The 53,276-nt window shown below is 70.0% G+C and carries 64 protein-coding genes, 4 pseudogenes and 1 riboswitch (2 of these 69 only partly in view); of the genes and pseudogenes, 32 read left to right on the top strand and 36 right to left on the bottom strand.

The annotated features are described in order from the left end of the window. The 7 genes from ACWD2L_RS00925 to ACWD2L_RS00895 all read right to left on the bottom strand — a co-directional run. Positions 1-310 carry the 5' end (the start) of an alkyl/aryl-sulfatase gene (locus ACWD2L_RS00925; RefSeq protein WP_351330394.1) on the bottom strand. 1,562 nt of this gene lie to the left of the window's left edge, so only the first 310 of its 1,872 coding nucleotides appear in the window; the start codon lies at positions 308-310; its stop codon lies beyond the left edge, outside the window. 4 nt (positions 311-314) lie between these two features. Next, entirely contained in the window at positions 315-1,325 is a 1,011-nt protein-coding gene (locus ACWD2L_RS00920) for an acyl-CoA dehydrogenase family protein (protein WP_351330396.1), read from the bottom strand. Further along, the gene (locus ACWD2L_RS00915; RefSeq protein WP_351330397.1) at positions 1,322-2,443 is read right to left on the bottom strand and encodes an acyl-CoA dehydrogenase family protein; all 1,122 of its coding nucleotides are present in this window, start codon (positions 2,441-2,443) and stop codon (positions 1,322-1,324) included. Before ACWD2L_RS00915 ends, ACWD2L_RS00920 begins: the two co-directional genes overlap by 4 nt. Positions 2,444-2,466: 23 nt before the next feature. After that, the gene (locus ACWD2L_RS00910) at positions 2,467-4,854 is read right to left on the bottom strand and encodes an AMP-binding protein (RefSeq protein ID WP_351330399.1); all 2,388 of its coding nucleotides are present in this window, start codon (positions 4,852-4,854) and stop codon (positions 2,467-2,469) included. 62 nt (positions 4,855-4,916) lie between these two features. Continuing rightward, complete coding sequence (locus ACWD2L_RS00905; RefSeq protein WP_351330639.1) at positions 4,917-5,675, bottom strand: SDR family oxidoreductase; 759 nt, start codon at positions 5,673-5,675, stop codon at positions 4,917-4,919. Positions 5,676-5,718: 43 nt separating this feature from the next. After that, the gene (locus ACWD2L_RS00900; protein ID WP_351330401.1) at positions 5,719-6,483 is read right to left on the bottom strand and encodes an SDR family NAD(P)-dependent oxidoreductase; all 765 of its coding nucleotides are present in this window, start codon (positions 6,481-6,483) and stop codon (positions 5,719-5,721) included. Between the two features lie 59 nt (positions 6,484-6,542). Then, on the bottom strand, positions 6,543-7,700 hold the full coding sequence (locus ACWD2L_RS00895; RefSeq protein WP_351330403.1) for an acyl-CoA dehydrogenase family protein: 1,158 nt from the start codon (positions 7,698-7,700) through the stop codon (positions 6,543-6,545). A 164-nt stretch (positions 7,701-7,864) separates the two neighbouring features. Between ACWD2L_RS00895 and ACWD2L_RS00890 the strand changes: the two genes are divergently transcribed. Next, positions 7,865-9,040, top strand: a complete 1,176-nt coding sequence (locus ACWD2L_RS00890) for a thiolase family protein (protein ID WP_351330405.1) — start codon at positions 7,865-7,867, stop codon at positions 9,038-9,040. 181 nt (positions 9,041-9,221) lie between these two features. Here the strand turns inward: ACWD2L_RS00890 and ACWD2L_RS00885 are convergent, their stop codons facing one another. From ACWD2L_RS00885 to ACWD2L_RS00875, 3 genes are all read right to left on the bottom strand, one after another. Continuing rightward, a complete protein-coding gene (locus ACWD2L_RS00885) occupies positions 9,222-10,370 on the bottom strand; it encodes a CaiB/BaiF CoA transferase family protein (RefSeq protein WP_351330407.1) in 1,149 nt (382 codons plus the stop codon). A 128-nt stretch (positions 10,371-10,498) separates the two neighbouring features. Continuing rightward, complete coding sequence (locus tag ACWD2L_RS00880) at positions 10,499-11,656, bottom strand: acyl-CoA dehydrogenase family protein (protein WP_351330409.1); 1,158 nt, start codon at positions 11,654-11,656, stop codon at positions 10,499-10,501. Positions 11,657-11,727: 71 nt separating this feature from the next. Further along, positions 11,728-13,092 carry an MFS transporter gene (locus tag ACWD2L_RS00875; protein WP_351330411.1) on the bottom strand — a complete coding sequence of 455 codons (1,365 nt, stop codon included), beginning with the start codon at positions 13,090-13,092 and terminating at the stop codon, positions 11,728-11,730. Between the two features lie 243 nt (positions 13,093-13,335). Between ACWD2L_RS00875 and ACWD2L_RS00870 the strand changes: the two genes are divergently transcribed. Further along, positions 13,336-14,532 (top strand): TetR/AcrR family transcriptional regulator, encoded by a 1,197-nt coding sequence (locus tag ACWD2L_RS00870; protein WP_351330413.1) that lies wholly within the window; start codon positions 13,336-13,338, stop codon positions 14,530-14,532. On the opposite strand, the pseudogene ACWD2L_RS00865 reads toward ACWD2L_RS00870, so the two are convergent. The 3 genes and pseudogenes from ACWD2L_RS00865 to ACWD2L_RS00855 all read right to left on the bottom strand — a co-directional run. Beyond that, positions 14,477-15,209: pseudogene (locus tag ACWD2L_RS00865) on the bottom strand (IS5 family transposase); the annotation flags it as partial. The gene ACWD2L_RS00870 and the pseudogene ACWD2L_RS00865 sit on opposite strands and share 56 nt — an antisense overlap. A 68-nt stretch (positions 15,210-15,277) precedes the next feature. Continuing rightward, positions 15,278-15,427, bottom strand: a pseudogene (locus ACWD2L_RS00860) (IS982 family transposase); the annotation flags it as partial. 48 nt (positions 15,428-15,475) lie between these two features. Further along, positions 15,476-16,423 (bottom strand): AraC family transcriptional regulator, encoded by a 948-nt coding sequence (locus ACWD2L_RS00855; RefSeq protein ID WP_351330415.1) that lies wholly within the window; start codon positions 16,421-16,423, stop codon positions 15,476-15,478. Between the two features lie 110 nt (positions 16,424-16,533). Here ACWD2L_RS00855 and ACWD2L_RS00850 point away from each other — a divergent pair, with 110 nt between their 5' ends. The 3 genes from ACWD2L_RS00850 to ACWD2L_RS00840 all read left to right on the top strand — a co-directional run bounded on the left by ACWD2L_RS00850 (position 16,534) and on the right by ACWD2L_RS00840 (position 19,683). Beyond that, positions 16,534-17,331 (top strand): SDR family NAD(P)-dependent oxidoreductase, encoded by a 798-nt coding sequence (locus tag ACWD2L_RS00850; protein WP_351330417.1) that lies wholly within the window; start codon positions 16,534-16,536, stop codon positions 17,329-17,331. 58 nt (positions 17,332-17,389) lie between these two features. Then, positions 17,390-18,427 carry an NAD(P)-dependent alcohol dehydrogenase gene (locus ACWD2L_RS00845; protein WP_351330418.1) on the top strand — a complete coding sequence of 346 codons (1,038 nt, stop codon included), beginning with the start codon at positions 17,390-17,392 and terminating at the stop codon, positions 18,425-18,427. Positions 18,428-18,699: 272 nt separating this feature from the next. Then, positions 18,700-19,683, top strand: a complete 984-nt coding sequence (locus ACWD2L_RS00840; RefSeq protein WP_351330420.1) for an IS481 family transposase — start codon at positions 18,700-18,702, stop codon at positions 19,681-19,683. Here ACWD2L_RS00840 and ACWD2L_RS00835 read toward each other — a convergent pair. Then, positions 19,680-20,162: an Lrp/AsnC family transcriptional regulator gene (locus ACWD2L_RS00835; protein WP_351330422.1), complete on the bottom strand. Its 483-nt coding sequence runs from the start codon at positions 20,160-20,162 to the stop codon at positions 19,680-19,682. The two genes, ACWD2L_RS00840 and ACWD2L_RS00835, sit on opposite strands and share 4 nt — an antisense overlap. An 84-nt stretch (positions 20,163-20,246) precedes the next feature. Between ACWD2L_RS00835 and ACWD2L_RS00830 the strand changes: the two genes are divergently transcribed. The 7 genes from ACWD2L_RS00830 to ACWD2L_RS00800 all read left to right on the top strand — a co-directional run bounded on the left by ACWD2L_RS00830 (position 20,247) and on the right by ACWD2L_RS00800 (position 26,966). Then, positions 20,247-21,248, top strand: a complete 1,002-nt coding sequence (locus tag ACWD2L_RS00830) for an EamA family transporter (protein ID WP_351330424.1) — start codon at positions 20,247-20,249, stop codon at positions 21,246-21,248. Between the two features lie 14 nt (positions 21,249-21,262). Beyond that, on the top strand, positions 21,263-22,243 hold the full coding sequence (locus ACWD2L_RS00825) for an aldo/keto reductase (protein WP_351330426.1): 981 nt from the start codon (positions 21,263-21,265) through the stop codon (positions 22,241-22,243). 241 nt (positions 22,244-22,484) lie between these two features. Continuing rightward, complete coding sequence (locus tag ACWD2L_RS00820; protein ID WP_351330427.1) at positions 22,485-22,952, top strand: transposase; 468 nt, start codon at positions 22,485-22,487, stop codon at positions 22,950-22,952. Between the two features lie 781 nt (positions 22,953-23,733). Beyond that, a complete protein-coding gene (dhaK, locus tag ACWD2L_RS00815) occupies positions 23,734-24,726 on the top strand; it encodes a dihydroxyacetone kinase subunit DhaK (RefSeq protein WP_351330429.1) in 993 nt (330 codons plus the stop codon). An 82-nt stretch (positions 24,727-24,808) separates the two neighbouring features. Next, positions 24,809-25,417, top strand: coding sequence for a dihydroxyacetone kinase subunit DhaL (dhaL, locus tag ACWD2L_RS00810; RefSeq protein ID WP_351330430.1), 609 nt, complete (start codon positions 24,809-24,811; stop codon positions 25,415-25,417). Further along, complete coding sequence (gene dhaM, locus ACWD2L_RS00805; protein WP_351330431.1) at positions 25,414-25,827, top strand: dihydroxyacetone kinase phosphoryl donor subunit DhaM; 414 nt, start codon at positions 25,414-25,416, stop codon at positions 25,825-25,827. The genes dhaL and dhaM overlap by 4 nt, the downstream gene beginning before the upstream one ends. A 140-nt stretch (positions 25,828-25,967) precedes the next feature. Beyond that, positions 25,968-26,966 (top strand): fibronectin type III domain-containing protein, encoded by a 999-nt coding sequence (locus tag ACWD2L_RS00800; protein ID WP_351330433.1) that lies wholly within the window; start codon positions 25,968-25,970, stop codon positions 26,964-26,966. 3 nt (positions 26,967-26,969) lie between these two features. Here the strand turns inward: ACWD2L_RS00800 and ACWD2L_RS00795 are convergent, their stop codons facing one another. Next, positions 26,970-27,497 carry a PadR family transcriptional regulator gene (locus tag ACWD2L_RS00795; RefSeq protein WP_351330434.1) on the bottom strand — a complete coding sequence of 176 codons (528 nt, stop codon included), beginning with the start codon at positions 27,495-27,497 and terminating at the stop codon, positions 26,970-26,972. Positions 27,498-27,578: 81 nt separating this feature from the next. After that, the gene (locus tag ACWD2L_RS00790; RefSeq protein WP_351330435.1) at positions 27,579-29,594 is read right to left on the bottom strand and encodes an NADPH-dependent 2,4-dienoyl-CoA reductase; all 2,016 of its coding nucleotides are present in this window, start codon (positions 29,592-29,594) and stop codon (positions 27,579-27,581) included. Positions 29,595-29,746: 152 nt separating this feature from the next. Here ACWD2L_RS00790 and ACWD2L_RS00785 point away from each other — a divergent pair, with 152 nt between their 5' ends. After that, the gene (locus tag ACWD2L_RS00785; RefSeq protein WP_351330437.1) at positions 29,747-30,199 is read left to right on the top strand and encodes a MarR family winged helix-turn-helix transcriptional regulator; all 453 of its coding nucleotides are present in this window, start codon (positions 29,747-29,749) and stop codon (positions 30,197-30,199) included. A 52-nt stretch (positions 30,200-30,251) separates the two neighbouring features. Here the strand turns inward: ACWD2L_RS00785 and ACWD2L_RS00780 are convergent, their stop codons facing one another. Next, the gene (locus ACWD2L_RS00780; protein WP_351330439.1) at positions 30,252-31,019 is read right to left on the bottom strand and encodes a GNAT family N-acetyltransferase; all 768 of its coding nucleotides are present in this window, start codon (positions 31,017-31,019) and stop codon (positions 30,252-30,254) included. A gap of 167 nt (positions 31,020-31,186) precedes the next feature. Here ACWD2L_RS00780 and def point away from each other — a divergent pair, with 167 nt between their 5' ends. Continuing rightward, a complete protein-coding gene (gene def / locus ACWD2L_RS00775) occupies positions 31,187-31,840 on the top strand; it encodes a peptide deformylase (protein WP_351330440.1) in 654 nt (217 codons plus the stop codon). 19 nt (positions 31,841-31,859) lie between these two features. On the opposite strand, the gene ACWD2L_RS00770 is transcribed toward def, so the two are convergent. Beyond that, positions 31,860-32,654 (bottom strand): VOC family protein, encoded by a 795-nt coding sequence (locus ACWD2L_RS00770; RefSeq protein ID WP_351330442.1) that lies wholly within the window; start codon positions 32,652-32,654, stop codon positions 31,860-31,862. 256 nt (positions 32,655-32,910) lie between these two features. Between ACWD2L_RS00770 and abc-f the strand changes: the two genes are divergently transcribed. Further along, positions 32,911-34,557 carry a ribosomal protection-like ABC-F family protein gene (gene abc-f / locus ACWD2L_RS00765; protein WP_351330444.1) on the top strand — a complete coding sequence of 549 codons (1,647 nt, stop codon included), beginning with the start codon at positions 32,911-32,913 and terminating at the stop codon, positions 34,555-34,557. Positions 34,558-34,575: 18 nt separating this feature from the next. Here the strand turns inward: abc-f and ACWD2L_RS00760 are convergent, their stop codons facing one another. Then, positions 34,576-35,286, bottom strand: a complete 711-nt coding sequence (locus ACWD2L_RS00760; RefSeq protein ID WP_351330446.1) for a class I SAM-dependent methyltransferase — start codon at positions 35,284-35,286, stop codon at positions 34,576-34,578. Positions 35,287-35,632: 346 nt separating this feature from the next. On the opposite strand from ACWD2L_RS00760, the gene rho reads away from it, so the two are divergent. The 6 genes and pseudogenes from rho to ACWD2L_RS00730 all read left to right on the top strand — a co-directional run. After that, on the top strand, positions 35,633-36,778 hold the full coding sequence (rho, locus tag ACWD2L_RS00755) for a transcription termination factor Rho (protein ID WP_351330447.1): 1,146 nt from the start codon (positions 35,633-35,635) through the stop codon (positions 36,776-36,778). Positions 36,779-36,808: 30 nt separating this feature from the next. Then, complete coding sequence (locus tag ACWD2L_RS00750) at positions 36,809-37,300, top strand: GNAT family N-acetyltransferase (protein ID WP_351330449.1); 492 nt, start codon at positions 36,809-36,811, stop codon at positions 37,298-37,300. A gap of 65 nt (positions 37,301-37,365) precedes the next feature. Beyond that, a complete protein-coding gene (locus tag ACWD2L_RS00745) occupies positions 37,366-37,869 on the top strand; it encodes an inorganic diphosphatase (protein WP_351330451.1) in 504 nt (167 codons plus the stop codon). Positions 37,870-38,035: 166 nt separating this feature from the next. Beyond that, a riboswitch (cobalamin riboswitch) is annotated at positions 38,036-38,251 on the top strand. 32 nt (positions 38,252-38,283) lie between these two features. Beyond that, the gene (locus ACWD2L_RS00740; RefSeq protein WP_351330453.1) at positions 38,284-39,402 is read left to right on the top strand and encodes a Nickel transporter NicT; all 1,119 of its coding nucleotides are present in this window, start codon (positions 38,284-38,286) and stop codon (positions 39,400-39,402) included. Positions 39,403-39,548: 146 nt separating this feature from the next. Next, a pseudogene (locus ACWD2L_RS00735) lies at positions 39,549-39,782 on the top strand (GTP-binding protein); the annotation flags it as partial. Beyond that, positions 39,775-40,365: pseudogene (locus ACWD2L_RS00730) on the top strand (GTP-binding protein); the annotation flags it as partial. The pseudogenes ACWD2L_RS00735 and ACWD2L_RS00730, both read left to right, overlap by 8 nt. A 398-nt stretch (positions 40,366-40,763) precedes the next feature. Here the strand turns inward: ACWD2L_RS00730 and ACWD2L_RS00725 are convergent. Then, positions 40,764-41,081 (bottom strand): helix-turn-helix domain-containing protein, encoded by a 318-nt coding sequence (locus ACWD2L_RS00725; protein WP_451187029.1) that lies wholly within the window; start codon positions 41,079-41,081, stop codon positions 40,764-40,766. Positions 41,082-41,441: 360 nt separating this feature from the next. On the opposite strand from ACWD2L_RS00725, the gene ACWD2L_RS00720 reads away from it, so the two are divergent. The 7 genes from ACWD2L_RS00720 (at position 41,442) to ACWD2L_RS00690 (ending at position 45,269) form a co-directional block, all read left to right on the top strand. Next, on the top strand, positions 41,442-42,749 hold the full coding sequence (locus ACWD2L_RS00720) for a hypothetical protein (protein WP_451187027.1): 1,308 nt from the start codon (positions 41,442-41,444) through the stop codon (positions 42,747-42,749). Beyond that, positions 42,731-43,336 (top strand): DUF6083 domain-containing protein, encoded by a 606-nt coding sequence (locus ACWD2L_RS00715; RefSeq protein ID WP_451187026.1) that lies wholly within the window; start codon positions 42,731-42,733, stop codon positions 43,334-43,336. The genes ACWD2L_RS00720 and ACWD2L_RS00715 overlap by 19 nt, the downstream gene beginning before the upstream one ends. A gap of 343 nt (positions 43,337-43,679) precedes the next feature. Next, on the top strand, positions 43,680-44,153 hold the full coding sequence (locus tag ACWD2L_RS00710) for a hypothetical protein (RefSeq protein ID WP_451187025.1): 474 nt from the start codon (positions 43,680-43,682) through the stop codon (positions 44,151-44,153). Beyond that, entirely contained in the window at positions 44,150-44,350 is a 201-nt protein-coding gene (locus ACWD2L_RS00705) for a hypothetical protein (protein WP_451187024.1), read from the top strand. The genes ACWD2L_RS00710 and ACWD2L_RS00705 overlap by 4 nt, the downstream gene beginning before the upstream one ends. After that, the gene (locus tag ACWD2L_RS00700; RefSeq protein ID WP_451187023.1) at positions 44,347-44,691 is read left to right on the top strand and encodes a hypothetical protein; all 345 of its coding nucleotides are present in this window, start codon (positions 44,347-44,349) and stop codon (positions 44,689-44,691) included. The genes ACWD2L_RS00705 and ACWD2L_RS00700 overlap by 4 nt, the downstream gene beginning before the upstream one ends. Further along, the gene (locus ACWD2L_RS00695) at positions 44,679-44,879 is read left to right on the top strand and encodes a hypothetical protein (RefSeq protein ID WP_451187022.1); all 201 of its coding nucleotides are present in this window, start codon (positions 44,679-44,681) and stop codon (positions 44,877-44,879) included. Before ACWD2L_RS00700 ends, ACWD2L_RS00695 begins: the two co-directional genes overlap by 13 nt. Positions 44,880-45,011: 132 nt before the next feature. Continuing rightward, entirely contained in the window at positions 45,012-45,269 is a 258-nt protein-coding gene (locus ACWD2L_RS00690; protein ID WP_451187021.1) for a WhiB family transcriptional regulator, read from the top strand. A gap of 250 nt (positions 45,270-45,519) precedes the next feature. Here the strand turns inward: ACWD2L_RS00690 and ACWD2L_RS00685 are convergent, their stop codons facing one another. After that, positions 45,520-45,756: a hypothetical protein gene (locus tag ACWD2L_RS00685; protein WP_451187019.1), complete on the bottom strand. Its 237-nt coding sequence runs from the start codon at positions 45,754-45,756 to the stop codon at positions 45,520-45,522. A 111-nt stretch (positions 45,757-45,867) separates the two neighbouring features. Here ACWD2L_RS00685 and ACWD2L_RS00680 point away from each other — a divergent pair, with 111 nt between their 5' ends. Next, the gene (locus ACWD2L_RS00680; RefSeq protein ID WP_451187017.1) at positions 45,868-46,242 is read left to right on the top strand and encodes a hypothetical protein; all 375 of its coding nucleotides are present in this window, start codon (positions 45,868-45,870) and stop codon (positions 46,240-46,242) included. 131 nt (positions 46,243-46,373) lie between these two features. On the opposite strand, the gene ACWD2L_RS00675 is transcribed toward ACWD2L_RS00680, so the two are convergent. The 15 genes from ACWD2L_RS00675 to ACWD2L_RS00605 all read right to left on the bottom strand — a co-directional run bounded on the left by ACWD2L_RS00675 (position 46,374) and on the right by ACWD2L_RS00605 (position 51,810). After that, positions 46,374-46,541: a hypothetical protein gene (locus tag ACWD2L_RS00675; protein ID WP_451187015.1), complete on the bottom strand. Its 168-nt coding sequence runs from the start codon at positions 46,539-46,541 to the stop codon at positions 46,374-46,376. Positions 46,542-46,573: 32 nt separating this feature from the next. Next, complete coding sequence (locus ACWD2L_RS00670) at positions 46,574-47,116, bottom strand: hypothetical protein (protein ID WP_451187014.1); 543 nt, start codon at positions 47,114-47,116, stop codon at positions 46,574-46,576. 43 nt (positions 47,117-47,159) lie between these two features. After that, positions 47,160-47,729, bottom strand: coding sequence for a tyrosine-type recombinase/integrase (locus ACWD2L_RS00665; RefSeq protein WP_451187012.1), 570 nt, complete (start codon positions 47,727-47,729; stop codon positions 47,160-47,162). Between the two features lie 168 nt (positions 47,730-47,897). Then, entirely contained in the window at positions 47,898-48,173 is a 276-nt protein-coding gene (locus ACWD2L_RS00660; protein WP_451187010.1) for a hypothetical protein, read from the bottom strand. Between the two features lie 22 nt (positions 48,174-48,195). Continuing rightward, entirely contained in the window at positions 48,196-48,426 is a 231-nt protein-coding gene (locus ACWD2L_RS00655; RefSeq protein WP_451187008.1) for a hypothetical protein, read from the bottom strand. 25 nt (positions 48,427-48,451) lie between these two features. Further along, positions 48,452-48,715, bottom strand: a complete 264-nt coding sequence (locus ACWD2L_RS00650) for a hypothetical protein (RefSeq protein WP_451187006.1) — start codon at positions 48,713-48,715, stop codon at positions 48,452-48,454. Positions 48,716-48,946: 231 nt separating this feature from the next. Further along, entirely contained in the window at positions 48,947-49,255 is a 309-nt protein-coding gene (locus ACWD2L_RS00645; RefSeq protein WP_451187004.1) for a hypothetical protein, read from the bottom strand. Positions 49,256-49,447: 192 nt separating this feature from the next. Next, positions 49,448-49,684, bottom strand: coding sequence for a hypothetical protein (locus ACWD2L_RS00640; protein WP_451187003.1), 237 nt, complete (start codon positions 49,682-49,684; stop codon positions 49,448-49,450). After that, complete coding sequence (locus ACWD2L_RS00635; RefSeq protein ID WP_451187001.1) at positions 49,681-49,989, bottom strand: hypothetical protein; 309 nt, start codon at positions 49,987-49,989, stop codon at positions 49,681-49,683. The genes ACWD2L_RS00640 and ACWD2L_RS00635 overlap by 4 nt, the downstream gene beginning before the upstream one ends. Before the next feature lie 104 nt (positions 49,990-50,093). Then, positions 50,094-50,312, bottom strand: coding sequence for a hypothetical protein (locus tag ACWD2L_RS00630; protein ID WP_451186999.1), 219 nt, complete (start codon positions 50,310-50,312; stop codon positions 50,094-50,096). Continuing rightward, positions 50,309-50,581 (bottom strand): hypothetical protein, encoded by a 273-nt coding sequence (locus ACWD2L_RS00625; RefSeq protein WP_451186997.1) that lies wholly within the window; start codon positions 50,579-50,581, stop codon positions 50,309-50,311. The genes ACWD2L_RS00630 and ACWD2L_RS00625 overlap by 4 nt, the downstream gene beginning before the upstream one ends. Continuing rightward, positions 50,578-51,012, bottom strand: coding sequence for a hypothetical protein (locus ACWD2L_RS00620; protein ID WP_451186995.1), 435 nt, complete (start codon positions 51,010-51,012; stop codon positions 50,578-50,580). Before ACWD2L_RS00620 ends, ACWD2L_RS00625 begins: the two co-directional genes overlap by 4 nt. A 62-nt stretch (positions 51,013-51,074) precedes the next feature. Continuing rightward, complete coding sequence (locus tag ACWD2L_RS00615) at positions 51,075-51,320, bottom strand: hypothetical protein (RefSeq protein WP_451186993.1); 246 nt, start codon at positions 51,318-51,320, stop codon at positions 51,075-51,077. After that, entirely contained in the window at positions 51,317-51,535 is a 219-nt protein-coding gene (locus ACWD2L_RS00610) for a hypothetical protein (RefSeq protein WP_451186991.1), read from the bottom strand. Before ACWD2L_RS00610 ends, ACWD2L_RS00615 begins: the two co-directional genes overlap by 4 nt. Before the next feature lie 65 nt (positions 51,536-51,600). Continuing rightward, positions 51,601-51,810, bottom strand: coding sequence for a hypothetical protein (locus ACWD2L_RS00605; protein ID WP_451186990.1), 210 nt, complete (start codon positions 51,808-51,810; stop codon positions 51,601-51,603). 306 nt (positions 51,811-52,116) lie between these two features. Between ACWD2L_RS00605 and ACWD2L_RS00600 the strand changes: the two genes are divergently transcribed. The 3 genes from ACWD2L_RS00600 to ACWD2L_RS00590 all read left to right on the top strand — a co-directional run. Further along, on the top strand, positions 52,117-52,500 hold the full coding sequence (locus tag ACWD2L_RS00600) for a hypothetical protein (protein ID WP_451186988.1): 384 nt from the start codon (positions 52,117-52,119) through the stop codon (positions 52,498-52,500). A 77-nt stretch (positions 52,501-52,577) separates the two neighbouring features. Further along, positions 52,578-53,045: a hypothetical protein gene (locus tag ACWD2L_RS00595; protein ID WP_451186987.1), complete on the top strand. Its 468-nt coding sequence runs from the start codon at positions 52,578-52,580 to the stop codon at positions 53,043-53,045. After that, positions 53,042-53,276 carry the 5' end (the start) of a hypothetical protein gene (locus ACWD2L_RS00590; RefSeq protein ID WP_451186986.1) on the top strand. It continues 269 nt past the right edge of the window, so the window shows 235 of its 504 coding nt (coding positions 1-235); its start codon is at positions 53,042-53,044; its stop codon lies beyond the right edge, outside the window. Before ACWD2L_RS00595 ends, ACWD2L_RS00590 begins: the two co-directional genes overlap by 4 nt.

The following is a 53,276-nucleotide window of genomic DNA, read 5'->3' as shown; positions in this document are numbered from 1 at the left end:
CGACGACCACACCGGTGTCGCCCTCGATGATCGTCATGTTGGAGACGTCGAGGCCCCGGGCCTGGTAGATGCCGGGTACGACCTCGAAGAGGCCCTGCGCGGTGTTGAGGCCGCTCTGTCGCCACAGGCTCGGGTGGACGGTGTCGGGGCAGTCGTCCTTGGTCAGGAAGTCCCAGCGGTCGTTGTCCCAGACGACCCGACCCGCCTCGTTGCGTACGACGCAGGGCTCCAGCTTGTCGACCAGGCCACGGGTGGCGGCGGCCTGGTCACCGGTGTCGCCCCAGTCGAGATCAGGGGTGGTGTGGGTCATGGGCTCAGTCCTCGCCGTCCATGGAGGTGGGTGCAGGGGTGGTGATACGGGTCCAGACGCCGCTCTCGCCGGCCTCGGCGGCGCGGCGTCCGAGGCGCTCGGCCCAGTGCCGCTCGCTCGCGACGGCGTCGCGCCAGGCCCACAGGCGGCGCGTGAGGTGATGCAGCGGGTACTCGGCGGTGATGCCCATGGCGCCGTGCAACTGGTGTGCCAGCTGGGCGATTTCGGTGGCCGCGGCGGCCGTGGTGAGCCGGGCGATGTCGACGGCTCCGCCGAGTGGCGGCGACTCGCGCGCCAGGGCCAGCGCCGCGTCGGCCTGGACGAGCTGGACCCGCATGCGGGCCAAGTTCGTGGAAACCGCCGGGATCTTGAGCAGCGGCGCGCCGAACTGCTCCCGCTCCGCGACGTACGACCTGGTGAGCCGGTAGGCGCCGTGGGCGGCGCCGAGCACGGCCGCCGACCACAGGAGGGCGAGCCGCTCGCGGATCGCGTCGTAGCCGGGCGCTTCGTCGAGGCGCGGGGCAGGGGTGTCCGTCAGGAACACGGTGTCGCGCGGTTCACCGGCGACGTTCTCGCCGGGACGTACGCTCACAGAAGGGTGCCGCAGGTCGACGACGACGGGCCCGAACTGCTCGGCACACAGCACCAGTTGGGCGGAATCACAGGCCCACGGGACCGCGTTGAGCTCCGCCGTGACGGTTGCGGTTGCGGACCCCCTGTCCGGCGCCTTGTCGAGAAGGAGGACCGTGGCCTGATCGGCGTCGAGGCGTCGCGCGTGAGCGAGCACCCAGTCGGCGGTGGCCGCCTCGACGAGGGGGACGCCGATGCCGTGCCCGGCGAGGGCCTCGGCCACCACAAGCAGGTCGTCGAGGTGGCCGCCCGAGCCGCCCTTGTCCTCGTCGATGCCGACGCGAGGCAGGCCTAGCTCGACCAGGTTGTCCCACAGCTTGGAGGTGTCGTCCGTGGCGGCCAGGCCGTCCACCAGGCTCCGCAGTTCTTCGGCGAACTCGCTCATGCGCGGGCCTCCTGTCGGGCGATGAGGGAGAGCAGGACCTCGGCCGCGCCACCGCGCAGTCCGAACGCGGGCGAAGCGAGCAGGGCCTGCCCGAAGACGGAGTCGAAGGCCGGGTCCTGGCACAGGTCGGTGCGGCGCAGCGCCTCGATGACATCGCGCTCGAACGCGTTGCCCAGGTACTTCAGCGCGGCTGCCTGCTGGACGGGGGCCTGCCCGTCGTCCATGGCGCGGGCGACCTCGAAGCACAGGCGGCGCAGAACGGCGAGGCGGGCGACCAACTCGCCCAGCAGGGCGTGCAGTTCACGGTCGTCACGCTGCCGGGCGGTCTCTGCGATCAGTTCCACGAGGACGGGGTAACTGGACAGGGCGCGCTCGGCACCGCCACGCTCGAAGGAGAGCTGTTCGACGACCTGCTTCCAGCCGCGGCCGACCTCGCCGAGCACCCGCCCGGCGGGGACGAAGACGCTCTCGAAGCGCACCTCGTTGAAGTGGTGCTCGCCCGCGAGGTCGACGATCGGGGTGACGCTCACGCCCTCGCTGTCCATGTCGAGGATGAACTCGGTCAGCCTGTCGTGCTTGCGCTCCCCGCGCGCGGTCCGCGCCAACAGATAGGCGTGGGTGGCCTGATGGGCCTGGGTCGTCCAGATCTTGTGGCCGGTGACCAGCCAGCCACCGTCGACGGCCTCCGCGGAGGTGCGTACGGAGGCGAGGTCGGAGCCGGCTTCCGGTTCACTCATGCCGAGGCAGAAGACGGCGTCGCCGGAGGCGATGCGCGGCACGATCTCCTCCTGGAGTTCGCGCGTACCGTGCCGCAGGACGGCCGGGCCGATCTGCCGGTCGCCGATCCAGTGCGCGGCGACCGGCGCACCTGCCCGCAGCAACTCCTCGGTGACGGCGAGGCGTTCGACGTTGGTGCGCCCCGCGCCGCCGAACTCCTTCGGGTACGTCATCGCGATGAGACCGCGGGCGGCAAGCTCCTTGCTGAACTCCAGGTCGAAGGAGCGCAGCCAGGAGTCGCTGCGGGGCGCGTAGCGTCCGGCGTCCCGCCACTGCGTGGTCAACTGCCGTACCTGCGAACGGAGTTCGGCGCAGGGATCCGTATCTGGGATGTGCTGCATGAGGGCCTTTCGGGCGAGGGGGTTCAGCGGCCGGTGAAGACGCCGGGGCGCTTTTCCTGGAAGGCGGCGAACGCCTCCGCGGAGTCCTCGGTGGAGGTGATCACGGCCATGTGCGAGGAGACCAGGTCGAGCGCCGTGCGCAGGTCGTGGCGGGCGCCCTGGCGGACGGCGCGCTTGATGGTGCGGATCGCGACGGGCGGGCGCTCGGCGAGCCGCGCGGCGTAGGCGTACACCGCGTCCATCAGGTCTTCGTCGTCGTGGACCTCGTCGACCAGGCCGATGCGCAGCGCTTCGTCGGCGCCGACGAAGTCGCCGGTCCACAGCATGCGCAGGGCGGTGGAGGTGCCGACGGCGCGCGGCAGGAGCCAGCAGCCACCGTCGCCGGGCACCAGGCCGACCTTGATGTATCCCTCACAGAAGCGGGCGGAGCGGCCGCCGAAGCGCAGGTCGCACAGGAGCGCCATGTCCATCCCGGCGCCGACGGCGGGCCCGGCGACGGCAGCGATGACCGGCTTGTCGACGTCCTCCAGGGCGAGCGCGACCCGGTGCACGTTCTGGGTGAGGAGTTCCTTCTCGCCGAGCGGCGCCCGCTGCTCCCCCTTGAAGGCGGAGAGGTCGACACCTGAGCAGAAGGACCCCCCGGCGCCCGTGACAACGATGACCCGCACCTCCGGGTCGCGCTGGGCCTCGATCAGCGCGTCCGCCCAGGCGTGCACCATCTCGATGGTGAAGGCGTTCTTGCGGTCGGGGCGGTTGAGCAGGATGGTCGCGATCCCGTCGCGGACGGTGTACTCGAGATCGGCCATGGCCGTCCCTCTCTCGTCGAACGAATGAGTAAATCTGTCGGTGACCAGCGGTGACTGGATGAGCGAGGCGCGCAGTTCGCGCTTGAGGACCTTGCCGCCCGGATTGCGGGGCAGCGCGTCGACGAAGTGGACGTTCCGTGGCTTTTTGTACGAGGCGATGCGCGGCCGCGTGAACTCGATCAGCTCTTGCGCGGTGGGGCGGGCGACGCCGGGCCGCAGTGCGACCACGGCCGTAACGGCCTCGCCCCACACCGGGTCGGGCACGGCGACGACCGCGCTCTCGGCGACCGCCGGGTGTTCCGCGAGGACGGCCTCGACCTCGGCCGGGTACACGTTCTCGCCACCGCTGACGATCATGTCCTTGATCCGGTCGGTGAGGTACAGGTAGCCGTCCTCGTCGAGGTATCCGCCGTCTCCGGTCCTCAACAGGCCTTCTGCGTCGTACAGTTCGGCCGTCTCGTCCGGTCGCTTCCAGTACCCGGGCGTGTTGTGGCGGGAGCGGACGCGGATCTCGCCGGGCGTCCCGGCGGGAACGGGGCGACCGGTCGTGAGGTCGGCGATCATGACGTCGACGCCGCGGCGCGGTTTCCCGACGGACCTGAGCAGCCGGCGCTTTGACCCGTCGCCCGCGTGGTCCTCCGGCGGCAGCTGGGTGACCGTGCCGCCCCCCTCGGTCAGCCCGTACTTGCCCATGAAGTGACAGCCGAAGACGCTCATGGAGCGGCGTAGCAGGGCCGGTGTGACGGGCGCGGAGCCGTAGGTGATCAGCCGCAGCCGGGAGAAGTCGCGCCGGTCGATGTCCGGGAGCGCGGTGAGCAGGTGCAGCACCGAGGGGACGAGGAAGGCATGCGTGACGCCTGCCCGCTCGATGGCCTCGGCCGCGCCCTCGGGGGTGAAGTTGGGGACCATGAGGCTCGCGGCCCCGGCGGTCAGGGCGACACGCAGCCAGCCGAGGCCGCCGATGTGGAACATCGGCAGGGCGTTGATCGCCACCGAATCGGCGTCCCACAGGTACTCCTCCAGCTCGGTGCCGTCGGCGAAGAAGTTTCCGTGGGTGAGCAGCACGCCCTTGGGCAGGCCGGTCGTGCCGGAGGTGTAGATCTGCAGGAACACCTCGTCGGCATCCGCCGCACCGCCGCGCCCCGGGTCGTCGTCCGGTTGGGCGGCGAGCCAGCTCTCGTACGCCGGGACGTCCGGGTCGTCGGACGGTCCGATGGCGACGAGGCGGAGGCCGGTCAGGGCCGCGCGCACGGCGTCGGCCGCCGCCCTGAACTCCGTTTCGACGAGCAGGACCCGCAGCTCGGCGTCGCGCGCCACGGCCGTCAACTCCGGTACGGCGAGCCGCCAGTTGAGCGGGACGGCCACCAGGCCGGCCTTGCCCGCGGCGGTCACGATCTCGCCCGCCTCGGTACGCGTCCGGGCAAGGAAGCCGATCCGCGATCCGGCGGGGGCCGCGGCCAGCAGGGCGCGGGCGAGCCGGTTGGTGCGGGTGTGCAGATCGGCGTAGCGGATCGTGCGGTCCGCGCAGACGAGCGCGGCGGACGTGCCGCGCTCCCGGGCGTGCAGGCGGATCGCGTCGGGCAGATGCAGGCCCGTGAGTTCCATGTGGCTTTCCCTCAGGCGTCGTTGGCAGAGGATGCGGCGGTGGCGGTGGCGGTGGCGACGTGTCAGCCCTTGGGCCCACCGGCGACGTACAGGATCTGGCCGTTGACGAATCCGGCCTCCTCGCGGCAGAAGAAGGAGACGGCCTGGGCGATGTCCTCGGGCCGGCCGCCCCTGCGTACCGGAATGGCCTTGGCGTACCGGTCGGTGAACTCCTCGAACGTGATACCCATGCGCTGCGCGGTGGCCTCGGTCATCTCGGTGGCGATGAAGCCGGGTGCCACGCAGTTGACGGTGACGCCGAACGGGCCGAGCTCGATGGCGAGGGTCTTGGTCAGTCCCTGGAGGCCGGCCTTGGCGGACGAGTAGTTGGCCTGGCCGCGGTTGCCGAGGGCGGCGGACGAGGACAGGTTGACGGTGCGGCCCCAGCCTGCGGCGGTCTGGTGGCGCTGCACCGCACGGGCCACCAGGAAGGCGCCGCGCAGATGGACGCCGATGACCGAGTCGAAGTCCTGGTCGGTCATCTTGAAGACCAGGTTGTCCCGGACGATGCCGGCGTTGTTGACGAGGACGGTGGGTGCTCCGAGTTCGGCGTCCACTCGGGCGACAGCGGCTTCGACCTGCGCGGCGTCCGAGACGTCGCAGTTGACGGCGAGGGCGCGCCCGCCGTCCTTCTCGATGGTCGCGACGGTCGCGGCGCACGCGGCCTCGTCCAGGTCGAACACGGCGACGGCGAATCCGTCGGCGGCGAGACGTACGGCGGTCGCGGCACCGATGCCACGCGCGGCACCGGTGACGATGGCGACACGTTGAACAGGGTTGATCTCAGACACAGTTGACTCCGGGCGGCGAGGGGTGGGTGACGGTCTACTTGGGGGCCATCCGGATCGCGCCGTCGAGGCGGATCGTCTCACCGTTCAGCATCGGGTTCTCGATGATCGACGTGGCCAGGTGGGCGAACTCGGCCGGGTCGCCGAGCCGCGAGGGGTGCGGCACCTGGGCGCCGAGCGCGTCGAGGAAGCTCTGCGGCTTCTTGTTGAGCAGGGGTGTGGAGAACAGGCCGGGCGCGATGGTCATCACCCGGACCTTGGCGGCGGCCAGGTCGCGGGCGATGGGCAGGGTCATGCCGACGATGCCGCCCTTGGAGGCGGAGTAGGCGCACTGCCCGATCTGCCCCTCGAAGGCGGCCGCGGACGCGGTGTTGATGATGACGCCGCGCTCGCCGTCGACCTCCTGCGTCTTCGCCATCTCGGCGGCCGCGAGGCGCAGCACGTTGAAGGTGCCGATGAGGTTGACGCCGACGACGAACTCGAAGTCCTCCAGGGCGTACGGCGTGCCGTCGCGGCCGACCGTCCTGCCCCCCTTGCCGAGGCCCGCGCAGTTGACGGTGACGCGCAGCGGAGCCTGGGCGGCGGCGGTCGCGACGGCACGTGCGGCGTCGTCGGCGCTGCGCACGTCACCGGCGACGAAGTGGGCGCGCTCGCCGAGCTCCTTGGCCACCGCCTCGCCGTTGGAGGTCGGCAGGTCGAGGAGGACGACCTGGGCGCCGTACTCGACGAGGCGGGTGGCCGTGGCCAGGCCGAGGCCCGAGGCGCCGCCGGTGACGACGGCGGAGACTCCGTTGATCTGCATGGTTGCTTCCTGCTTCCTGTGTGGACAGTGGGTGGGAGTCGAAGGGAACGGAGGTGGCCTCAGAGGCCGATCGACTTGGCGACGATCGTCTTCATGACCTCGCTGGTGCCGCCGTAGATCCGCATGACGCGGGTATCGGCGTACAGGCGGGCGATCGGGTACTCCAGCATGTAGCCGTAACCGCCGTGCAGCTGAAGGCACTTGTCGATGACCCGGCTCGCGGCCTCGGTGCAGTGCAGCTTCGCCATCGCGGCGTAGTCGGCGCTCAGCTCGCCCCGGGCGTCGCGCTCCAGCGCCTCGTACGCCATCAGCCGCGCCGCCTCGACGTCGGTGGCGCACTCGGCGAGTACGAACTTGGTGTTCTGGAAGGACGCGACCGCCTTGCCGAAGACCTCGCGGTCCTGGGTGTACTCCTTGGCGAAACGGACCGCGGCGTCGGCAGCGGCGGCGGCCTGGACGGCGATGACGAGCCGCTCGCGCGCCAGATTGCGGCCCAGGTAGAAGAAGCCCTCGCCCTCTTCACCGAGGAGATTGTCCACCGGCACCTTGACGTCGGTGAAGGAGAGTTCGGCGGTGTCGGAGGCGTGCAGGCCGATCTTGTCCAGGCTCCGGCCGACCTGGAAGCCCTCACTGGTGGTGTCGACGACGAGGATCGACAGGCCTTTGCGCCGGTTGTCGGCCGGGGCGGGCGCGGTGCGGCACACGACGAGGACGAGGTCGCACTGGGTGCCGCCGGTGATGAACGTCTTGGCGCCGTTGAGGACGTAATGCGTCCCGTCCGCGGACAGTTCGGCCTTCGTCCGGATGCCGGCGAGGTCGGAGCCGGTGCCGGGCTCTGTCATCGCGATGGACAGCATGAGGTCGCCGGAGACACAGCCCGGGACCCAGCGCCGCTTCTGCTCCTCGGTCCCGAAGTGCAGCAGGTACGGCAGGATGATGTTGGCGTGCGTCATGGCGGTGCCGACGGTGGCACCGGCGCGGGCGACCTCCTCGGCGAACACCGCGCCGAAATGGTGACTGCTCTGCGCCCCGCCGCCGTACTCCTCGGGCACCTCGATGCCGAGGACGCCGAGCTCCCCGAGCTTCTTGTAGAAGTCCCGGGAGACAGCCTTGGCCGTGACCCACTCCTCCAGGTGCGGGACCGCTTCCTTCCCGAGGAAGTCCCGGACCATCTCGCGGAACACCTCGTGCTCCTCGCCGAATACCGTGCACGGCATGCCTGCATCTCCTGACCTTGGGTTAGCCGAGTTTCACTTTTACCTCCGGTTGCCTTGCTGTCAAGGGCTCTAATGGCGCACCATGCGAGAGGTCAGCCAAGTTAGCGAGAAATAACTTGACGCCGGTTCTCGCCCATCCTTCAGCCCTCCCCCAGGAGCAGCCCATGCGTGACGCAGTGATCGTCGACGCCGTGCGCACCCCCGTCGGCAAGCGCGGCGGTTCCCTCTCCGGCATCCACGCGGTGGATCTGTCGGCCCACGTCCTGACCGCCCTCGCCGAGCGCACCGGGCTCGACCCCGCCTTGGTCGACGACGTCGTGTGGGGCACCGTCTCCCAGGTCGGCGAGCAGGCCGGCGTCGTGGGCCGGTTCGCGGCGCTCGCGGCCGGCTGGCCCGAGTCAGTGCCCGGCGTCTCCGTCTCGCGCGCCTGCGGCTCGTCCCAGCAGTCGGTCCACTTCGCCGCGGGCCTGGTAATCGCCGGGCAGTACGACATCGCCGTCGCGGGCGGTGTCGAGTCGATGAGCCGCGTTCCGATGGGCGCGGCGCGCAGCGCCCCGGGGGCGGGTACGCCGTACGGCCCCTCCGTGATGAACCGCTACTTCCCCGACGGCCAGGGCCAGTTCGACCAGGGCGTGGGCGCCGAGCTGATCGCCGAGCGGTACGGGTTCACCCGCCCCCAACTCGACCAGCACGCCCTGGACTCGCACGAGCGCGCCGCCCGCGCCGTCGACGAGGGCTGCTTCACCGCGCAGATCGCCCCCGTCACCGTCACCGGTGAGGACGGCGCCGAGCGGGTCTTCGACACCGACGAGGGCGTACGGCGCGGCTCGACACTGGAGAAGCTCGCGACGCTGAAGACACCGTTCAAGGCGGACGGCGTGGTGAGCGCGGCCAACTCCTCGCAGATCTCCGACGGCGCCGCCGCGCTGCTCATCACCACCCCGGAGATCGCGAAGGCGCAGGGCTGGACACCGATGGCGCGCGTGCACACGGCAGTCCTTGCGGGCTGCGACCCGGTCACGATGGCCCTGGGCCCGGCCCCCGCGACCGCCAAGGCACTCAAGCGCTCGGGCCTGTCCATCGGCGACATCGGCGCGTTCGAGATCAACGAGGCGTTCGCCCCGGTCACCCTGGCCTGGCTGAGGGAGACCGGCGCCGACTACGCGCTCATGAACCCCAACGGCGGCGCGATGGCGATCGGACACCCCCTCGGCGGCTCGGGCGCACGCCTGATGACGACGCTGGTCCACCACATGCGCGACAACGGCATCCGCTACGGCCTGCAGGCGATGTGCGAGGCGGGCGGCATGGCCAACGCGACGATTCTCGAACTCCTCTGAGCCGACAGAACCGCCGCACGACGGCGTGAGTCCGGGCCACGCCCGGACTCACACGCGTCCCGAGCGCTTTACGGCGTGCCCGACGCCACCGCGCGTTCAGGGGCGACCACCGCCGCGCGACACGAACAGCAGGCCCGGGTCACCGCCGCGACCTGGGCCTGCCCGCTTGCGGGGGCCACTCTCAGACCCGCGCCCCCAACGCCTCCACCACGTCCTCGGCCAGGCCGATCTCGGTGAGCACCTCGCGGGTGTGGGTACCGACGACCGGCGCACGCCTCGGCGTCGTGGCCGGAGTCCCGAGGAACCGGGGCGCAGGCGCGGGCTGGAGTACGCCGCCGTCGGTGTAGTAGGTACCGCGCGCGACGTTGTGAGGGTGGCGCGCCGCCTCGGTCAGGCCGTACACGGGCGTGACGCACGACTGCGTCCCGTCGAAGAGCTCCGCCCACTCCTCGCGCGTACGACCGCCGAAGATCTCGGCGAGCCGGTCTCCCATCGCGGGCCAGGCGTCGCGGTCCAGTTGCTTGGCGAAGAGCGGGTCGCCGCTCAGGCCGAGGAGGTCGAGAAGGGTGGCGTAGAACTGCGGCTCCACGCTGCCCACCGCCAGGTGTCCGCCGTCGGCGGTCCGGTACGTACGGTAGAACGGCGCGGCGCCGTCGAAGAGATTCGAGGCCCGCTCGTCGACCCACCGGCCGGTCGCCAACAGACCGTGGATCAGTGCGAGTTGCACGGCGGTGCCGTCCGTCATGGCGGCGTCGACGACCTGCCCCTTGCCGGTCGTCCGCGAGTTCACCAGCGCGGTGGTGATCCCGAGGGCCAGCAGCATGCCGCCGCCACCCATGTCACCGAAGAGGTTCAGCGGAACCGGCGGGTTCTCCTCGGCGCCGCCGAGCGCGCCCAACGCCCCTGCGACAGCTATGTAGTTGATGTCGTGACCCGGCACCTGCGCCAGCGGCCCGTCCTGACCCCAGCCGGTCATCCGGCCGTAGACGAGCCGGGGGTTGCGGGCCAGACAGGCATCGGGGCCGACCCCCAACCGCTCCGCGACACCGGGGCGGAAGCCCTCGATCACCGCGTCGGCGGTGTCAACGACAGCGAGCACGGCCTCGACGCCCGCCGGGTCCTTGAGGTCGAGGGCGACCGAGCGGCGACCCCGGTGCAGGATCGGATGCTTGGACGCGGCACCGGCCTCGGCGGGCCGGTCGACGCGAATGACGTCGGCGCCCTGGTCGGCGAGGAGCATGCCGGCAAAGGGACCGGGGCCGATGCCGCCGAGTTCGACGACGCGGATTCCGGACAGCGGTCCGGCCGGGGCGGAGGGTGCGGTGGTCACGAGGCGCTCGACTTTCCGTACGGCCCGAGGGCGAAGACGACGAAGACAGGGAGGGCCTCGGCCGCCCCGCCGGGGGCGAGCGGGGCGGCCGAGGCGCGGGGCGGAGCCGGGAGCCTGAGGTCAGGCTCTTACAGCCCGAGGTCCTTGGCGATGATGGTCTTCATGACCTCGCTGGTACCGCCGTAGATGCGGGAGACGCGGGTGTCCGCGTACAGGCGGGCAATCGGGTACTCCAGCATGTAGCCGTAACCCCCGTGCAACTGAAGGCACTTGTCGATCACGCGCCCCGCGACCTCGGTGCCGAACAGCTTGATCTTCGCGGCGTCGGCACCGGTCAGCTCACCCAGGTCGTCGAGCTCGATGCCCCGGTCGACCATGGCCTGCAGCGCCTCGACCTCGGTGGAGCACTCGGCGAGCACGAACTTGGTGTTCTGGAAGGCAGCCACCGGCTTGCCGAACACCTGCCGCTCCCGTACGTACGCGCGGGCGAACTCGACGGCGGCGGTGGCGGTGGCCGCGGCGCCGACCCCGATCGAGAGCCGCTCGCGGGGCAGGTTCCGGCCGAGATAGGAGAAGCCCTTGTCCTGCTCGCCGAGCAGGTTCTCGGCCGGAACGCACACATCGGTGAACGACAGCTCCGAGGTGTCGGAGGAGCGCAGGCCGATCTTGTCCAGCTTGCGGCCGTAGGCGAAGCCCTCGCTGTCGGTCGGGACGACGAACAAGCTGAGGCCGTGCCTGCGGTTCTCGGCAGTGGCGGGCGCGGTGCGGGCCGCGACGACGCACAGCTCGGAGTTGCGGGCGCCGGTGATGAAGGTCTTGGCGCCGTTGAGGACGTAGTGCGTGCCGTCCTCGGAGAGCCTGGCAGTGGTGCGGATGCCCGCCAGGTCCGAGCCTGTGCCGGGCTCGGTCATGGCGATGCAGAGCATGATGTCGCCCGCGGCGATGCCTGGCAGCCAGCGCTTCTTCTGCTCCTCGCCCGCGAGGTCCAGCAGGTAGGGCAGGACGATGCCGGTGGAGACGCCGTAGTGGCCGAAGGAGACGGCGGCGCGGGCACACTCCTCGTTGATGACGCCCTGGTACTTGTAGCTGGTCTCGCCGGCACCGCCGAGCTCCTCGGGGATGTCGAAGCCCATGACCCCGAGCGCGCCGAGCTTGCGGAAGAGGTCACGGTCGACGAGGTTGTCCCGCTCCCACTGCTCGAAGTGCGGCGTCACTTCCCTGGCGATGAAGTCCCGGATCATCGCCCGGAAGTCCTCGTGTTCCTGGGTGTAGAGGGTGCGCTTCATGGGTGGGAGGCTCCTGAGGACGAACTTCTCTGGTTACTGTGGATTCACTTTCTTGCAGATAACCCCTGGCGTCAAGCCTTGCCTTCCAATGACTCACGGTTTTCAAGCGTTCCGATGTCGCGAGTCGCGGCCAGCCGTTCGGCATCCCGGTCGGGGTTCACGAGGAACAGTGCGGCACCGGCACCGGCGATCATGGTGACGCCGAGCACGAGGAACGCGTTCGCGTACCCCGCCGCATCGGAGGAGGCAGCGTCGATCAGCCTGCCGATCACGAGCGGGGCCACGACCGCACCGAGGCTGTAGATTCCGGTGACGATCCCGAAGACGGCCCCACGCTGCTTCACGGGGGCGACGTCCGAGAGGCCGGCGAAGGCGACGCCGTAGCCGGCGGAGTTCAGGCAGGCCCCGATCACGAGCAACGTCATCTGCGGCGCACCTCGATCGAGGGACGCGAAGGCGACCGTACAGATGCCCGAGACGACAACGAGGACGGCGGGCAGCACACCGCGGGTGATCCGGTTGCCGACCCCGCGCCTGGTCAGCACGCTGGAGATGACACCGACGAGGATCACCGCCGCCGCGGCTCCCAGATAGGGCAGGACGACCAGCTTGCCCGCGATGCCCGCGTCGTAGCCGAGCCCTTCGCGCAGATAGAGCGGAAGCCAGCTGACGGCGACCGACGTATTGGCGTACGCGACGAAGAACAGCAGCGACAGGCCGATGAGGGTGCCGGTGGAGAACAGCCGCCGCAGCGGCACCCGTTCGGGCAGTACGGCCACCTTCGCACCCGCGACCGGGGATGCGGCCTCAGGACCGGAGTCGCCGCCGAACAGCCACAACACGACGAACACGGCCCCGAACGCCGCCAGGACGCCAAAGGCCGCGTGCCACGAGTACGTCTCGATGACCCAGGTGAGGCCGGGAGCCGCGACCAGTGGCCCGATCCCGGCCCCCGCGATGACGATCGAACTGGGCACACCCCTCTTGCGTGGGGGGAACCAGGAGTGCGCCACCTGCATGGCCAGGGCCACGGTCGGCCCCTCCGCGAAACCGAGCACGACGCGGCACACGACGATCGTGGCGAACCCGACCTGGGCGATCATCGGAGCGAGGCTCAGGACCCACACCGTCGCGATCCCGGCGAGCAACCAGCGCGCCCGCACCTTGCCACCCAGTCGGCCGCCGAGCACGGCACCGACGGCGAAGAGCCAAAAGAAGGCACTCTGAATGACGCCGAACTGCGCGGAGTCCAGGCCCAGCTCCTTCTTCATGCCCATTCCGGCCAGGCCCACGACCACCTTGTCGGCGAAGTTGACGAGCATCAGACAGACGAGCAGTCCCAGCACGATCCAAGGCCGGCGCCCCGATGCGGGCGCGGCAGCCCCGGACGTGCACGCCGATACGACTCCCGGCGCATCGTGGTCTTCGACAACCATGGGCGACCCTTCCTGGTCCAGCGGGCTGATGTGAGCCGGAAGTGAATCAGCCCTAACTCGACTGGGCAAGAGATTGAACAGAAGACACCTGCCTGTTGGCATCAAAGACGTTCAGAGTGACGTAGCCTTAACTGTCTTCTCTTTGACACGAAGGCAGCTACGACTGCACAGGATCATGATCGGGACCGTGACCGCATGTTGTACGTTGAGGCGACATGACTGACGGTGAAGAGCGAGGGTGGGATGCAGACGGAAGCATCACGGCGGACGACCGCGCGCAGACCCTCTGACCGCAGGGCCCGGATCATCGCCGCGGCCTCCGGCCTGTTCCGGGAGCGCGGTTACCACAATGTCTCAGTCGCTGATGTGGCAGCCGATGTCGGCATCACGGCCCCCGCCCTCTACCGCCACTTCAAGGGCAAGCCCGATCTGCTGGTGCACGTCGTCGACGCCACCATGACCACCATCACGGACTCCGCGGCAGCCGCCCCCGACCTCGACACCTACCTGCGCACCTCGGCCACGCAGACCCTGGATCGGCGCGGCTCGGCCGTCCTGTGGCAGCGCGAAGCACGCCACCTGCCGGAGGACCGGCGCCGGGAGCAGGCTCGCGCCCTGATCGGCATCGCCGAGCGGATCGGCGACCTCCTCCACGTCGAGCGCCCCGAACTCGACCAGGCCGACCGACAGTTGTTGGCCTGGTCGGTCCTGTCCGTATACGGGTCCACGTCGTGGCATCGCGCGTCGCTGCCCCGCCGCCGCTTCGAGCAACTCCTGTACCGCCTTGGGTACGCGGCGGCACACTGCCCGCTCGGCACCCGAAGCGCGTCCGGCGAGGCGCCCCTGCTGGGTGACTACGCCGGGCTCGCCGTGTCCCGCCGGGAGGAGATCCTCATCGAGGCGATCCGGCTCTTCGACGAGCGGGGTTTCCAGTCGGTGAGCACCGACGACATCGGCGAGGCCGCAGGAGCCACAGGCCCCAGCATCTACAAGCACTTCCCCACCAAGACCGACCTGCTCGTGGCCGCGGTACTGCGCGGCGGCGAGCAGCGCAGGGCCGGGACGGCGCAAGCCCTGGCGAGGCCCGGCACGCCGCGGGAAACTCTGGACCGGCTGCTGCGTTCGTACATCGATTTCGCCCTGAGCCAGAGCCACTTGATCGGCCTGTTGATCGGCGAGCTGGACCAACTCCCCGAGAAGGAACGCAAGGCAGCACGACAGACGCAGCGGGAGTACCTCGCGCTGTGGGCGCGCCTGCTCGACGAGGTCCGACCCGGGCTCGACGCGACCGAGGCCAGGATCATCGTCATGGCGGTCCTCACGGTCGTCGACAACGCGGCCCGCACGAGGGCCACGGGAGAGCGCCCCGACCTTGCCGACCGCCTCATCGAGATCGGCACGGCGCTGCTGTTGGCGGAGGGCCAGGGCGGCGCCGCCTAGGAGTTGTCTTCAAATGTCGCGCCCACATCAGGAGCGAGGCGAGGGTGACGGCTGCTTGGTAGGACTCGGCGGTCTTGTCGTAGCGGGTGGCGATGCCGCGCCATTGCTCGAGACGGTTGATGTTCCACCCGACGGTGTTGCGCTGCTTGTACGCCTCGCGGTCGAAGGCGGGTCGCCTGTCACCGTCGCTGCCGCGCCGCATGCGATGACGGAGCTGGTAGGGTCCGCCGGACTCGGAATGATCGTCTGGATGCCCCGCTGACGCAGGTGGTCACGGATCGCGCGGGAGGAATAGGCCTTGTCGGCCAAGACCATGTCCGGCCTGGTGCGGGGCCGTCCACGTCGTCGGGGAACCCGGAGCCGAGCCATGACGTCGGTGAACACGGGTGCGTCCCCGGCCTGTCCGGCCGTCAGCTGGAAGGCCAGCAGCGGCCGTCGGAGGCCAGCCAGGTGGATCTTTGTGGTCAGTCCGCCGCGGGAGCGGCCGACGGTGTGGTCGGCCGGTTCGCCGGGCGGGCCCCCTTTTGCGCTCCGGCGGCGTGCTGGTGGGCGCGCACGATCGTGGAGTCCACCGGGACCACCCAGTTGAGGTCCTCGTCGGCATCGGCCTGGGCCATCAGCGCGGTGAAGACGCGTTCCCATATGCCGTCGACGGCCCATATCCGCAGCCGGTTGTAGACGCCGCGCCAGTTGCGTACCGCTCCGGCGGGCACCGTGAACCGAGTGAAATCAAGAATCCTCATCACTGCTGGGGAAGGCAGCGGAACAGGTGAGGCAGCCGTGCGTGCGCGAAGCGGATCCAGTGCCGGGCCGAGGGAAAACCCAGCAACACCTGTGCCACGGTCAGACATACCAACTCGGCGTCGGACAGTTTCGGGGGTCGCCCGATCCGGCGGGCACCCTTCTCCGTGGTCGCGGCCAGCCAGACACCGGACTCATTCGTCTAGGTGTATTGACCACGAGCGACAGTGGAGGCGTCGCTGCGACCGGGCAAACCATCGATCCCTCCTTGACGCAGCTGTTCGCGCAGGCGGGTACCGTCCGCTGCAGGCGAGGCTCCGTAGAGATGACGGTAGTCGCGGGTGAAGTGGGGGACGCTTCGGTAGCCGACGGCGAGGGCCACTTGTGCTGCGGATTCTCCAAGGACGACCATGCGGTGGCGGGCCTCGCCTAGGCGCAGGCGCTTGAGGTATTGCATGGGTGTCATGGAGGTCGCTTCCTTGAAGCGTCGGTGCAGGGTCGGCTGGCTGGTGCGGGTCTCGGTGGCGAGTGTCTTCATGGACCACGGCTCGGCCATGCGGTCGGTCAGCAGGCTCACGGCACGGGGCACGATGGGGTCACTGTCGTCGAGGGCGGCCAGGACACGGGGTGCTTGGTCGGTTTGCAGCAGGCGCAGCACGAGTTCCCGGGAGATCAGCGGGCCGAGGATGGGGATGTGTTCGGGCTCGTCAAGCAAGGCGAGCAGTCGTGAGAAGGCGTCGGTCAGGGCAGGTGACCACACGCCGAGCCGGTCCATCCGTACCGCACGGTGGGCCTTGTGGGGCATCACGGCGGCGACTTCTGCCAGGAGTGTCGGGTCGAGCTGCCATCGGGCTGCCAGGAAGCCTCGTTGTGGGTCGGTCTCGACGACGCTGGACACGAGCGGGAGGCCGACCGGGGTGATGATGAACCTCTCCCGGCCCCAGACCTGGTCGTCATCGCCGATGAGTGTGCGTTTTTGTCCCGCGAGAACAGTGGACAGGGACGGGGTGTAGTGCTGGTATCCGGGCTCGGTCGCAGCGGTGACGTGGCTGAGCCGGAGACCGAGCGTCTGCGCCCGTGCCCGGTCCGGGGCGTGGCGCATCACGATCTCGGCGGCTCGTTCGAGGCTCTGGGTAGTCGCGGCGTCCATCCCCCTATCCAAAACCCCGTCCCGGCCGGTCGCCGTGCGGGACACGATCTGGCAAGGGGCTGATCGTGTCAGGCAAGGCGCAAGGCGGCACGAAGGCAGACGATTGAGGCATGGAAACGAATGAGCAGCTTCTGGCCTCCCTCACCTCCGACACTGCACTTGCCGGGCGTACCGCGCTGGTCACCGGGTCGTCGAGCGGGATCGGCGAGGCCATCGCCCGGGTTCTCGCTGCCTCGGGTGTCGAGGTCGTCGTCAGTGGCCGGGATGCCGGACGGGCACAGCGCGTCGTGGAGCGGATCGTCAAGAGCGGTGGGCGGGCCCACGCCATCACTGCGGAGCTCGGCGCCGAGCCAGCCGACATCCGTGCTTTCGCCCTGCGGGCGCAGGACGCCCTTGGCGGCGCCGTCGACATCCTCGTCAACAACGCGGGTGTGTACCCGGGCCTACTTACCGAGATGGTGACTGACGAGGAGATGCAGGCGCTGTGGGCGACCAACATCCGCGCCCCGCATGTGCTGGTCGCCGAGCTGGCGCCACGCATGGCCGAGCGGGGAGCCGGCGTCATCGTGAACATCGGCTCGTGGATGGCCCGAGTGGGCGTCCCCTTCAAGGCCCTGTATCCGGCGACCAAGGCGGCCGTCGAACAGCTGACCCGGGCCTGGGCGGCGGAGTACGGCCCTCGTGGGGTCCGTGTGAACACCGTCGCGCCGGGAGCAACGGCCACCCCGGGCACGTCGGGCGGCGCGGACCAACTGGCTGAAATGACCAAGGGAACCCCTGCTGGGGCCCCTGTACGGCCGGTCGACATCGCCTACGCGGTCCGCTTCCTCGTCTCCGACCAGGCGGCGTTCGTGCACGGCGCCACGCTCGACGTCGACGGCGGGATCGCAGCCACCCGCCTGCGCTGACCGGAACCGAACCCGGTCACAGATCTCCGGCATTTCTCTGCGAAGGATGCACTCACTCATGCGTTCCACCGTCGGCTGGGCCGTCCACGAGCCCGGCAGCCCCCTCACCCCGTGGCCCTTCACGCGCCGTGACCTGCGCGACGACGACATCGCTGTGCAGATCCACTACTGCGGTGTGTGCGGCTCGGATCTGCACGCCGTGCGCCATACCGGTCCACAGGACACCCCGCTGGTCGCCGGACACGAGATGACCGGCACCGTCACCGCGATCGGGCCCGCCGTCACAGCCCTGAAGCCCGGTGACCCGGTCGCCATCGGCAACGTGGTCGACTCCTGCGGAACCTGCCCCGCCTGCACCCAAGGCCGGGAGAACTGGTGCTTCGACTACCCGACCGTCACCTACGGCGGCCGGGACCGCGTCGACCACACCCTCACCCAAGGCGGCTTCTCCGGCGAGTACGTCGCCCGTGAAAGGTTCGTCCACGCCCTGCCCGCCGGCCTGGACCCCGCGGCGGCAGCACCCCTGCTGTGTGCCGGCGTCACCGTCTACGCACCGCTGCGCCGCTGGGCAGCAGGTCCCGGCAAAACGGTTGGCGTCGTCGGCATCGGCGGCCTCGGCCACCTGGGCATCAAATACGCCCACGCCCTGGGTGCCCACGTGGTCGCCCTGACCACCTCACCGGGCAAAGCCGACCAGGCACGCAAACTCGGTGCGGCCGAGGCCATCGTGACCACCGACCCCGCGGCCATGGCCGCAACGAAATGGCGCTTCGACCTGATCCTGGACACCGTCGGCGCCCCCCATCGCCTGGACCCCTACCTGCAAGCACTCAAACTCGACGGCACCCTGGTCACGGTCGGCGCCCCGCCACAGGACTGGCAGATCAATCCCTCCAGCCTCCGCTACGGCGAAAAGCGCCTGACCGGCAGCGGCGGAGACGGCACCCGCATGGTCCGGGACATGCTCGCCTTCAGCGCCTCACACAACATCACCGCCGACATCGAACTGCTCCCCGCCACCGAGATCAACACAGCACTCGACCGCCTGGAACGCAACGACGTGCGCTACCGCTTCGTCCTCGACATGGCCCGGTAGCAGTAGCCCGAGACCGGCCATACTCAGCCGTCGCGCGGTCGATGGAACATGGCGGCGCCCTGGACCGACATGGGTTTGCCCCAAGACCACCGACTGCGCTCCGCGCGATCAGCGCACTCCCGCCCGGTCTTACGCAAGACCAGCCACGCACGACCGCAGACCTACGGCCGTACCCCTTTGACCTGCGCTCCCACCGCTGCGCCACCAGCCCGCCAGTCCATGCGCACCGCTCCCCTCGCGCGCGGAGGCTGTCCCGACCAAAGAGGTCCTCCGTGTCCCACCCCAATGCCCGACTCACCGTCCACGGCAGACGTCTCCTTGTCGCCCGGGTACGCTCCGGCCGCCCCGTCGCACACGTAAGCGACGAAATGGGTATCTCCCGCACCACCGCCTACAAGTGGGTTCGACGCTGGCGCGCCGAAGGCGACGACGGACTGTATGACCGCTCCAGTCACCCCCTGTCGACCCCGCACCGCACCCCCACCGCAATAGAGGAACGCATCTGCGAGCTCCGGCGCGAGCGCAAACTCGGCCCCGCACGCATCGGTCCGATCCTGGCTATACCCGCCTCTACCGTCCATCGCGTCCTGACCCGCCACCAGATGAACCGGCTGCGCTGGATGGACCGGCCCACCGGCCAGGTCATTCGCCGCTACGAACGTGAACGCCCCGGCGAACTGATCCACGTCGACATCAAGAAGCTCGGCAACATTCCCGACGGCGGCGGCCACCGGATCATGCCCCGCCAGCAAGCCCTCGCGAACCGTCAGGCCACGACCGGAGCACAAAAGGGCGGCAGCCCCGTCATCGGCTACAGCTTCATCCACACTGCCATCGACGATCACTCCCGGCTCGCCTACAGCGAGGTTCTGACCGACGAACGCAAAGAGACCGCAGCCTCCTTCTGGGAGCGCGCAAACGTCTTCTTCGCCGCCCACGGCATCACCGTGGAGCGCGTTCTCACAGACAACGGATCCTGCTACAGATCCCAGCTATTCGCCCAGACTCTCAACGCAGCCGGCATCGTCCACAAACGCACACGTCCCTATCGCCCTCAGACGAACGGCAAGGTCGAGCGTCTGAATCGCACCCTGCTCGACGAATGGGCATACGTGCGCCCGTACTCCAGCAACGCCGAACGAACCGAAGCCCTGGCAGACTTCCTGCACACCTATAACTACCACCGATGCCACACCGCTCTTGGCGGCCAGCCACCCATCAGCCGCGTAAACAACCCTGCGGGTCAATACATCTAGGACAGCAGCGGGCGCGGCGGCACCGGCGTGGAGACGACGAGCGAACTGGTCGTCTGCCCGTGCAACAGGAAGCGGTCCAGCACGACTTCGAGGTCTTCCAGCGCCGCCACATGCACCTTGAACAGGAAACAGTCCTCCCCCGAGATCCGGTGGCACTCGCTCACCTCCGGCGTCCGCTCGGCGAGTTCGGTGATACGGGACATCTGGCCTGGCCCGGGGCGCAACCGGATCCAGGCCGCGACCGGGCGACCCAGCGCCGCGGGGTCCACGTCGAGCCGGTAGCCGCGGATGACGCCCGCCTCCTCCAGCCGCCGCACGCGCTCCCGCACCGTGGGAGCCGAGACGCCCAGTTCGCGGGCGAGGTCCGAGGCGCCCCTGCGGGGGTCGGCGGCCAGCAGGCGCAGCAGGGCGCCGCTCAGCTCGTCGATCGCGGCCGCCGCGGAGGGCCGTTTTCCGTTCCGAAAGTGATCGCTGGTCATCGCTTTCCCGTCCGAAGACAACGAACCCGCCCCGCCTTCAATGATCGATAGCTCTGTGCGCTGCTGGTTTCTAGGTTAGATGGCATGCAGAACCCCGACACGGGAACCGCCCGCACGCACGGCGCCACCCGCGAAGGACCGGGCCCGCGCACCCCCGGTACTCCCCGCTTCCGGCGCGTGCCGCCGCACGCCTACTTCGTCGTCAGCGCCGTCTTCCACTACCTCGGCCCCGCCTTCGCCGTCCTGCTCTTCGCCCGCGTGGAGCCGCTGGGCGTCGCCTGGCTGCGGATCGTGACGGCCGCCGCCGTCTTCGCCGTGTGGCGGCGACCCTGGCGGCGGTGGCGTGCCGCCGACCGGGCGACGCGGTGGTCGCTGCTGGCCTGGGGCGTACTGCTCGCGGTCATGAACTCCAGCTTCTATCTCGCCCTCGACAGACTGCCGTTGGGCACCGTTGCGGCGATCGAATTCCTGCCCGTGATCGCCCTCGCGACCGTCGCCGTACGCAGCGGGCGCAACCTGCTCGCGCTGGTCACGGCGGTCGCCGGGGTGTCCCTGCTGACCGATGTGCACCTGGCCGTCGAACCGCTCGGGCTGTTCTACGCGGCCGTCAACGCCGCGCTCTTCACGCTCTACGTCGTCCTCGCCCACCGCGCCTCCCGCAACCCGGCCGTCAGCGGCATCGACGGACTCGCGCTGGCCATGCTCATCGCCTCGGCCGCCGCCCTGCCTTTCGGCGTCACCCAGGCCGTACCCGCGCTCAGCGACCCCGTTCTGCTGGCCGCCGGCGCCGGCGTGGGCATCTGCTCGTCGGTGATCCCCTACGTGTGCGACCAGCTGGCGATGGCCCGCCTGAGCCGGGGCACGTACGCGCTGCTCGTGTGCCTGATGCCCGCCACGGCGACCGTGATCGGGGTGGTGGTGCTGGCGCAGGTCCCGGTGGCGCTGGAGATCGCGGGGGTCGTGCTCGTGGTGCTGGGGGTCGCCGTACACCGAGAACGCGCGCCAAACGCGCCCGAACCCGGCGGCGCCGACAGGGCCGACGGGGCCGTCACCGAAGCCAACCCCCGAAACGACGAACACCCCTAGAACGAGGAACACCCATGGACTACACCCGGCTGGGCACCACCGGTCTGACCGTCTCCCGCATCTGCCTGGGCATGATGAGCTACGGCGACCGCTCCCGGCGCGCCTGGCACCTCGAGGAGACGGCGGCCGAACCCCTCGTACGACGCGCCGTCGAGGCCGGTGTCACCTTCTTCGACACCGCCGACGTGTACGACGGCGGCGCCAGCGAGGTCGTGACCGGCAACCTGCTGCGCAGGCTCTTCCCCGACCGGGAGGCGTACGTACTGGCGACGAAGGTCTACTTCCCCACCGGTCCCTCCCACAACGACCGCGGCCTGTCCCGCAAACACATCATGGCCGCCATCGACGCGTCCCTGCGCAGGCTGGGCACGGAGTACGTGGACCTGTACCAGATCCACCGCTGGGACCCCGAGACCCCCATCGAGGAGACGATGGAGGCCCTGCACGACGTCGTACGCGCCGGAAAGGCCCGCTACATCGGGGCTTCCGCCATGTACGCCTGGCAGTTCGCGAAGGCGCAGCAGACGGCGCGCGAGGCGGGTTGGACGCGGTTCGTCTCGATGCAGAACCACTACAACCTCGTCTACCGCGAGGAGGAGCGCGAGATGCTCCCGCTCTGCGCCGACCAGGGCGTCGGCGTGATCCCGCACAGCCCGCTCGCCCGCGGGCTGCTCGCGGGCGCACGCGAGCGGGGCGGCGTGCGCAGCACCGTACGGGCCGCCAACGATCCGCTGGCCGAGGAGATGTACGAGGACGCCGACTTCGACGTGGTCGACTCCGTCCGCGCCCTCGCCGCCGAACGAGGCGTCTCCGCCGCGCAGATCGCCCTCGCCTGGCTTCTGGACAACCCCGTCGTCGACGCCCCCGTCATCGGCGCCACGAAACCCGCCCACCTGGAAGAAGCCCTCGCCTCCGTCACTGTCACCCTCACCCCCGACGAACGCAAACGCCTGGAGGCCCCCTACCGCCCCCACCGCATCCTCGACCACACCTGACCAACCCCCGCAGGCCGACGATCAGCACCGAAGGGGCCCTGCGAGCTGGCTTGCCCCTGTCGGGGATCTTGGAGTTTCGCGGTGCGGCTGCATGGTCAAGGGGCATGCTCGGGCAGTTCCGATGACCGATGCAGCTGTCGAGGTGCCCGTTGTCCCTCCGCCCGCGTTCCGATGAACAAGTCCCGCCTCTGACTGCGCAGGTCGCGCGGGCGAGCAACCCGGCGGCACGACGGCGACATGGGTGCGCGACCGGCTGGATGGCCTGTGGCGTGACGAGGACTTCGTCGACTGGTACCCGCGTGACGGACGCCCGGTTCTCTCGCCTGCTCAACTGGCTACCGTCTGTGTGTTGCGGTTCCTGCTCGGCCTGTCGGACCGGCAGGCCGCCGAGGCGGTCCGCTACCGCATCGACTTCAAGCACGCCGTGGCCATGGAGCTGGATGACCCCGGCTTCCACCACAGCGTGCTGGCCGACTTCCGCGACCGTCTCGCCGACAGCGACCGTGCTGACCGCCTCCTCGACCTCGCGCCGGCCCGCCTCAAGGAGGCCGGCCTGGTGCGCGAGCGCACCACACAGCGCACCGACTCCACCCCTGTCCTGGCCGTGGTGCGTGACCTGACCCGCCTGGAGCTGATCACCGAGGCGGTCCTCGCCGCACTGGAAGAAATCGCCGACACCTCCCTCTCATCTGCTGGACGAGCTGGTTGATGAGGACTGGGGGCACCGCTACGGCCACCCGGTCCGCCTGAGCAAGAACCCCACCAAGCCCAAGACCAGGATCCTTGCCACCGGAAACGACGCTGTCCGGCTCCTGGACCACCTCTACGGGCACGGAGCAGACTGCACGTCCGGCCTCGTATCCAGGCTCTGCGCCAGATCATGGTGAGAACTACCACCGCGACGCCGCAGGACACCTGCGCCGGCACGCCGCCGAGACGGAATGCGGACCTGGGCTGCCGCCCCCCCCTGACGGCCATCGCCGTCAACATCGAGCGCCTCAGCGGACTGCCGCCGACCGAAGAAGCACCCACGCCCCGCCGGCCGACTGCCTCCCAGAACTACCTCGACCAGCGCGAGATACCCCGATTCACGGAATCGCGGCCAGAACCTCGGCGGGACCCTCCGACCGGCTGTGCTCCGCCGTAGGGCATGCCTGGGATTCGTGAACCAGCGGGACGCCTGACGCCTCGGCCCAATGAAGCTCCACCCACCGGCAGCTGCAGCTGCAGCTCAAACTGCACCGTCGAATGGTTCAGGTCTCAACAGGTGCCCAACACGGCTCCTCCATCGATACTGGCGACAGAGCCGCAGACACCGACAAACACCACATGACAACCCGTCAGTAAAGTCAGCATTGAGTCAGCAACAGCCCGGCCCGACCTCGCCACCGACCGACCCGGACCACCAAGATCGAGAACTACAAAATACCCACATGACCAGGCACGACGCAGGTCACGGCATTCCTTGCTCACGCCACCCGGAGGTACCAATGAAGATGCTGATCAACGTAGCCGAGACGGTCGTCGCCGACGCCTTGCGCGGGATGGCCGCCGCCCACCCCGAGCTGAACGTGGACGTCGAGAACCGGGTGATCGCTCGCCGGGACGCGCCGGTGGCCGGGAAGGTGGCGTTGGTGTCGGGGGGCGGGTCCGGGCACGAGCCTCTGCACGGTGGGTTCGTCGGTCCCGGGATGCTCGCCGCGGCCTGCCCCGGTGAGGTGTTCACCTCGCCCGTGCCGGATCAGATGGTGCGGGCCGCCGCCGCGGTGGACAGCGGCGCCGGCGTCTTGTTCATCGTGAAGAACTACACCGGTGACGTGCTGAACTTCGACATGGCCGCCGAGCTCGCCGAGGACGAGGGTGTGCAGGTCGCCAAGGTGCTCGTCAACGACGACGTCGCCGTCACCGACTCCCTCTACACCGCCGGGCGGCGCGGCACCGGGGCGACCCTTTTCGTGGAGAAGATCGCCGGTGCCGCCGCCGAGGAGGGTCAGCCGCTGGAGCGCGTCGAGGCGATCGCCCGGCAGGTCAATGAGAACGCGCGGAGCTTCGGCGTCGCGTTGAGCGCCTGCAGTACGCCGTCCAAGGGTGCGCCCACCTTCGACCTGCCGTCCGGCGAGCTGGAGTTGGGGATCGGCATCCACGGCGAGCCGGGCCGGGAGCGGCGCCCCATGATGACGTCCGGGGAGATCGCCGACTTCTCCGTGAACGCCGTCCTTGAGGACCTCAACCCCAGCAGTCCCGTGCTGGTTCTGGTCAACGGCATGGGTGCCACGCCGCTGCTGGAGCTGTACGGATTCAACGCCGAGGTGCAGCGGGCGCTCGAGGAGCGCGGCGTGCCGGTCGCCCGCACACTCGTCGGGAACTATGTCACCGCACTCGACATGGCCGGCGCCTCCGTCACGATCTGCCAGGCCGACGAGGAGTTGCTGCGCCTGTGGGACGCGCCCGTCAGCACGGCGGGCCTTCGCTGGGGCATGTGACGGTTCACGGAAATCCGACACACCACCACGCACACATCACGCACACCATCACGTCAACGAACCTGTAACGCAAGGAGATCACGTGCTCGACGCCGACTTCTTCCGGCGATGGCTGACGGTGGCCGCCGCGGCCGTGGACCGTGAGGCCGACCGGCTCACCGACCTCGACTCGCCGATCGGCGACGCGGACCACGGCAGCAATCTGCAGCGCGGTTTCAACGCCGTGCGCGCCACTCTCGACAAGGACGCCCCGGACACCCCGGGAGCCGTACTCACCACGGCGGGACGGCAGTTGATCTCGACGGTGGGCGGCGCTTCGGGGCCGCTGTACGGGACGCTGCTGCGCCGCACCGGCAAGGCACTGGGCGACGCGGCCGAGGTCGGCGAGGCGGACTTCGCGCAGGCGCTGAAGGCCGGCGTCGACGCCGTCGCCGCGCTCGGCGGGGCCGCTCCCGGCGACAAGACGATGCTCGATGCCCTCGTACCCGCGGTGGAGGCGCTCGCCGAGGGGGACTTCGCCGCGGCGCGGTCGGCGGCCGAGCACGGGGCCGAGGCCACCATTCCGCTCCAGGCTCGCAAGGGGCGGGCGAGTTACCTCGGCGAGCGCAGCATCGGGCACCAGGATCCGGGCGCCACGTCGTCGGCGCTGCTGATCGCCGCGCTGGCCGAGGCGGCGGGGGCCGAGTCGTGAGCGCCCCCGACAAGTCCGTCGGCATCGTGCTGGTCTCGCACAGCAAGGACGTCGCCGAGTCCGTGGCGCGGCTCGCGGCCGGGCTCTCCGGGGGCGGCGACACCGCGCCCGTCGCGGCGGCCGGCGGCACGGAGGACGGCGGCCTCGGCACCAGCTCGGAGCTGATCTCGGCGGCCGCCGCAGAGGTCGACCGGGGCGCGGGTGTCGCGGTCCTCGTCGACCTCGGCAGCGCCGTGCTGACCGTGAAGGCGCTGCTGGCCGAGGGCGACGAACTCCCGGACGGCACTCGCCTCGTGGACGCCCCCTTCGTGGAGGGCGCGATCGCCGCGGTCGTCACCGCTTCCACCGGGGCGGACCTGGACGCGGTCGCGGCGGCGGCCTCGGAGGCGTACACGTACCGGAAGGAATGAGGAGGTAGGGAGGCGACGAGTGACCTCCCCGCCCCCTCAACGGGCCTTTGGTACAGACCTGTTGGCGCGAACCCCTTGAGGAAATCCCTCCTCTCGTGCCATACAGGTCTGTACCAATCCGTTCGAACGGAAGGCCCTCCGTGCGACGCCTCCCCCCACGCGCCCCGCTCGCCCACGCGGCCTGCGCCGCCGCGCTCGTGCCCGTGCTCACCTCCTGCGGTCTCCTCTCCGACAGCGCGAAGGCCGAGGGGCCCGCCCTCTCCGCGCCGGCCGGGGTCACCGCGCAGGCCGGAAGCGCCACCTCCGTGCACGTCATGTGGAACCGGCCCGCGAGCACGGCCGAGGTCAAGGGGTACGAGGTGTACCGCGGCGCCAAGCGCGTGCAGCGGCTTTCCGCGCGGCAGCACATGGTCGACGTCACCGGGCTCGACCCCACGTCCCGCTACGTGTTCACGGTGCGCGCCCGCGGCACCGACGGCTCGCTGGGGCCCGCCAGCACCCGCGTCACCGTCACCACCCCGGCCGCCGTCAAGGAGGACCGCGCCGCGCCGAGCCGGCCGACCGGGCTGCGCGGGGAGGCGGACGGGGGCCGGGCCGTGTCGCTGACGTGGCGGAAGGCGACGGACGACCGGGGTATCGCCTCGTACGACATCTATCAGGGCGCCGCGAAGATCCACAGCGTGGGCGGCAAGGAGACGCGGGCGCTGGTCACCGGGTTGCGGCCGGGGACCGCGTACGCGTTCAGCGTGCGGGCCCGGGACGCCGCCGACAACACCTCGGCCGCGAGCGGGACGCTGCGCCTGACGACCGCGCGGGGCAAGGGCGAGGCGGGGCCGGGTACCGCCCCATCGGGGTTCGAGGCGTCGGCGCGCGGCTCGAAGGGCGCGTACTACATCGACCTGGCGTGGACGCCGCCTCGGACCGGCGGCGAGGTCCCGGCATACCAGGTGTTCCTGGACGGCCGGGAGGCGACGACGGTGATGTGGGGCGAGAGCGCGCCGGCCGACTCGTCGACGTACAGCTTCTACATCGGCAAGAAGCCGCACGTGCGGCACCGGGTGAAGCTGCGTGCGCAGTTGCCGGACGGGACGTGGGGCGCCTTCTCGGCGGAGCGGACCGTGACCACGGGGGGCCGCTGAGGATCAGTCCAACTCCGTCAGGGTGCGCTCCAGCCAGTCCACCCAGAACCGTTCGAGGTCGATGCCCGCGCGCAGCACCGCGTGCTGGAGACGGTCGGCCTCGCTGTTCTTGCCCGGCGGGAAGTCCCGCTTCTCGATGTCCTGGTACGTGGCCAACTGCTCGCGGTGCAGGGCGAGATGACGCGTCAGGTCCTCGGCGATGCCGTCCGTGCCGACGACCGCGGCCGAACGCAGGCGCAGCGGCAGTGGGTCGCGCAGGGGTCTCGGATCCTGCGGGGCGGCGGTCCAGCGGGCGAGTTCGGCGCGGCCTTGCGGCAGCACCTCGTACTCCTTCTTCTGGCCGCGCGCGGGTGTCTCGTTGGGCAGCGCGCGGATCAGACCCTCGCGTTCGAGTTTGCCGAGCTCCCGGTAGATCTGCTGGTGCGTGGCCGACCAGAAGTAGCCGATGGACTTGTCGAACCTGCGGGTCAGTTCGAGGCCCGACGACGGCTTCTCCAGGAGCGCCGTGAGGATCGCGTGCGGGAGTGACATGTCGCCCAGAGTACGAGTAGGTGAGGGCGGCCACGCGTCCGGCGGGCCCGGACACGTGACCACCCGGTCTCGGAGAGGGTCCTACAGGGCCGCCGCGACCTCGGTGCCCTGCTTGATGGCGCGCTTGGCGTCGAGTTCGGCCGCGAGGTCGGCGCCGCCGATCAGGTGCGGGGTACGACCGGCGGCCACCAGGTCGTCGTACAGCGAGCGGTGGGGTTCCTGGCCCGCACACAGGACGACGGTGTCGACGGGGATGAGGGACTGCTCGCCCTCGACGGTGACGTGCAGGCCCGCGTCGTCGATCAGGTCGTACGTGGCGCCCGCGACCATGGTGACGCCGCGGTGGCGCAGTTCGGTGCGGTGGATCCAGCCGGTCGTCTTGCCGAGGCCCGCGCCGACCTTGGTGGTCTTGCGCTGGACGAGGTGCACCTGGCGGGGCGGGGTGGGGCGCTCGGGCCTGGTGAGGCCGCCGCGGTCGGCGTAGTCCATGTCGACGCCCCACTGCCGGAAGTACGTGGCCGGGTCGAGGCTCGCCTTGGAGCCGTCGTCGGTGAGGTACTCGGCGACGTCGAAGCCGATGCCGCCGGCACCGATGATCGCGACGCGGTCGCCGACGGGCGCCTGGCCGCGCAGGACGTCGAGGTAGCCGACGACCTTCGGGTGGTCGACTCCGTCGATGGCGGGGGTGCGTGGGGCGACGCCGGTGGCGACGACGACCTCGTCGTAGGAGTCGAGGTCGTCGGCCTCGACGCGGGTCTCCAACTTGACGGTCACGCCGTGCAGTTCGAGCTGCGTGCGGAAGTAGCGCAGCGTCTCGTTGAACTCCTCCTTGCCGGGGACCTGGCGGGCCACGTTGAGCTGCCCGCCGATCTCGGCGGCGGCGTCGAAGAGGGTCACGTCGTGGCCGCGCTCGGAGGTGCTGACGGCGCAGGCGAGTCCGGCGGGGCCCGCGCCGACGACGGCGACGCGCTTCTTCAACCGGGTGGGGGTCAGCACCAGTTCGGTCTCGTGGCAGGCGCGCGGGTTCACCAGGCAGGAGGTGATCTGGAGGCTGAAGATGTGGTCGAGGCAGGCCTGGTTGCAGCCGATGCACGTGTTGATGGTGTCGGAGCGCTCTGCGGCGGCCTTGTTCACGAATTCCGGGTCGGCGAGCATCGGGCGCGCCATGGAGACCATGTCGGCGGCGCCGTCGGCGAGCAACTCCTCGGCGAGTTCCGGGGTGTTGATGCGGTTGGTGGTCACCAGCGGCACGCTCACCTCGCCCATGACCTTCTTGGTGACGAAGGTGTACGCGCCGCGCGGCACGGAGGTGGCGATGGTGGGAATGCGGGCCTCGTGCCAGCCGATGCCGGTGTTGATGATGGTGGCTCCGGCCGCCTCGATCTCCTTGGCGAGGTGCACGACCTCGTCCAGGGTCGAGCCGCCGGGGACCAGGTCCAGCATGGAAAGCCGGTAGATGAGGATGAAGTCCGGGCCGACCCGCTCGCGCACGCGCCGCACGATCTCGACGGCGAACCGGATCCGGTTCTCGTACGTACCGCCCCAGCGGTCCTCGCGGTGGTTGGTGGCGGAGACGATGAACTCGTTGATGAGGTAGCCCTCGGAGCCCATGACCTCGACGCCGTCGTACCCGGCGGACTTGGCGAGCTCGGCGGCGCGCGCGTAGTCCTCGATGGTCCGCTCGACCTCTTCGTCGGTGAGGGCGCGCGGGACGTGGGCGCTGATCGGCGCCTGCACGGCGCTCGGGGCGACGAGCCCCGCGTGGTGTGCGTACCGGCCGAAGTGCAGGATCTGCATGGCGATCTTGCCGCCCGCCGCGTGCACGGCGTCGGTGACCTCGCGGTGCTGCGCGGCCTCCGCCTCGGTGGTCATCTTGGCGCCGCCGTCGAAGGTGCAGCCCTCGGCGTTGGGCGCGATGCCGCCGGTGACCATGAGGCCGACGCCGCCGCGGGCGCGGGTGGCGTAGAACTCGGCCATGCGCGCGAACCCGTTGGGCGCCTCCTCCAGGCCCACGTGCATCGAGCCCATCAGAACGCGGTTCGGCAGTGTCGTGAAGCCGAGGTCGAGCGGGGCGAGAAGGTGCGGGTAGCGGCTCATGGGGCCCTCCGTGAGCGGTGAACGGTCGAGTCAGTTGTAGAGGACCCGCCACCGCTTTTGCAACAAGTTGCATAAGAGATTCGCGCCACGTCCGACCGGTGCCGGACAGAACTGGGTTGTAGAGTGCAACGAGCATCGGGAAAGGAACCGTCGTGGCCCAGCCAGATCACCCGGCCGACCGCGAGGCGGCCGTGGAGACCATTCAGCGCGAGCTGACCTCGTTCGCCCGGCGCGCGCGGGCCACCGCCGCGCGGATGCACCCGGAGCTCTCGCTCGTCTCGTACTCGCTGCTCGCCCACCTCGACGAGCGGGGCGGCTGCCGCGCCACGGACCTGGCGGCGCACTACGCCCTCGACAAGTCGACCGTCAGCCGCCAGGTGGGCGCCCTCCAGCGGGCCGGCCTCGTGATCCGGCGCGTCGACCCCGACGACCACCGGGTCCAGGTCCTGCACCCGACCGAGGCGGGCGCCGACGTCCTGCGTCAGGTGACCGTCAACCGCCGCCAGATATTCGGCGACCGCCTGGCGGACTGGCCGGAGGAGGACCTGGAGCGGTTCGCGGACTATCTGGTGCGCTACAACCACGCGACACAGGAAGAGCCGTAGGGCCTGATCCAAACGACAGGCCCCAGGCCACCACTCCGGCCGCCACTCCGCCCTACCGGGGCGCGCGCACCGTCCGGAAGCGGGTCGTGTTGCGCAGGTGGAAGCCCAGGGACTCGTACAGGCGGATCGCGCTCTTGTTGCCCTCGCCGGTGTGCAGGAACGGGGTCTCGCCGCGCTCCTGGACGACGGCCGCGACGGCCTTGACCAGGCGGCCCGCGAGGCCCTTGCCCCGGTGGTCCGGATCGGTGCACACGGCGCTGACCTCGGTGTATCCGGGCAGGTGCAGGCGCTCCCCCGCCATGGCGACGAGCGCGCCGTCCTGGCGGATCCCCAGGTACGTGCCGAGCTCTATGGTGCGGGGCGTGAACGGGCCCGGCCGGGTGCGGGCCACCAGGTCGAGCATCTCCGGCACGTCGTCGGCGCCGAGCAGGACGGCCTCCGGGTCGGGGCTCGCGTCGACCGCGTCGCCGACCATCCGCACGCCCGCGAAGTCCACCGTCGTCTCCCAGCCCTCCGGCAGCTCGACGTCCGTGCCGAGCAGCGGCAGCGTTCCGTCGGGAGCCGCGAACGCGGCGAGGCCCGCCCAGTCCGAGGGGCCGGGGTCAGGGGGCAGCGCGGTCCACGGCGTGACGTCGGTGGGGTAGCGCAGCGCCATGCCGCTGCCGCCACGCTCGGCGAAATGCGCGTGCGGGCCGGTGAGCGCGGCGTACGCGGGGTGGTCGAGGGGGTGGAACCCGCCGTCCTCGGTGTGCGGCGCGGCGGGGCCGGTGGCACCCTCGTGCGGTGCGTACGTCTGCGTGTGCGTCGGCGTCTGCGTCATCCGTCGGAACCTTCGAACCTTCTCCTGTGCCTCTGCCGCACCATCCGTGGGATGCGGCCACAAGATCAGAACCTCCGGAAGGGCCGACGCATTCCCGGACCCCCGCAACGGACCCCTTCCCGGACCCCGCACACTGCGCGCGCGATCACGCTTGGCATCCTGGCGCGATGCCGTTCACGTCACTGAGTGATCACGTCGAGTCCCTCCTGCACGAGGCCGCCGGGGAGCCACTGCCGATCGTCGCGGCGGGCGACCCGGTGCTCCGCCGCCCCGCCGAGCCCGTCGACGGGCAGCTCCCGGACGAGCTGCTTGCCCGGCTGATCGCCGCGATGCGGGCCACCATGCACGCCGCACCCGGCGTGGGCCTGGCCGCGCCGCAGATCGGGGTGGGGCTGCGGCTCGCCGTCCTCGAGGACGCGGCGGCCGTCAGCGAGGAGGTGCGGGCGGCGCGTGGGCGGGTTCCACAGCCGTTCCGGGTACTGGTCAACCCGTCGTACGACGGCGTGGGCGCGCGCCAAGTGGCGTTCTACGAAGGGTGCTTGAGCGTGCCCGGCTATCAGGCAGTCACCGCCCGGCACGAGCGCGTGCGGCTGCGCGCCCTCGACGAGCAAGGGCGGGCGGTGGACGAGGAGTTCACGGGCTGGCCCGCGCGGATCGTGCAGCACGAGACGGACCACCTGAGCGGCACGCTCTACCTGGACCGGGCCGAGCTGCGGTCCCTGTCGTCCACGCAGAACGCCGCGGCGGTGGAGCGCTGGGTGCAGCCGACGCCCCAACTCGCCGCTCGGGAGCTGGGGTTCGAGCTCCCTTCATCCGACTGACGTGTCGTCCGACTGAACGTCAGGACACCTTCGGCATCTCACCCTTGGCCGCCGTCACGTCGATGACGGAGAACGCGGCGCCCTGCGGGTCCGCGACCGCCGCGAACCGGCCGAAGGGGGTGTCGGTGGGCCCGAAGTGCAGCTTCCCGCCCAGGCGTTGCACGGTGGAGACGGCGGCGTCGCAGTCGCCGACGACGAAGTACACATTGACGTACGAGGGCACATGCGGCGGGAAGTCGTCCGTCATCGCCATGCGGCCCATGGTCGGCTCGCCGTTCAGCTCCCAGACGTTGAAGTCGATCTGGTCGTCCTCCATCTTCTTCACGCCGTAGCCGAAGACGGTGGGGAAGAAGGAGTCGGTCTTCGCGGCGTTGCGGGTGTTGACCTCGGCCCAGCAGAACGCGCCGGGCTCGTTGACCTTCTCGAAGCCCTCGTGGGTGTCGGGCTGCCAGACGCTGAAGACGACGCCCGCGGGGTCCTGGGCGGTGACCATCGTGCCGAACGAGGCGACCTGCATCGGGTCCATCATGAGGCTGCCGCCCGCGTCCCTGATCCGCTCGGCGACCGACCCGATGTCCGCGGTGGCGAGGTACAGGTTCCAGGCGGGGTGCACGCCCTCCGCGCCCGGCATCTGCGGCACGAGCGCGGCGACCCTCTTGCCGTCGGGCGTCTTCGCCTGCGTGTAGTTGCCGAACTCGGGGCTGCCCTCGTCGTAGGTCCAGCCGAACAGCTCCGCGTAGAAGCTCTTCGCGGCCTCCACGTCGGGGAACATGGCGTCGGCCCAGACCGGCGCGCCTTCAGGACGAGCGGACATGAGTGACACCCTTCCGTCGGTCGCCGGGCACGACACGGCCCGGCAGGCATGCGTCCACGCTAGGCGCGGCGGGCGTGCGGCGCGATCCGGTCGGGTCCGGAGGGCAGCCCGTTTCCCACTTTCCCACTTGAGGCGAGACGGTTCGTCTTGTTATGGTGACGTCATGGCTTTCCTTTACTTCTACGTCTGAGTCCGGCACGGCCGATGCCGCCGTTTCCGCTGTCCGTAGACCCCCTTCACATTCCAGGGAAGCCCCATGCGCGAACGCGCCCATACCCTCGTGCCCACTGCCGTGGCACAGCTGTCCGTCAAGGACGTCACCAAGTCCTACGGCACCCGGACCGTCCTCGACCAGGTCCGCTTCACCGTCCGTCCGGGCGAGAAGGCCGCCGTCATCGGCGAGAACGGCTCCGGAAAGTCGACCCTGCTGCGGCTGCTCGCCGCGGCCGAGACACCGGATGCCGGGGAGGTCACCGTCGGCTTCCCCGGCGGCATCGGCCACCTCACCCAGACCCTCGACCTCGACGCGGACCGCACCGTGCAGGACGCCGTCGACCTCGCCCTCACCGAACTGCGCGCCATGGAACACCGGTTGCGGCGTGCGGAGGAGACCCTCGGCGCGGCCTCGGAGGATGAACTCGCCGCCTACGGCGAGCTGTTGATCGCCTACGAGGAACGCGGCGGATACGAGGCGGACGCCCGCGTGGACGCCGCCATGCACGGCCTCGGGCTCGCCCGGATCACCCGCGACCGCGTGCTCGGATCACTGTCCGGAGGCGAGCAGTCCCGGCTCGCGCTCGCCTGCGTCCTGGCCGCCGCCCCCGAACTGCTCCTCCTCGACGAGCCGACCAACCACCTCGACGCGGCAGCCGTGCGCTGGCTCGAGGAACAACTGCGCGCGCACCGCGGCACCGTCGTCGCGGTCACCCACGACCGCGGCTTCCTGGAGCGCATCGCCACCACGATCCTGGAGGTCGACCGGGACGCACGCACGGTCCACCGGTACGGCGACGGCTGGGCCGGCTACCGCGCCGCGAAGGCCGCCGCCCGGCGCGGCGCGGAGCAGCGGTACGCCGACTGGGTCGAGGAGGTGGCCCGCACGGAGGAGCTGCTGGAGGCCGCGGCCAGACGGCTCGCCGTCACGGGCGGCGACCCGAAACAGGGCTTCGGCAAGCACCGCCGCTCCAGCGAGGCGAAGCTCGGCGGGCAGGTGCGCTCCGCCCGCGAACGCCTGGGGCAACTGCGCCGCAACCCGGCGCCGAAGCCACCGGCACCACTGCGCTTCACGACGGCGCTGTCGGCGGCGGACGAACCCGCCGCCGCGCAGGGGCCCCTCGCCGAGCTCGACGGCGTACAGGTCGGCAAGCGGCTGCGCCTGGACGGGCTCCTCACGCTCACGCCCGGCGACCGCCTCCTGGTCACCGGCGAGAACGGCGCGGGCAAGACGACCCTCCTGCGCGTCCTGGCCGGCGACCTGGAGCCGGACGCGGGCACGGCCCGCCGCCCCGCCCGGATCGGCTACCTCGCGCAGGAACTGCCCACCCGCTCCACACGGCTCCCGCTGCTCGCGGCATTCGCCGCCGGGCGGCCCGGGCTGCCGGACGAGTACGCCGAACAGCTCCTGACGCTCGGCCTGTTCCGCGAGGAGGACCTGCACGTACCGGTGGCCGCCCTGTCCGCGGGCCAGCAGCGGCGCCTTCAGATCGCCCGCCTGGTGACCCGCCCCGCGGACCTCCTCATCCTCGACGAGCCGACCAACCACATCGCGCTCGACCTCGTCGAGGACCTCCAGGCGGCGCTCGCGATGTACCCGGGAGCGGTGGCCGTCGTCTCGCACGACCGCGATTTCCGCGCGAAGTTCGAGGGGCGGCGCCTCGAACTGCGGGCGGGTCGCCGACACTGATCAGCCCAGGCGCCCCGCTCAGCGGCGCGTGGCCACGACCAGTCTGCACCGCGGGCTGCCGTCGGGCCGCGCGCCGAGTTCGGGCAGCGCGTGCAGCGCCACGTCGAATCCGGCACGGCCCAACTCCCGTCGTACGTCACCGAGTCGGAACGGCCGGTAGTACATGACGAACGGAGGTCGCCACACCACGTTGCGCACCCGCATCGCACCGTCGAAGCCGAGCATTGCCCAGTAGCCCACCGAACCGGGGACCGCGGGCGCGGGCAGCGGGAACGCGAACTGCCCGCCGGGGCGCAGCACTTGGCACACCTCGGAGAACAGCCGCGGCCACTCGCGCGGCAGGAAGTGCCCGAACGCCCCGAAGCTCACCACCAGATCGAAGACCTCACCGAAGGGCAGCGCGAGCGCGTCCGCGCGGACGCAGTGGGCCGGCGGTTCGCCGCGCCGCGCGACGTCCAGCATGCCGCCGCTGAAGTCCACGCCCACGGACCGCCCGACACCCGCCTCGCGCAGCACACGCAGGCCCGCCCCGGTGCCGCAGCACAGGTCGAGCCCGGTGTCGTACGGGCCGAGCCCGGCGAGCGCGCGGCCCACCGAATCGAGCACGACATCCGGCGTACGGAACGGCGTGTGGTCGAATTTCGGCGCCAGCAGGTCGTACCCCCGCTCGACCGAGGAGAGCGCCTGAACGGCCAGCTCGCGGAGGGTGGGACCGTGATCGGAGAACATGGCGGATCAGCATAGGGCGCGCCGCCTCCGAAGCCGGGGCTTGCCGCGCGGCAGGGTTCGGGTGGTACGGTCTTAGTGGTACATGTGCTCGCCCGTTTCGAGGCGCCGGTACCGAATCACTCTCTTCAGCGCTTTTGATCCGACGGTTTTCCCGTCGCCACGCAGCGCACGTCATCCCTGGTCAGCGGCTTCTGGCGGGCTCTTCACCCGTCGCCGTACGCACCAGGTTCTCCCCGGCCGCAGGGCGCGCTCAGCCGCCCCTGCCCTTCGCCGGATCCCCTCCCTTCCCTGCCCTTGTATGCCTGCCGCGTCCGCGGCTCGGCCCGCGAAAGGACCTGTGATCACCATGACCACGGCCACCACTATGAGCACGACCTCCGCTCCACCCCAAGAACCCGTCCGCGCCGCCGGCGTCCTCGACATCGGCGGGAACGGGCACGGTTTCCTGCGGGCGGCCGACCTGATCCCGACGTCGCACGACGTCCAGGTCCCCGCCCACCTCATCCGCCAACTCGGCCTGCGCAAGGGCGACTTCGTCGACGGGACGTGCGGGAAGCCGCACTCCCTCGCGCACGTCGAGACCGTCGGTGGCGCCCCCGCGGAGGCGACCCGTCGCCGCCCGCGCTTCGCCGACCTCACCCCGCTCCACCCCAGTGAGCGGTTCCGCCTGGAGCACCCGGCCGCGGCGCTCGCCGGACGGGTCGTCGACCTGTTCACGCCCGTCGGCAAGGGGCAGCGCGGCCTGATCGTCGCCCCACCGAAGACCGGCAAGACGGTGCTGTTGCAGCAGCTCGCCGCCGCGTTCGCCGCGAACCATCCCGAGGCCCACCTCATGGTGGTGCTCGTCGACGAACGCCCCGAGGAGGTCACCGACATGCGCCGCTCCGTGCGCGGCGAGGTGTACGCCTCGACGTTCGACCAGCCGGCGAAGGCGCACATCGCGCTCGCCGAACTCGCGGTCGAGCGCGCCAAGCGCCTCACCGAGCAGGGCCGCGACGTGGTGATCCTCCTCGACTCCCTGACCCGGCTGTGCCGCGCGTACAACAACGCGGCCTCCACCAGCGGCCGTACTCTGTCGGGCGGTGTCGACGCGGCCGCCCTGCACGGCCCGAAGCGCTTCTTCGGCGCGGCCCGCGACGCCGAGGAGGCAGGCTCGCTGACCATCCTCGCCACCGCGCTCGTCGACACCGGATCCCGCGCCGACGACTACTACTTCGAGGAGCTCAAGAGCACCGGCAACATGGAGCTGCGCCTGGACCGCGTCCTCGCGCAGCGCCGCGTCCACCCGGCCGTCGAACTCACCCCGTCCGGCACCCGCCGCGAGGAACTCCTGCTCCCCGCAGCCGAGTTGACCGTCATCCGCGGACTGCGGCGCGCCCTGCAGAGCCGGGACCCGGCCGCCTCCTACGAGGCCCTGCTCGACAAGCTGCGCCAGACCCCGGACAACGCCACGTTCCTGCGCCAGGCCCAGTCGACCGTGCCGACCTCCTGACGCCGCCCCCATATGCGTAATACTCGACACATGAACGCGAGCATTACACGCCGTGGGGGAACTCCGGCGGTCGGCATCCGGCGGGCCACCACCCAGGACGCCCGGCGCCTCACCCGCCTCGTGCGCGGCTCCAGTGCCTACCGGGATCCGTACGCCTCGATGGTCGCGGGCTACCGGGTGGGACCCGACTACGTAGAGGCGCACCACGTCTACGTAGCCGTGGATTCGGCCGACGAGCGCGTGCTCGGCTTCTACGCGCTGCTCACCGAGCCGCCGGAGCTGGACCTGATGTTCGTCGCGGACGAGGCGCAGGGCCGGGGCATCGGGCGGCTGCTCGTCGACCACATGCGGGCCCAGGCGCTGGCCGCGGGCCTCGACCACGTCCGCGTCGTCGCGCACCCGCCCGCCGAGGGTTTCTACCGCTCCATGGGCGCACACCGCACCGGCACGGTGCCCGCGCGCCCGCCGGCCGTCGCCTGGGACCGACCCGAACTCGAATTCGCCATTCCTCCGGCCGTCTGAGGTCTTCCGCCCTTGCCCGGTACAGCGCACACTCGTGGGCGTCGGAATGCGGCAAGGAGGCCACATTGGGCAGCAGTCAGGCACGCGCCGAGGCGTTCGACGTGATCGTGGAGATCCCGCAGGGGTCCCGGAACAAATACGAGATGGACCACGATCTCGGCCGGATCCGGCTCGACCGGATGCTGTTCACGTCGACGCAGTACCCCGCGGACTACGGCTACATCGAGGGCACGCTCGGCGGCGACGGCGACCCGCTGGACGCACTCGTCCTGACGGGCGACGCGACGTTCCCCGGCTGCGTCATCGAGTGCCGGGCGATCGGCATGTTCGTGATGAGCGACGAGAAGGGCCCGGACGAGAAGGTGCTGTGCGTGCCCGCGCACGATCCACGGCACGGCGCGACCCGGGACATCGAGGACATCCCCGAGTTCGACCGCCTGGAGATCACCCACTTCTTCGAGGTCTACAAGGACCTGGAACCCGGCAAATCGGTCGACGGCTCCCACTGGGAGGGCCGGGAGAAGGCCTACGAGGAGATCGACCGGGCCCGTCAGCGCGCTTCAGGGTAGGTAGGGCCTGTATTGGGTTCTGGTCTGGATCAGGGAGCGGGGGCTGGCGCCTTCGGATCCAAGGCGGAGGAGGGAGGCGACGCGGAGCGTCGTCGACCGACGACAACACCGGAGACGGAGGCGCCAGCCCCCGCGAGCCCAGAGTAGAACCCAATACAGGCCCCTAGTAGGGTGGCCGGGCCGTGGTGCTCGGGAAGACCGGTGACGGCCCCCAAGGGGCCCATTCCGGAGCGGCCCTCGCCACTGTGATCGGGTTTCGGACAGCGCCGTCCGGAGCGCGCCGTTCCACCCTGTACGCCACTGGCGGCCGTCGGCCACTGGGAAGGCCGGAGCGGCGGGCACGCCCGTAAGCCAGGAGACCGGCCGCGGCATCTCACGAAGTCATTCCACGAGGTGCTGGAGCGTGATCGACGCATGACCCTGCCCGGGAACTCCCCGAACCCTGCCCTGAATTCCCCCTCCCCTGCCTTCCGTTGGCGCCGCGAGGACACGCTGCGCACGGCCGGCCTGATCGCGGTGATCGCCGCGCTGCACGTCGTCGCGTTCGGCGTGCTGTTCCTGCTCGTCGTCCCCGAGCACTACGAAGTGGGCAACAAGGCCTTCGGTATCGGCCTCGGCATCACGGCGTACACGCTCGGCATGCGGCACGCCTTCGACGCCGACCACATCGCGGCCATCGACAACACCACCCGCAAGCTGATGGCGGACGGCAAGCGGCCCGTCTCGGTCGGCTTCTGGTTCGCGCTCGGCCACTCCAGCGTGGTGGTCGCGATGGCGGCGCTGGTCGCGGGCGGCGCTGCGCTCGCCGGCACCCTGCTGAACGACAACTCGGGCACCCACCAGGTACTCGGCGTCGTCGGCACGACCGTGTCCGGTACGTTCCTGTACCTCATCGCGGCGCTCAACCTCGTTGCCCTGATGGGCATTTTGAAGGTCTTCAAGGCGATGCGCGCGGGCTCGTACGACGAGCGGAAGCTCGAGGAGCACCTGGACTCCCGCGGTTTCATGAACCGGATCCTCGGCCGCTTCACCAAGTCCATCACCCGGCCGGGACAGATGTTCCCGCTCGGCTTCCTCTTCGGTCTCGGCTTCGACACCGCGACCGAGGTGACGCTGATGGTGATGGCCGGCAGCGGCGCGGCGGCGGGCCTGCCGTGGTACGCGATCCTGTGCCTGCCGCTACTGTTCGCCGCGGGCATGAGCCTGTTCGACACGCTCGACGGCACGTTCATGAACTTCGCCTACCAGTGGGCGTTCTCCAACCCTGTGCGCAAGGTGTTCTACAACCTCACCATCACCGGCTTGTCGATCGCGGTGGCGTTCTTCATCGGCACGATCGAACTCGTCGGCGTCCTGCACGACAAGCTCGACCTGAGTGACGCCGTCACCGGGTGGATCGCCGGTCTCGACCTCGACAACGTCGGGTACGTGATCGTGGGCCTGTTCGTGGTCGTGTGGGTCGCGGCGATCGCCTACTGGCGCCTGGCGAGGGTCGAGCAGCGGTGGTCGGCGAGGATGGCCGACGGCACGTAATTCGGTTGCCGGGGCGCGCGCGGTCCACTGCTGCACTGATCGCAGCGGCATTCCCGCGCGCCCCTACCGTGAGGACCGATCCATGCGCACGACAGACATGTTCCTTCAGAAGGCCCCTGCCCTCTCCCCCATGGACATGACTGTCAGTGCACACTCTGAATCTGGGCATTCTCGCGCACGTCGACGCCGGTAAGACCAGCCTGACCGAGCGCCTCCTGCACACGGCCGGGGTGATCGACGAGCTCGGCCGCGTCGACGACGGAAGCACCCGCACCGACTCCCTCGACCTGGAGCGCCGGCGCGGCATCACCATCAAGTCGGCCGTGGTGTCGTTCCCGGTGGCCGGCACGAACGTCAACCTCGTGGACACGCCTGGCCACCATCGGTCTGCGGGTCGACCCGGCGCCGATCGGCTCGGGCGTCGCGTTTCGGCTCGGCATCGAACTCGGCTCCCTCCCCCTGGCCTTCATCAAGGCCATCGAGGAGGCCGTGCACAGGACGCTGCGCCAGGGAATGCTCTGCTGGCAGGTCACCGACTGCACGGTGACGCTGACGCACTCCGGATACGCGCCGCGACAGAGCCACGCGCACGCCGTCTTCGACAAGTCGATGTCGAGCACGGCGGGCGACTTCCGCGGGCTGACCCCGCTGGTCCTGATGAGCGCACTCACGCGCGCGGGCACGGCGGTGTGCGAACCGATGCACCACTTCCGCCTGGACATCCCGGCCGACCTGTACGGAGCGGTACTGTCGTTGATCACCCGACTGCGGGCCGTGCCGACGGGGCAACGCACGGACGGCGGGGCATGGACCACGGTCGACGGGCTGACCCCCGCGGCCCGGGTGCGCGCCCTGGAGCAGCAACTGCCGTCCCTCACCCGGGGCGAGGGCGCCCTGGAGGCCGCCTTCGACCACTACGCCCCGGTCCGCGAGGGCGCCCCGCGCCGCTCCCGCACGGACCACGGATCAAGCCCGGCCTTTGGACGAGAGCCCGCGGGGTCCGGGGCAGAGCCCCGAGGCCGTGACGCCGGTGGGGTGCCACACGGGAGGGGGCGGGCGAATCCGGGCCATTCGGCCCACCGGTAGGGCCCCTTGGCCCCGTCCGCCGCGAGCCGCGCGCTGAGATGCTGCGGTATCGAGCCTCCCGTGCCCTCGTCCTCCCGCAGCGGCGCGCGGTCGAGGCCGAGCCCGGGCCCGCTGTTCGCAGAAGGGGGAGCCGCGAATGGCGGGCCCGTCCGGGCCTCCGCCCCGGCTTCGTACACGCGTCCGCCGCGCCGTTGTGGCAACTCGCGCGCAAAACGGCCCAATCGGAACGATAAAGTGGCTCGTCAACCCGCACGCGCCCGATCACTCAGGAGTGCCTACGTGTCCGTATCCCCAGGTCGGGGACTTACGGCCTTCAGGCGGGCCTGAACATTGGCCGGATTGATGCTGTTCAGCCACTCGCCGGGTCCGGCGAGCATTTGAGTCGGGGGGATGTCGAACACGTCGGCGATTTTGTCGATGTCTTCGAGGCGCCACGGCGCCTTCCCATTCACGCGGTAGCTGACGGACGTCGAGCTGACACCGAGCAGTGGAGCGAAGGCCCCGAGAGTCAGCTCGGCCGTGACGACGGCGGCACGCATGGACATGGAGAACTTGGCGTTCGTCCCAGCGCGGTAGATCGGGTTGGTCTGCATGTGGCTCATCCTAACGTTTCTGTTGTGAATCTTAAAGCTGTGGCCTGATTCGCTTAAGTCAGGCTTGATGTTCCAACCCGTTGCCGTCAGTATTTAGTTCGCCACTTCGCCACCCCGCGCCACCCCAACCGCCACCCCTGTCACGACCCGGGCTCGGTGCGCTGCAACATGAAGCCACGCTAGCGCTTTGGAAGACTGGCAGAGCGGTGTTAAGCCGTACTTGATTCTGCGAAGTGTCCATGTCTATGGTTGCGGCATGACCCCCCACCCCCACACCCCGACGGCGCACACATGCGCCCCCTGCATGCCCGTGGCAACTTCTGCCGCACGGGCCGCTGCGGGCGTCCGTGGGGTGCGCGCGTGATCGGCTGGGGCCGTGACTTCCTTGGGGGCATCAGACGTACGCCATCCCCCGAAAGCCACTTCACGAAGCTCGCCAACAAGGCCCACCGGGACAAGCGGATCAGCCGCCGGGCCCGCGGGCTCCTGGGGGAGATCGCATCCCATCAGGACGGCCGCGTCATCACCGTCGAGTTCCTCATGACCACGGGCCCCGAGGGCCGCGCCGCGATCCGGACCGCGCTCAAGGAACTTGAGACGTTCGGGTACCTCGCCCGTGAGAAGCACCGGAACACCGATGGCACGTACGGCGACGAGGAATGGCGGATCACCGACGACCCGGACCGCTACGACCTTGCACGTAAAACCGCAGGTCAGAGCCAGCGTCCAGAAACCGACCTCTGGTCGTCCGCTCCAGACGCCGACGAGCTTGCACGCAAAACCGCAGGTCAGAGCCACGGGCCAGTTGCCGACACGGCACCTTGCACGCAAAACCGCAGGTCAGAGCCAGCGTCCAAGAATCCACCGGCGGCAAATCGCACACATAAGAAGAACAACAACCAGAAGACCAAAGAAGAACAGGCGCACCCCTCCGGGCGCCCGCAGGGCCTCGCTGGCGTCTCACCAGAGGATGGAGTCGATGCGGCTGCGCCGCGTCCGGACGTGAGCCCCCGGGTTTTGGTGTTCAGGGCGCTGCCCGTCGAGCTGCGGACCCACGCTGCCCGGCCGCTGCCCAAACGCCCGCCGGTGCCTCTGGCCGATCTCATCGACCAGCAGCTACGCGTACGCAGCACCGAGCAGCTCATCGACCGCATCGAGCGGCGGTGGGTCGACCACGGCTACGAGGACGCCGCGCACTCCGCCGACGGCCCCGGCCTCGATACCGGCGTCGGTGTCGCCATGGCGTTGCTGCGTGAAGGCGCCTGCGCCGATGCCCGGTGCGAGGACGGCGCCAACGTGGACACGGGCGCCGACTGCCCGCTGTGCGTCGACCACCTCGCCGCCCGCCGCCGTGCACGCGCCGAGGGCCTCGTCCCGCCCGACCGTGGCCTGAACGCCGAGCGCGCCGACGACCTCGCCGAGTGCGCCGTCGAGACCTGCCGCAAGCCGTTCAAGCGCGGCGCGGAGGTCCCCGAGGACGGACTGTGCGACGAGTGCCGGGCCGCGATGCAGCGGGCCGCCTGGGTCGTCCACAAGGGCGCCGGCCGTCCGGGCCCGCCGCCGCCGCAGGACACATTGCCGCCGCCGGTCATCGAGGGCGACGGCGACAGCGAAGACAACGTGATCGATTTCGAGGAAAGGAAGGGCCGATGGCAGACGATCTCGTGATCAACCGGCGTAGCAACGTCTACCACCGGCCCGACTGTCAGCACGCGAAACGGCTCGTGATGATGGGCTACGGAGCCCACACCACCACCGAGCATCTGGCTCTGAACTCGTACGCCCGCCCCTGCCCCAAGTGTCACCGTGACCGTGAGCGGCGCAAGGCACGCCAACTTGAGTTCGAGGCCCGCCAGAGCCTGAGCCGCTCGTATGTGGAGCCGATCGCCGTCGAGCCCGTTCCGGCGGGGCAACCGGCGATCACTTTGTACGACCCGGCCGAGGACCGAGAGATACCCGCCAAGGGCCTCATACGCCCCTGCCCGCACTGCCGGACACCCATCGACTTGCGGCGTACCGGCGGGGACCACGACATGCCCACGGCGCTGCAACCCGGCGAGTATCCGGCACGCCACATACCCGCCCAGCTCCACCGGCAGCTTCTGTACGGGCTCGTCTACCCGGGCCGGGGCGACGGATGGGTGCGCATCCCGCATCACGCCGTCTGCCCCGCACGCCCCGAGCCCGAACACCCAGGGCTGCGTGACATGTGGCGCGCCCTCGCGATCCGCCGCCGACGACGGGAGGCCTCATGACCCGCCGTTGCTCTCGCCGCGCTTTCTGCTGCGGTGAGCTGTGGGGAGCCGAGACAGATATTCGAACAGGATCCCGTAGCGGCCCTGGCGCGTCCCGGCACGCTCACGCCCCCCGTCCGCCATAAATCCCGTGGAAGTCCATGCATCCGGCTGGCAAACGGGTGAAGCCCTGGGGTGTCGCCTGACCAGCGACGATCCCTACCTGTTTCTCTCAGCCGAGCGCCTACCGGATTCGGTAGACGAAGCGTCAACAAGACGATGGAATCCCGTGTAACGAGGGGGGCGAGAGGCCAAGCTTCACTCGGAACGGTTCGAACGGCAGCCGCCTCGACAGGAGTTACTCGTGCCAACCACCAGCCAGCCGATAAGCAGTGACGACGCAGTCGCCTCCGTGATCTTCCGACGCCAGCCGTACCCCGCGACCGGCCTCGCCGTCGAGATCACCCGGACCGCCGCCGTGTCGCCGAGGACACTCCTCGAACTGCTGCGCGGCCTGACCGTCCGGTTCCGCAACGACGCCGGAACCCCGGCCGGGGACCCGGTCATCATCGACGGCCGCGAAGCCCTCGGCGCCGTCCTCGTCCGCCCCGGCGAATCCGACACCGCGGAGGTCACCGCGTTCACCGCCGGACTCCCCCACGGTCAGCTCGCCGACGAACTCCAGAAGATCGTCGAGGAGTTGGAGGTGGAGTTGGCCGAGGACGAGGAACAGCCGACGCCGCCCAGTCCGCCCGTCTCGCGCGCCGAGGAACGGGCCGCCGTCGAGGACTTGCCCCGCTACCGGGAAGACGAGGTCGGCGAGAGGGGGACCGGATGAATCACGCCCTGACGGTGACCCTGACCCGTCACTGCCCCGACCGTCCGCCCATGGAGTCGATCGTGGGCGTCACCGAGTACGAGCCCGGCGACCCCGGCATACTGGCCTCGCTCGTCGAGCTGCTCGACGCGATAGCCGACGAGATCTGCCGCGTAGCGATCACCGGCACCGGCGACGCCGGGGAGGTAGCGCCGTGACTGCATCCCAGAGTCCGCGTACGCGCGCACGGCACGCGCGCCCCACCCGGTGGCAGCGCCTCGTCGAGCGGACCCGCGAACGCACCGTACGGGTGTCCGATCTGCGGCCGGTGCTGCGGATCATCGACGGCCAGTTCCCCGCCCGCGTCACCCTCGGCGCGAGCCCCGACGCCTGCATTCATGCCGCGACCGGCGAGGCCGCCGCCGACGGCCACACACGCCGCACAGCGTGCGGCCGCACGTTCCTGCGCCCGCACGCCGAGCACACCCCGCGCACCCACGCGCAGAAACGATTCTGCGAGCAGTGCCGCACCAGCCTGGAGAACCCATGCCACGACTGACACCCGAGCTGATAGACGCCCGCCGACAGCACATAGAAACGAGCCAGGACCACACCCTCGCCACCTGTCAGGCCATCCACACACACGAATGGATGCTGTACCGCGACGTCCTCGAAGCGATCGCGGGCGGACACGCCTTCCCCGAGGCGTTGGCGCAGGCCGCCATCGGGCCGCAGGCGGAGCCCTGAACGCTGCTCGTCCACTGGCCCCCGACCGCATGGCGCGACCCCAAGGAACCCCACACATGACCCCGGTCGGCCGCTATCCCTCGGACCCGCGCCCCCGCGACCGGTTACCCCAACTTTCAGGGAGGCAAGCGCATGGTGCAGCGGCGTGTGTACGACGACCCCGACGAGCCCGCGCCTCCGTGTTCGGCGCACCCCGATCTGTGGTTCCCCGATCCGGGGCGCCGCGAGAGTGATCACCGGTTGGCGCTGACGGTCTGCGGGCGGTGCCGGTACCGGCGCGAGTGCCGACAGGCGGGTGAGGACGGCGACGAGCGGCACGGCATCTGGGGCGGCCAGAACCGTACCCGTGGGCAACGGCCGCCGCCGCGCAAGCCGCGCCGGAGTCAGTGACCGTGCGGGCATTGCGGTGTCCGTTCGGTTCATTCGTTCGAAGTCACTGACGGGAACCAGCCAACCGCTTAGGGTGTTGGTGGCGAGCAGGGGATGGGGGCTACTTCATGTGGGCCGGTTGGTCTGCAAACCCCCACCCACAAACCCCCACCCCTGCCGGTCAAGCGGGAACGGGGCCCCCTCGCCGTCCCCTGTCCAGGGGACCCCGTTCCACCCTCACGCGGTGAACGCACGGAACCTACCCGCCAGTTCAGGCGGGCAGCAATCCCGCCGACGAGAAAAGATCATCCACCGCCGTCTCATCGACCGGGACACCGAACGCCACCAGGGCGCCGTGTTCGTCGACGAGATCGACGAGACGGAGCTGCTCGGCGGTGAACTCCAACTGGCGCGGAACGATGTTCGCCGCCGGGCGCCCGACGCCCGGACACACCACCCGCCGCTGTGCCGCATGATCGTGCCGCCACATGCGCGCGCCACTGGTCACCGCTACATCCTGACGCCCGCACTCCGGGCATTGCCCTATCGCATAACGAAGCATCCGAAATCCCCTGTCTCTCACGACGAGAGTCACACGCACACGCGAGGAGTAGCAACAATGTTCACTGGCGACCAGGCAGAGGCCACCGTCGAGACGGAACGCCAGTGCGTACTGTGCGGCCAGACCAAGCCGATCACCGCGTTCGCGAAGGTGGGCGCCAACAGCCCCTACCGGCGCCGCCAGTGCGGGCCGTGCCGCTCCAAGCGCATGATCCTCCTGCGCAACAACCCGGACATGCCCCGACAGTGGCCGGCCGTCCGCACCAATACCCGCTACCGCGTGGGCGACGAGGGCCGGGTGTGCACGGCGTGCGGGGTGTTCAAGCGGTGGCCGGACTTCAACCGCACCTCAAGCCGCCAGCATGCGCGCGGCCACGAAGCACAGTGCCGTAAGTGCGTGAACGTGAAGCGGAAGGCGAAAGAGGGCCGCTAACGGCGGGGACGGGACCGGCACCGGGATTCGGGGCCCGGTGCCGGTCCCTCTGAACGCAGCCGGGGGACATGCCCGCGCACCTCGGCTCGCACGATCACAGTAGCGGCGTGATCCCGCCAAGGTGGCCGGTTTCAGTAGGTGGGCCAAGGCCCGGTGCATTCCAGGCAGATACGGGGCGAGGAGAACAACGCGAGGTGTGCGCGCGCCTCGTCGGCGGTGAGGCATTCCTCGGGCCTCGTCCACGACGGCTCGTCGCCGTCGGCGACGCGTTGCAGGACGGGACAGGTGGTGTGGTGCATCCTGCGCCCCGCAGGCCAGAAGTATCGGCCGGTCACCGGCCCCCCTCGCTACGAGGATCCGCCTCGAATGCGCGGCCGTTGGGGTCGAGGATGAACGGGTTGCCCTCGGACCCGTCGCCGCCCGTCACCATGCCGTCTCCGTCCAGTGCGTGGCGCAGGGTGCGGCCGACGAGGGCGACGAGGCCGGGCATGTCCGCGTAACTGATCTCGGCCTGTACCTGCATGCGGGGCTCGTCGGCGGGCCCGGCCGCGCTCACGTACAGGCCGCCGACCCACGGCCCGGAGATCTCCGCCTCATGGTCGCCGGTCTCGTACAGCATCCACTCGACAATCCCCGGCTTCCAACCGGGCACCGGGCGCGGCATGTTCTCCCGCACCCACGCCTGCGCCTGGAGCAGCGCGGTGTGCAGGGCGGGCAGGTCGCCGACGGCGAGGACGAGAACGCCCTGACCGTCACGGCGCGGCACGTGTACGGCCTCACTCGTCTCGTGCCAGGACCGGAGATAGAACGACTCGCCCCGCATCTCGACGCTGTACGGCACGGCTTCGGCGAGCTGCGGCTGAACGGCTCCCACGATTGGCTCCAAGCGGGGTGAGGGTGTTGAGGGTGGTTGCAGGCTAACGGCCTGCCCAGGCGCGCCGTAGCTGTTCGAACCGGCGCGGGAGGGGGAAACCCTCCTCTCCTGCGTGGCGGGCGTTCAGGCGACCGATGAGCCGGTCCCACGAGCGGGACATGCCCGACGGGTGGATCGGCATCCCCACGTGATGCAGGCTCCCGTCGGGGCGGTGCGCGGCCCGCACCGTGACGAACAGTGCGCGGACGCGGTCGCCTTCGATCGGCCCGTGCTGCACCCGCTCCCGCACGGCCATCCACCGGGCCAGGACCGTGACCGCGTCCTCGCCCAGCAGATACGTCTGCTCATAGGAACGGCCGGCCGCGGGCCCCGGACGCCGGTGCTCCACCGTCACCCGGCCCGCCGTAAGGTCGAGGTCGTCGACAGTGAGCGCGTACAACTCCCCCACACGCGCCCGGCCGTTCGAGCAACGGGCCAGCGTCACCACCGCGGCGAGACGCACATCCTCCGGCTTCGCACCCTTGCCTTGAGCCTCGTCGACGACGAGCCGCCAACAACGCTCGGCAACATCGAAGGGCACCGCGGGATGAGTCGGATTCGGCGTCGAAGGCATGCCCCACAGGCTATCCAGAGGGCTGTGACCTCAAAGTTCACCCTCTCGCACCCCCGCTTCACGGGGAAGCTCTGTACTGTCTCGTGCCTGTAATACGTAATCAGTCGTGCACGGACAGTAGCGGCCGGGTGGGGGGATTTCACCCCCCGGGTTTCACCCCCCACCCAGTCAGGCGACACCCGCCCGGCACGCCTCGACGAACGCGGCCACCTGCCCAGGGGCGAGCCCGGCAACCATGTCCGCCGTAGCGAGGGCCCCGGCCGCATACGCCAGCGTCTCGGCCTCCGTCATCGGCGGGGAGTCGACCCCGGCGGCGGGCAGCGTCCACCGGTACATCCACTCACCCCGGCCCTCGTCGTACTCACTGACGGGACTGGCGATGATGGCGTGTTCGTCCAGGAACGCCAGCGTGCGGCGCAGTTCCGGGTTCGGCTGCTCGGTCATACGGGGCTCCCTCAGGTTCGGTTCATTCGGTCAGCGGCCTGCGCGTACTGGGACGCGTCCTGCGGGTCGCGGCCCACGCCTCGACCTCGTCGGCGTCCCACACCGAGCCCATGCGCAGCTCGGCGATCGGCGCCGGGGCGCCGGGTTGCTTGAGGGCGCGTTGGGCGGGTTGCTTCTGCACTCCCATATGGTCGGCGGCCTCGGCCAGCCCGTACAGGCGCAGGGGCCGGCCGTCGCGCTTCCTGATGGTCACGGGGTGCCTCTTTCTTGAGGGTTGGTCAGCAGGCAATGCGGCGTGCATGCTTCGGCGTGGCGCCCTTGAGGGGGGCGAGGGGGCCGACCCATATGGCGACGTCGAGGGGCTCGTCCGGCGCCCAGTAGAAGGATTTGCGGGCGACCGAGGCGAGGGCCTGCGCGAAGGCTTCATAGCCGATGGTGGCTTCGTCGAAGTCCGGCTCAAGGGCGACGGAGTGTCCGGCGACGATCCGGCCGTCCCGGTAGGCGCGGGCGAAGATCATGCGGGGGCCGTCGGTGTTCGTCATGGCGGGTTCCTTTCGGTGTGGGGCGGTGGTGGACGCCCCGTCGTTCTGGTTCCACCCTACCCCACAAAGGTTCACCCTGTCACCTTTGGGTGCGCGGTGGGACAGACTCGATTCTTGACATGGTCATGACCTCAAAACTTGACAGGTACACGACACGCGACGGAGACGCGAAGGACCCCCGCCCCCGGGCCCCCGAAGGGGCCCCCGGAGGGGCCCCCGGAGGCCGGGCCCTCAGCCCTCGACCGGCACCAGGTGCGGATCCGACAACGCCTTGCGCGTCACCCGGAAGACCCCCATGCCCTCGATCTCGACGGTGTCCCCGATGCGCACCGTACCCAGCTCCGGCGCCCGCTCGATCGGCCGGGCGGCAATGACGCTCGCGACGGCCGACAGGCGGACGGTGCCGTCGCTGTAGGCGCAGACCTTGTGACGGAACTCGGGGTTGTGGAAGCCGGGGCCAGCGGTGCGGAAGACTCCGCGCGACTCGCGGCCGTAGTTGCCGGGGACGAGGGTCACGTAGTGGGTGGTGGTGGCGTTCACGGTGGTTCCTTTCGGTGTGCGGGGCGGTGGTGGGCGCCCCGTTCGTTCTGAGTAGAACTCTACACCATTAGGTTCATTCTGTCACCTCAAAGGGGTGCGGCGTAGGCCACACCGATTGGCCCGTTTTTAGGCTCCATATCCATTTTACCCCATCTAGGTTCATGCTGTCACCTTTGAGGGGGGTGGGGTACATCACACCGGGCGCCCCGAGTGGTAGACGCGGATAAGCGCGGCAGCCTCGCGCTTCGCATCCCGCAGCGTGCCCGCCTCGCCGTACCCGATCACCTTCGTGAGCGCCGGAGCACTGTCACGCTGACAGTGATAGCCCCACCGGCCCGTCCCGTCATCCCGCGCGGCGCTCGCGGTGTAGCCGGAGGCGGTGCGCCGGTACATGCCCGCCATGACCTTGACCCACCCCCCGGCGCTCACGCGGCCACCTCCTCGAACACAGTCATCGCGTGGCGCTCGCCGTGCAGGCTGCTGCCGCATCCGTCACAGGCGGACCGGCTGAACGTGTCCGTCTCGCAGTCGCACTCGACCACGTCGCCGCAGAAGTTCTCGCCGCGGTGCTCGGAGCGCATCATGCCCATGGCGGTGTTGCGCGGGTCCAGCTTGTTCAGCGGCTCGCCGCCCTCGTGCCCCTCGGGGGCGTGGCAGCCGCCGCACTCGCCGTTCGCGTGGTGGTGGATGCAGTCGACGCAGACCCAGACGGTGCAGCTCTGACGCTCGTTCATGGCGGGTTCCTTTCGGTGTGGGGCGGTGGTGGACGCCCCGTTCTTCGTGGTTCCCACTCTACACATTTAGGTTCATGTTGTCACCTTTAGGGGGGTGGACCCCATCACCCCAACCGGTTCGGGTTGTCGATCCAACACGTCGTCGACGCCGCACGCCGCACAGGATGACGACGAAAGACACCGCCCCCCTCGACCACCTCACCCCCCGCCACCCGCTCCGCCACGCCCTGGGCGTCGAGATCGTCCCGCGCCCCGTACACCTCCACCTCGACCGTCCGCGTCTCGACCACGAACACCCGGTAGTGCCTCGGCCCGCTGCTCACGCCGCCACCCCCGACGGCCCCCGCTGCTCGAACGAACCGACCGGCCACACGCGCGCCTCGCCGAGGTAGCGATACGTCGAATCCGTGCACCGGCGGCACCACTTCTGCCCCTCGCCCGGCCACCCGGCCTCACGGTCGAGCCCGGCCCCGCACATCGCGAGCGCCGTCCACCCGCCGCCGTACGCTTCCCGCCAGCCGTCCGCGGCCACGACGTGCACGAGGATCTCGCGGCCGTCGTTCAGCCGGTAGCCGTACCCCGTGCCGCTCATACGGCAGCCTCGGCGTACTCGACGTCGTCACACCGGCACCCGTCCGTCATGCACGGAAGCCGGTCGCCCTCGGCGAGCGCGGACGCGTGCTTGACCGAGCCCGAGTGCCCGCACACACACAGGGCCGCACGGTTACGCACCCCGGCCGCGTGGGCGCGCTGCTCGTACTCGACCACAGCCGCCGCCCGCGCGGCGTCCCGCTCGGCCTCGGCCAGCAGCTCGGGCCCGTTACTGAAGTCGTCCCACACCAGCGACAGGGCACGGTGCAGACGCACGGAGTCGCGCGCCGCTTCGGCGATCACGCGCCAGGAGTGCAGTTGGCCTCGCGCGATCATCGCGTCCGTCATCGCACGGGCCACGGACGGCGGGGCCGCGGTGACCGTGTCGGCGTAGTCACGGAAGTCCTGGGTGTGCGGGTCGGGTATACGCATGGCTGATTCCTCTCGATCGAGGGTGTGTTGATCAGGGTGCCGGGCGGCACTGACAGTGCGTCTCAGCCGAACTCATGGGTGAGGCCGACCAGGTCCGGGACGTCCGAGTCCGTGATCCAGACTTCATGGACGGCGTTCCCTTGGGGGTGGCCGGTGCCGGTGAGGGGGAACACGTGCTCCTGCCACCAGTCCGACCAGGCGTCCCCGCCCTGCGGGGCCGGGACGGTCGCAGTGTCGGTGGTGATGATCTCCGTGCCGTCGTCGTACGCGTTGCACACGAGCACAGATATCCACGCCGTGGCGCTCACGCGTCGCCCTCCCCGTCGTTCTCGGCGCACTCGGGGCAGTCGTCGTCACACCGGTCCCTGTCGCCGTACGCGTGCACCTCGCAGCGCATACACGGGTCCACGGTCAGCGTGAGGACACCGTCGGTATAGACGGCTCCGTTGAAGTCGTCGACGCGGGTGTCCTGGGGTTCGTTGCAGTGTCCGCAGTTCACTTCATGCGGGCGGTACAGAGCCATGAGGGGGCCTTCCGGGGGTCGCCGGCCAGGCCGGGCGCCGCAGCGCCCGGCACGCGGGGGGACGGTCAGACGGCGGCCGGACGGCGGCGCGGGGACAGGGGCAGGCCGAGGGCATCCGCCCACGCATGAAGATCGGCCTCACAGAGCCAGTCGCCGTTGAAGTCCTGGCCCCAGCCGAGGTCCTCACGCTCGTCCGCCATGCAGACGAACTCGCAGCCGGAGTCGGCGCACTCGGTGAGTTCGATGTCGTCGGCGGCGCGGGTGATCAGCAGCATTTCAGGGGTTCCTTTCGGTGGGGGCCGGTGGTGGACGGCCCGTCGTTCTTTCATCAAACTTACACACACACCGCCTCGCAATGCAAGTCTGATGAACACTTGCGGCATGGGTCACATTTGTTCACCAGACTTGTATCTGCGACCCGTCCGCATATACGTTTGATGAAAGAACGACGGGGCGCCCACCACCGCCCCACACCGGAAGGAACCCCTCATGGACAACTGGAACCCCTGCCGTGAGTGCGGGGTCTGGTTCGATCCGGGCCCCGACGAGGACCCCCACTACTGCTCGCCGGAGTGCGCGCTATGACCGAACCCCGACACAGCAGTCAGGCGAGAGGAATCGTGTACGCGCTCGCTCATCCCCGTACCGGAGAAATCCGCTACATCGGTTCCACTACCAGGACTGCTGCCAAGCGGTTCGCCGAGTACAGGTACAGCGCGGCCGGGGAGGCTCGCCGCCGAGATCTGAAGGCGAAGGGCTTGCCATTCCACGACTCCAGACCTCTGGGTACCTGGCTGCGCCACTTGTGGCGCTACAAGATGCAGCCCGTGATGATCATTCTGCGTTCCGGAATCGACGACAAAACGGAGCTACGTGCCGCCGAGCGTGAAGCGATCATTGCGCACGCCGACCAGGGGGCACGGCTACTGAACGTCCCCCACAACAAGGGGCGGCGGGATACGTGACCGTGCTCGTAGAGCAGCGGTCGGCCACGCTAAGTAAAGTTAGGTGCACATTTCCACGACAGGGGGAGTTGCACCTAATGCCAGCCGACGAGGCCATGTCTCCAAGCCAGATCGCGCGGTTGTGGGGCGTGTCCCACGCCACCGCGGGCCGACACACGGACAAGCTCGGCGAGCCGGTCAACCCCGGCGCCGCCCGCCCCAGATACACACGTAAGGCTGCCATCGAGGCCGGCCGACTGCTCGGGTACCTCGACGGCCGGGGGCGGCCCGTCGAGCGCAAGGAGGAGATCCGGCCCACTCGGCCGATCCCCCTGCCGTTCGACTCCCCCGCTACGGGCAAGCGCCTGTACTTCGTACCCGACGTCGCGGCGATGTTCGGCATGGACCATGCGGGCGTACATCAGTGGGTGACACGGCGAGTGCTCCCCAAGGGCGGCGATGAGCCAGAGATCACGGGGAAGTACCCGGCGTGGCACATGTCCACGCTTCGCGATGTCGCGAAGCGGGTCCGCCGCCCGTTCAACGACAAGGCAAAACGAGCGTGACGAGCAACGACGATCCGGCAATGAAGATCAAACAGATAACGGCAGAGATCTTCCCCGGTACGGCAGAGTCGACGGTGCAGGCGTGGGCCAGGACCAGGATGTTTGGACCCCCGGCCGGGAAGGTCGGCCGAGCCTATGTCTGGTTCCGGTCGCAGGTCATCGCCGGGGCCAAGGCGGCGGGCAAGCTGGACGCCGACGGCCGCCCTGTCCCCACTTCGCGCGGCGTAGGTG

The organism is Streptomyces sp. NPDC002754, from assembly GCF_053592315.1.
This window is presented reverse-complemented; position numbering and strand designations above follow the sequence as displayed.

What these genes read in the sequence shown, in the direction of transcription:
- ACWD2L_RS00920 (WP_351330396.1), bottom strand. Translation starts at nt 1,325, where the DNA reads ATGAGCGAGTTCGCCGAAGAACTGCGGAGCCTGGTGGACGGCCTGGCC.
- ACWD2L_RS00915 (WP_351330397.1), bottom strand. Translation starts at nt 2,443, where the DNA reads ATGCAGCACATCCCAGATACGGATCCCTGCGCCGAACTCCGTTCGCAG.
- ACWD2L_RS00910 (WP_351330399.1), bottom strand. Translation starts at nt 4,854, where the DNA reads ATGGAACTCACGGGCCTGCATCTGCCCGACGCGATCCGCCTGCACGCC.
- ACWD2L_RS00900 (WP_351330401.1), bottom strand. Translation starts at nt 6,483, where the DNA reads ATGCAGATCAACGGAGTCTCCGCCGTCGTCACCGGCGGCGCCTCGGGC.
- ACWD2L_RS00895 (WP_351330403.1), bottom strand. Translation starts at nt 7,700, where the DNA reads ATGCCGTGCACGGTATTCGGCGAGGAGCACGAGGTGTTCCGCGAGATG.
- ACWD2L_RS00890 (WP_351330405.1), top strand. Translation starts at nt 7,865, where the DNA reads ATGCGTGACGCAGTGATCGTCGACGCCGTGCGCACCCCCGTCGGCAAG.
- ACWD2L_RS00880 (WP_351330409.1), bottom strand. Translation starts at nt 11,656, where the DNA reads ATGAAGCGCACCCTCTACACCCAGGAACACGAGGACTTCCGGGCGATG.
- ACWD2L_RS00875 (WP_351330411.1), bottom strand. Translation starts at nt 13,092, where the DNA reads ATGGTTGTCGAAGACCACGATGCGCCGGGAGTCGTATCGGCGTGCACG.
- ACWD2L_RS00870 (WP_351330413.1), top strand. Translation starts at nt 13,336, where the DNA reads ATGCAGACGGAAGCATCACGGCGGACGACCGCGCGCAGACCCTCTGAC.
- ACWD2L_RS00855 (WP_351330415.1), bottom strand. Translation starts at nt 16,423, where the DNA reads ATGGACGCCGCGACTACCCAGAGCCTCGAACGAGCCGCCGAGATCGTG.
- ACWD2L_RS00850 (WP_351330417.1), top strand. Translation starts at nt 16,534, where the DNA reads ATGGAAACGAATGAGCAGCTTCTGGCCTCCCTCACCTCCGACACTGCA.
- ACWD2L_RS00845 (WP_351330418.1), top strand. Translation starts at nt 17,390, where the DNA reads ATGCGTTCCACCGTCGGCTGGGCCGTCCACGAGCCCGGCAGCCCCCTC.
- ACWD2L_RS00835 (WP_351330422.1), bottom strand. Translation starts at nt 20,162, where the DNA reads ATGACCAGCGATCACTTTCGGAACGGAAAACGGCCCTCCGCGGCGGCC.
- ACWD2L_RS00830 (WP_351330424.1), top strand. Translation starts at nt 20,247, where the DNA reads ATGCAGAACCCCGACACGGGAACCGCCCGCACGCACGGCGCCACCCGC.
- ACWD2L_RS00825 (WP_351330426.1), top strand. Translation starts at nt 21,263, where the DNA reads ATGGACTACACCCGGCTGGGCACCACCGGTCTGACCGTCTCCCGCATC.
- dhaK (WP_351330429.1), top strand. Translation starts at nt 23,734, where the DNA reads ATGAAGATGCTGATCAACGTAGCCGAGACGGTCGTCGCCGACGCCTTG.
- ACWD2L_RS00795 (WP_351330434.1), bottom strand. Translation starts at nt 27,497, where the DNA reads ATGTCACTCCCGCACGCGATCCTCACGGCGCTCCTGGAGAAGCCGTCG.
- ACWD2L_RS00790 (WP_351330435.1), bottom strand. Translation starts at nt 29,594, where the DNA reads ATGAGCCGCTACCCGCACCTTCTCGCCCCGCTCGACCTCGGCTTCACG.
- ACWD2L_RS00780 (WP_351330439.1), bottom strand. Translation starts at nt 31,019, where the DNA reads ATGACGCAGACGCCGACGCACACGCAGACGTACGCACCGCACGAGGGT.
- def (WP_351330440.1), top strand. Translation starts at nt 31,187, where the DNA reads ATGCCGTTCACGTCACTGAGTGATCACGTCGAGTCCCTCCTGCACGAG.
- ACWD2L_RS00770 (WP_351330442.1), bottom strand. Translation starts at nt 32,654, where the DNA reads ATGTCCGCTCGTCCTGAAGGCGCGCCGGTCTGGGCCGACGCCATGTTC.
- abc-f (WP_351330444.1), top strand. Translation starts at nt 32,911, where the DNA reads ATGCGCGAACGCGCCCATACCCTCGTGCCCACTGCCGTGGCACAGCTG.
- ACWD2L_RS00760 (WP_351330446.1), bottom strand. Translation starts at nt 35,286, where the DNA reads ATGTTCTCCGATCACGGTCCCACCCTCCGCGAGCTGGCCGTTCAGGCG.
- rho (WP_351330447.1), top strand. Translation starts at nt 35,633, where the DNA reads ATGACCACGGCCACCACTATGAGCACGACCTCCGCTCCACCCCAAGAA.
- ACWD2L_RS00750 (WP_351330449.1), top strand. Translation starts at nt 36,809, where the DNA reads ATGAACGCGAGCATTACACGCCGTGGGGGAACTCCGGCGGTCGGCATC.
- ACWD2L_RS00740 (WP_351330453.1), top strand. Translation starts at nt 38,284, where the DNA reads ATGACCCTGCCCGGGAACTCCCCGAACCCTGCCCTGAATTCCCCCTCC.
- ACWD2L_RS00725 (WP_451187029.1), bottom strand. Translation starts at nt 41,081, where the DNA reads ATGCAGACCAACCCGATCTACCGCGCTGGGACGAACGCCAAGTTCTCC.
- ACWD2L_RS00715 (WP_451187026.1), top strand. Translation starts at nt 42,731, where the DNA reads ATGGCAGACGATCTCGTGATCAACCGGCGTAGCAACGTCTACCACCGG.
- ACWD2L_RS00705 (WP_451187024.1), top strand. Translation starts at nt 44,150, where the DNA reads ATGAATCACGCCCTGACGGTGACCCTGACCCGTCACTGCCCCGACCGT.
- ACWD2L_RS00695 (WP_451187022.1), top strand. Translation starts at nt 44,679, where the DNA reads ATGCCACGACTGACACCCGAGCTGATAGACGCCCGCCGACAGCACATA.
- ACWD2L_RS00690 (WP_451187021.1), top strand. Translation starts at nt 45,012, where the DNA reads ATGGTGCAGCGGCGTGTGTACGACGACCCCGACGAGCCCGCGCCTCCG.
- ACWD2L_RS00680 (WP_451187017.1), top strand. Translation starts at nt 45,868, where the DNA reads ATGTTCACTGGCGACCAGGCAGAGGCCACCGTCGAGACGGAACGCCAG.
- ACWD2L_RS00675 (WP_451187015.1), bottom strand. Translation starts at nt 46,541, where the DNA reads ATGCACCACACCACCTGTCCCGTCCTGCAACGCGTCGCCGACGGCGAC.
- ACWD2L_RS00665 (WP_451187012.1), bottom strand. Translation starts at nt 47,729, where the DNA reads ATGCCTTCGACGCCGAATCCGACTCATCCCGCGGTGCCCTTCGATGTT.
- ACWD2L_RS00660 (WP_451187010.1), bottom strand. Translation starts at nt 48,173, where the DNA reads ATGACCGAGCAGCCGAACCCGGAACTGCGCCGCACGCTGGCGTTCCTG.
- ACWD2L_RS00650 (WP_451187006.1), bottom strand. Translation starts at nt 48,715, where the DNA reads ATGACGAACACCGACGGCCCCCGCATGATCTTCGCCCGCGCCTACCGG.
- ACWD2L_RS00635 (WP_451187001.1), bottom strand. Translation starts at nt 49,989, where the DNA reads ATGAACGAGCGTCAGAGCTGCACCGTCTGGGTCTGCGTCGACTGCATC.
- ACWD2L_RS00625 (WP_451186997.1), bottom strand. Translation starts at nt 50,581, where the DNA reads ATGAGCGGCACGGGGTACGGCTACCGGCTGAACGACGGCCGCGAGATC.
- ACWD2L_RS00620 (WP_451186995.1), bottom strand. Translation starts at nt 51,012, where the DNA reads ATGCGTATACCCGACCCGCACACCCAGGACTTCCGTGACTACGCCGAC.
- ACWD2L_RS00610 (WP_451186991.1), bottom strand. Translation starts at nt 51,535, where the DNA reads ATGGCTCTGTACCGCCCGCATGAAGTGAACTGCGGACACTGCAACGAA.
- ACWD2L_RS00605 (WP_451186990.1), bottom strand. Translation starts at nt 51,810, where the DNA reads ATGCTGCTGATCACCCGCGCCGCCGACGACATCGAACTCACCGAGTGC.
- ACWD2L_RS00600 (WP_451186988.1), top strand. Translation starts at nt 52,117, where the DNA reads ATGACCGAACCCCGACACAGCAGTCAGGCGAGAGGAATCGTGTACGCG.
- ACWD2L_RS00595 (WP_451186987.1), top strand. Translation starts at nt 52,578, where the DNA reads ATGCCAGCCGACGAGGCCATGTCTCCAAGCCAGATCGCGCGGTTGTGG.